This window comes from Alterluteimonas muca (assembly GCF_021191595.1).
GTDB classification, from domain to species: domain Bacteria; phylum Pseudomonadota; class Gammaproteobacteria; order Xanthomonadales; family Xanthomonadaceae; genus Luteimonas; species Luteimonas muca.
In genome coordinates this window covers 1-56,550 of sequence record NZ_JAIWPS010000010.1, presented here as the reverse complement: position 1 = coordinate 56,550, position 56,550 = coordinate 1, and the positions used below count along the sequence as shown (strand labels likewise).

At 69.9% G+C, this 56,550-nt stretch carries 50 protein-coding genes and 1 pseudogene; 32 read left to right on the top strand and 19 right to left on the bottom strand.

From position 1 onward, the window contains the following. The first annotated feature begins 6 nt into the window (after positions 1 to 6). On the top strand, positions 7 to 1,644 hold the full coding sequence (locus tag LDO11_RS11980; protein WP_232141752.1) for an NAD+ synthase: 1,638 nt from the start codon (positions 7 to 9) through the stop codon (positions 1,642 to 1,644). Positions 1,645 to 1,648: 4 nt separating this feature from the next. Here LDO11_RS11980 and LDO11_RS11975 read toward each other — a convergent pair whose 3' ends face one another. Genes LDO11_RS11975 through LDO11_RS11955 form a run of 5 tightly spaced genes read right to left on the bottom strand, consistent with a single transcriptional unit; the run spans position 1,649 to position 6,125 of the window. Then, the gene (locus LDO11_RS11975; protein WP_232141751.1) at positions 1,649 to 3,991 is read right to left on the bottom strand and encodes a FapA family protein; all 2,343 of its coding nucleotides are present in this window, start codon (positions 3,989 to 3,991) and stop codon (positions 1,649 to 1,651) included. Further along, entirely contained in the window at positions 3,988 to 4,725 is a 738-nt protein-coding gene (locus LDO11_RS11970; RefSeq protein WP_232141750.1) for a PulJ/GspJ family protein, read from the bottom strand. Before LDO11_RS11970 ends, LDO11_RS11975 begins: the two co-directional genes overlap by 4 nt. Further along, positions 4,722 to 5,168, bottom strand: coding sequence for a hypothetical protein (locus LDO11_RS11965; RefSeq protein WP_232141749.1), 447 nt, complete (start codon positions 5,166 to 5,168; stop codon positions 4,722 to 4,724). Before LDO11_RS11965 ends, LDO11_RS11970 begins: the two co-directional genes overlap by 4 nt. Then, a complete protein-coding gene (locus LDO11_RS11960) occupies positions 5,152 to 5,757 on the bottom strand; it encodes a pilus assembly FimT family protein (protein WP_232141748.1) in 606 nt (201 codons plus the stop codon). The genes LDO11_RS11965 and LDO11_RS11960 overlap by 17 nt, the downstream gene beginning before the upstream one ends. Further along, on the bottom strand, positions 5,751 to 6,125 hold the full coding sequence (locus LDO11_RS11955; RefSeq protein ID WP_435574637.1) for a type IV pilin protein: 375 nt from the start codon (positions 6,123 to 6,125) through the stop codon (positions 5,751 to 5,753). The genes LDO11_RS11960 and LDO11_RS11955 overlap by 7 nt, the downstream gene beginning before the upstream one ends. A gap of 336 nt (positions 6,126 to 6,461) precedes the next feature. On the opposite strand from LDO11_RS11955, the gene LDO11_RS11950 reads away from it, so the two are divergent. Further along, the gene (locus tag LDO11_RS11950) at positions 6,462 to 7,349 is read left to right on the top strand and encodes a vitamin K epoxide reductase family protein (RefSeq protein WP_232141747.1); all 888 of its coding nucleotides are present in this window, start codon (positions 6,462 to 6,464) and stop codon (positions 7,347 to 7,349) included. A 262-nt stretch (positions 7,350 to 7,611) separates the two neighbouring features. Here LDO11_RS11950 and LDO11_RS11945 read toward each other — a convergent pair whose 3' ends face one another. Continuing rightward, entirely contained in the window at positions 7,612 to 8,466 is an 855-nt protein-coding gene (locus tag LDO11_RS11945) for an outer membrane protein assembly factor BamD (protein WP_232141746.1), read from the bottom strand. 87 nt (positions 8,467 to 8,553) lie between these two features. Here LDO11_RS11945 and rluD point away from each other — a divergent pair, with 87 nt between their 5' ends. After that, a complete protein-coding gene (gene rluD, locus LDO11_RS11940) occupies positions 8,554 to 9,564 on the top strand; it encodes a 23S rRNA pseudouridine(1911/1915/1917) synthase RluD (RefSeq protein ID WP_232141745.1) in 1,011 nt (336 codons plus the stop codon). A 74-nt stretch (positions 9,565 to 9,638) separates the two neighbouring features. Beyond that, complete coding sequence (pgeF, locus tag LDO11_RS11935) at positions 9,639 to 10,481, top strand: peptidoglycan editing factor PgeF (RefSeq protein ID WP_232141744.1); 843 nt, start codon at positions 9,639 to 9,641, stop codon at positions 10,479 to 10,481. A 101-nt stretch (positions 10,482 to 10,582) separates the two neighbouring features. On the opposite strand, the gene otsA is transcribed toward pgeF, so the two are convergent. Genes otsA through otsB form a run of 3 tightly spaced genes read right to left on the bottom strand, consistent with a single transcriptional unit; the run spans position 10,583 to position 14,507 of the window. Then, positions 10,583 to 11,950, bottom strand: a complete 1,368-nt coding sequence (gene otsA / locus LDO11_RS11930; RefSeq protein WP_232141743.1) for an alpha,alpha-trehalose-phosphate synthase (UDP-forming) — start codon at positions 11,948 to 11,950, stop codon at positions 10,583 to 10,585. Then, the gene (locus tag LDO11_RS11925; protein ID WP_232141742.1) at positions 11,947 to 13,761 is read right to left on the bottom strand and encodes a glycoside hydrolase family 15 protein; all 1,815 of its coding nucleotides are present in this window, start codon (positions 13,759 to 13,761) and stop codon (positions 11,947 to 11,949) included. Before LDO11_RS11925 ends, otsA begins: the two co-directional genes overlap by 4 nt. Beyond that, positions 13,758 to 14,507 carry a trehalose-phosphatase gene (gene otsB / locus LDO11_RS11920; protein ID WP_232141741.1) on the bottom strand — a complete coding sequence of 250 codons (750 nt, stop codon included), beginning with the start codon at positions 14,505 to 14,507 and terminating at the stop codon, positions 13,758 to 13,760. The genes LDO11_RS11925 and otsB overlap by 4 nt, the downstream gene beginning before the upstream one ends. A 109-nt stretch (positions 14,508 to 14,616) precedes the next feature. Here otsB and gloA point away from each other — a divergent pair, with 109 nt between their 5' ends. From gloA to LDO11_RS11905, 3 genes are all read left to right on the top strand, one after another. After that, positions 14,617 to 15,153, top strand: a complete 537-nt coding sequence (gloA, locus tag LDO11_RS11915) for a lactoylglutathione lyase (RefSeq protein WP_232141740.1) — start codon at positions 14,617 to 14,619, stop codon at positions 15,151 to 15,153. Positions 15,154 to 15,767: 614 nt separating this feature from the next. After that, complete coding sequence (clpB, locus tag LDO11_RS11910) at positions 15,768 to 18,377, top strand: ATP-dependent chaperone ClpB (RefSeq protein ID WP_232141823.1); 2,610 nt, start codon at positions 15,768 to 15,770, stop codon at positions 18,375 to 18,377. Positions 18,378 to 18,541: 164 nt separating this feature from the next. Then, the gene (locus tag LDO11_RS11905) at positions 18,542 to 19,444 is read left to right on the top strand and encodes a TIGR01777 family oxidoreductase (protein ID WP_232141739.1); all 903 of its coding nucleotides are present in this window, start codon (positions 18,542 to 18,544) and stop codon (positions 19,442 to 19,444) included. Between the two features lie 42 nt (positions 19,445 to 19,486). Here LDO11_RS11905 and ybaL read toward each other — a convergent pair. Next, positions 19,487 to 21,228: pseudogene (gene ybaL / locus LDO11_RS11900) on the bottom strand (YbaL family putative K(+) efflux transporter). A 151-nt stretch (positions 21,229 to 21,379) separates the two neighbouring features. Then, on the bottom strand, positions 21,380 to 23,782 hold the full coding sequence (locus LDO11_RS11895) for a TonB-dependent receptor plug domain-containing protein (RefSeq protein ID WP_232141738.1): 2,403 nt from the start codon (positions 23,780 to 23,782) through the stop codon (positions 21,380 to 21,382). Positions 23,783 to 23,976: 194 nt separating this feature from the next. Between LDO11_RS11895 and LDO11_RS11890 the strand changes: the two genes are divergently transcribed. Continuing rightward, entirely contained in the window at positions 23,977 to 25,839 is a 1,863-nt protein-coding gene (locus LDO11_RS11890; RefSeq protein WP_232141737.1) for an ABC-F family ATP-binding cassette domain-containing protein, read from the top strand. Positions 25,840 to 25,895: 56 nt separating this feature from the next. Then, positions 25,896 to 26,570: a hypothetical protein gene (locus LDO11_RS11885; RefSeq protein ID WP_232141736.1), complete on the top strand. Its 675-nt coding sequence runs from the start codon at positions 25,896 to 25,898 to the stop codon at positions 26,568 to 26,570. A gap of 148 nt (positions 26,571 to 26,718) precedes the next feature. Here LDO11_RS11885 and LDO11_RS11880 read toward each other — a convergent pair whose 3' ends face one another. After that, the gene (locus LDO11_RS11880; protein WP_232141735.1) at positions 26,719 to 27,432 is read right to left on the bottom strand and encodes an SIMPL domain-containing protein; all 714 of its coding nucleotides are present in this window, start codon (positions 27,430 to 27,432) and stop codon (positions 26,719 to 26,721) included. Positions 27,433 to 27,543: 111 nt separating this feature from the next. On the opposite strand from LDO11_RS11880, the gene LDO11_RS11875 reads away from it, so the two are divergent. From LDO11_RS11875 to queC, 19 genes are all read left to right on the top strand, one after another. Next, on the top strand, positions 27,544 to 27,870 hold the full coding sequence (locus tag LDO11_RS11875; protein WP_129136670.1) for an FmdB family zinc ribbon protein: 327 nt from the start codon (positions 27,544 to 27,546) through the stop codon (positions 27,868 to 27,870). 106 nt (positions 27,871 to 27,976) lie between these two features. Next, a complete protein-coding gene (gene aspS / locus LDO11_RS11870; protein WP_232141734.1) occupies positions 27,977 to 29,749 on the top strand; it encodes an aspartate--tRNA ligase in 1,773 nt (590 codons plus the stop codon). A gap of 132 nt (positions 29,750 to 29,881) precedes the next feature. Next, positions 29,882 to 30,418 (top strand): GNAT family N-acetyltransferase, encoded by a 537-nt coding sequence (locus LDO11_RS11865; protein ID WP_232141733.1) that lies wholly within the window; start codon positions 29,882 to 29,884, stop codon positions 30,416 to 30,418. Then, complete coding sequence (locus LDO11_RS11860; protein ID WP_129136667.1) at positions 30,411 to 31,058, top strand: esterase/lipase family protein; 648 nt, start codon at positions 30,411 to 30,413, stop codon at positions 31,056 to 31,058. Before LDO11_RS11865 ends, LDO11_RS11860 begins: the two co-directional genes overlap by 8 nt. Before the next feature lie 33 nt (positions 31,059 to 31,091). Then, positions 31,092 to 31,823 (top strand): YebC/PmpR family DNA-binding transcriptional regulator, encoded by a 732-nt coding sequence (locus tag LDO11_RS11855; protein ID WP_129136666.1) that lies wholly within the window; start codon positions 31,092 to 31,094, stop codon positions 31,821 to 31,823. Positions 31,824 to 31,901: 78 nt separating this feature from the next. After that, complete coding sequence (gene ruvC / locus LDO11_RS11850) at positions 31,902 to 32,441, top strand: crossover junction endodeoxyribonuclease RuvC (protein WP_232141732.1); 540 nt, start codon at positions 31,902 to 31,904, stop codon at positions 32,439 to 32,441. Between the two features lie 43 nt (positions 32,442 to 32,484). Further along, positions 32,485 to 33,075, top strand: coding sequence for a Holliday junction branch migration protein RuvA (gene ruvA, locus LDO11_RS11845; protein ID WP_129136664.1), 591 nt, complete (start codon positions 32,485 to 32,487; stop codon positions 33,073 to 33,075). A 27-nt stretch (positions 33,076 to 33,102) separates the two neighbouring features. Further along, on the top strand, positions 33,103 to 35,016 hold the full coding sequence (locus tag LDO11_RS11840; protein WP_435574636.1) for a potassium transporter Kup: 1,914 nt from the start codon (positions 33,103 to 33,105) through the stop codon (positions 35,014 to 35,016). Between the two features lie 179 nt (positions 35,017 to 35,195). Next, complete coding sequence (locus LDO11_RS15860; RefSeq protein WP_232141731.1) at positions 35,196 to 36,248, top strand: DUF418 domain-containing protein; 1,053 nt, start codon at positions 35,196 to 35,198, stop codon at positions 36,246 to 36,248. Between the two features lie 54 nt (positions 36,249 to 36,302). Beyond that, complete coding sequence (gene ruvB, locus LDO11_RS11830) at positions 36,303 to 37,352, top strand: Holliday junction branch migration DNA helicase RuvB (protein WP_232141730.1); 1,050 nt, start codon at positions 36,303 to 36,305, stop codon at positions 37,350 to 37,352. Positions 37,353 to 37,399: 47 nt separating this feature from the next. After that, on the top strand, positions 37,400 to 37,816 hold the full coding sequence (gene ybgC / locus LDO11_RS11825) for a tol-pal system-associated acyl-CoA thioesterase (protein ID WP_100321879.1): 417 nt from the start codon (positions 37,400 to 37,402) through the stop codon (positions 37,814 to 37,816). A gap of 106 nt (positions 37,817 to 37,922) precedes the next feature. Then, entirely contained in the window at positions 37,923 to 38,711 is a 789-nt protein-coding gene (gene tolQ, locus LDO11_RS11820; RefSeq protein ID WP_100321880.1) for a protein TolQ, read from the top strand. Between the two features lie 68 nt (positions 38,712 to 38,779). After that, on the top strand, positions 38,780 to 39,214 hold the full coding sequence (gene tolR, locus LDO11_RS11815; RefSeq protein WP_129136660.1) for a protein TolR: 435 nt from the start codon (positions 38,780 to 38,782) through the stop codon (positions 39,212 to 39,214). Beyond that, positions 39,214 to 40,203, top strand: a complete 990-nt coding sequence (locus LDO11_RS11810; RefSeq protein WP_232141729.1) for a TonB C-terminal domain-containing protein — start codon at positions 39,214 to 39,216, stop codon at positions 40,201 to 40,203. The genes tolR and LDO11_RS11810 overlap by 1 nt, the downstream gene beginning before the upstream one ends. Positions 40,204 to 40,299: 96 nt before the next feature. Continuing rightward, the gene (gene tolB, locus LDO11_RS11805) at positions 40,300 to 41,619 is read left to right on the top strand and encodes a Tol-Pal system beta propeller repeat protein TolB (protein ID WP_129136658.1); all 1,320 of its coding nucleotides are present in this window, start codon (positions 40,300 to 40,302) and stop codon (positions 41,617 to 41,619) included. Positions 41,620 to 41,682: 63 nt separating this feature from the next. Continuing rightward, positions 41,683 to 42,198 carry a peptidoglycan-associated lipoprotein Pal gene (gene pal, locus LDO11_RS11800; RefSeq protein ID WP_232141728.1) on the top strand — a complete coding sequence of 172 codons (516 nt, stop codon included), beginning with the start codon at positions 41,683 to 41,685 and terminating at the stop codon, positions 42,196 to 42,198. 5 nt (positions 42,199 to 42,203) lie between these two features. Then, the gene (gene ybgF, locus LDO11_RS11795) at positions 42,204 to 43,010 is read left to right on the top strand and encodes a tol-pal system protein YbgF (RefSeq protein WP_232141727.1); all 807 of its coding nucleotides are present in this window, start codon (positions 42,204 to 42,206) and stop codon (positions 43,008 to 43,010) included. Between the two features lie 50 nt (positions 43,011 to 43,060). Then, positions 43,061 to 43,738: a 7-carboxy-7-deazaguanine synthase QueE gene (gene queE, locus LDO11_RS11790; RefSeq protein WP_129136655.1), complete on the top strand. Its 678-nt coding sequence runs from the start codon at positions 43,061 to 43,063 to the stop codon at positions 43,736 to 43,738. A 100-nt stretch (positions 43,739 to 43,838) separates the two neighbouring features. Next, positions 43,839 to 44,525: a 7-cyano-7-deazaguanine synthase QueC gene (queC, locus tag LDO11_RS11785; protein ID WP_255683456.1), complete on the top strand. Its 687-nt coding sequence runs from the start codon at positions 43,839 to 43,841 to the stop codon at positions 44,523 to 44,525. A 532-nt stretch (positions 44,526 to 45,057) separates the two neighbouring features. Here the strand turns inward: queC and nirK are convergent. Then, a complete protein-coding gene (nirK, locus tag LDO11_RS11780; RefSeq protein ID WP_232141725.1) occupies positions 45,058 to 46,434 on the bottom strand; it encodes a copper-containing nitrite reductase in 1,377 nt (458 codons plus the stop codon). 191 nt (positions 46,435 to 46,625) lie between these two features. Between nirK and LDO11_RS11775 the strand changes: the two genes are divergently transcribed. The 4 genes from LDO11_RS11775 (at position 46,626) to LDO11_RS11760 (ending at position 50,180) form a co-directional block, all read left to right on the top strand. Next, entirely contained in the window at positions 46,626 to 47,000 is a 375-nt protein-coding gene (locus LDO11_RS11775; protein ID WP_232141724.1) for a DUF2946 family protein, read from the top strand. 146 nt (positions 47,001 to 47,146) lie between these two features. Then, on the top strand, positions 47,147 to 49,219 hold the full coding sequence (locus LDO11_RS11770) for a TonB-dependent copper receptor (RefSeq protein ID WP_435574642.1): 2,073 nt from the start codon (positions 47,147 to 47,149) through the stop codon (positions 49,217 to 49,219). A gap of 99 nt (positions 49,220 to 49,318) precedes the next feature. Next, positions 49,319 to 49,609 carry a DUF2249 domain-containing protein gene (locus LDO11_RS11765; RefSeq protein WP_129136653.1) on the top strand — a complete coding sequence of 97 codons (291 nt, stop codon included), beginning with the start codon at positions 49,319 to 49,321 and terminating at the stop codon, positions 49,607 to 49,609. 10 nt (positions 49,610 to 49,619) lie between these two features. Further along, entirely contained in the window at positions 49,620 to 50,180 is a 561-nt protein-coding gene (locus LDO11_RS11760; protein ID WP_232141722.1) for a DnrO protein, read from the top strand. A gap of 50 nt (positions 50,181 to 50,230) precedes the next feature. Here the strand turns inward: LDO11_RS11760 and LDO11_RS11755 are convergent, their stop codons facing one another. From LDO11_RS11755 to azu, 6 genes are all read right to left on the bottom strand, one after another. Next, the gene (locus tag LDO11_RS11755; RefSeq protein WP_435574641.1) at positions 50,231 to 51,340 is read right to left on the bottom strand and encodes a PLP-dependent cysteine synthase family protein; all 1,110 of its coding nucleotides are present in this window, start codon (positions 51,338 to 51,340) and stop codon (positions 50,231 to 50,233) included. A 110-nt stretch (positions 51,341 to 51,450) separates the two neighbouring features. Further along, entirely contained in the window at positions 51,451 to 52,680 is a 1,230-nt protein-coding gene (locus tag LDO11_RS11750) for an NnrS family protein (protein ID WP_232141720.1), read from the bottom strand. 167 nt (positions 52,681 to 52,847) lie between these two features. Continuing rightward, complete coding sequence (locus tag LDO11_RS11745; protein ID WP_232141719.1) at positions 52,848 to 53,600, bottom strand: helix-turn-helix domain-containing protein; 753 nt, start codon at positions 53,598 to 53,600, stop codon at positions 52,848 to 52,850. A gap of 19 nt (positions 53,601 to 53,619) precedes the next feature. Then, entirely contained in the window at positions 53,620 to 55,026 is a 1,407-nt protein-coding gene (gene hemN, locus LDO11_RS11740) for an oxygen-independent coproporphyrinogen III oxidase (RefSeq protein ID WP_232141718.1), read from the bottom strand. 44 nt (positions 55,027 to 55,070) lie between these two features. Beyond that, positions 55,071 to 55,484: a group III truncated hemoglobin gene (locus tag LDO11_RS11735; protein WP_232141717.1), complete on the bottom strand. Its 414-nt coding sequence runs from the start codon at positions 55,482 to 55,484 to the stop codon at positions 55,071 to 55,073. 97 nt (positions 55,485 to 55,581) lie between these two features. Then, entirely contained in the window at positions 55,582 to 56,052 is a 471-nt protein-coding gene (gene azu, locus LDO11_RS11730; protein WP_232141716.1) for an azurin, read from the bottom strand. Positions 56,053 to 56,550 lie beyond the last annotated feature (498 nt).

Here is a 56,550-nt window from a genome sequence, read left to right as displayed (position 1 = left end):
GTCCCCATGTCCACGACCCTCCGCATCGCGTTGGCGCAGTTCGATTTCCCGGTGGGCGCAGTGGAGCGCAATGCCGACCGCATCGTGCAGATGATCGGCGAGGCGCGCGACGAGTTCGGCGCCGACGTGGTGCTGTTCCCGGAACTGGCGATCAGCGGCTATCCGCCGGAGGACCTGCTGATGCGGCCGTCGTTCCTGGCCGCCTGCGAGCGCGCGTTGCAGCGGGTGGCGAAGGAGACCACCGGCATCGTCGCGGTGGTCGGCTGGCCGGAGTCCGCGGGCAGCGTGCTCTACAACTCGGCCAGCGTGCTGCGCAACGGCCGCATCGAGCGCACCTACCGCAAGCGCGAGCTGCCGAACTACAACGTGTTCGACGAGCGCCGCTACTTCCATGTCGATCCCGATGGCGGCTCCTGCGTGTTCGAGGTCAAGGGCGTGCCGCTGGGCGTGCTGATCTGCGAGGACCTGTGGTTCGCCGAACCGATGGTCGACACCGTGCGCGAGGGTGCCGAGCTGGTGCTGGTCGCCAATGCGTCGCCCTACGAGCGCGGCAAGCACGCCGAGCGCGACGGCATGCTGGCCGACCGCATCGCCGAGACCGGCGCGGCGATCGCCTACGTCAACGTCGTCGGCGGACAGGACGCACTGGTGTTCGACGGTGCCTCGCTGGTGGCCGATGGCGATGGCTCGATCCATCCGGCGGCCGTCGCGTTCGCCGACCAGTGGCTGGTGGTGGATTACGACGCCGCCACGCGCCGCTTCTCGCCGCTGGTGTGGGTGGACGACGGCGACGAAAGCATGGATGCGCTGGCGTGGCGTGCGGTGACCCGCGGCATCCGCGACTACTTCGGCAAGAACGGCTTCCAGCACGCGTGGATCGGGCTGTCGGGCGGGCTGGATTCCTCGGTGGTGCTGGCGATGGCCGTGGATGCGCTGGGTGCCGGGAACGTCACCGCGGTGCGCCTGCCGTCGCGCTACACCGCGGGGCTGAGCAACGACCTCGCCGCCGAACAGTGCGAGGCGCTGGGCGTGCGGATGATGAGCCTGCCGATCGAGGCACCGTTCAAGGCCTACCTCGACACGCTGGCCGAGACGTTTGCAGGGCAGGAACCGGATGTCACCGAGGAGAACCTGCAGTCGCGCATCCGCGGCGCGATGCTGATGGCGCTGTCCAACAGGTTTGGTGGACTGGTGCTGACCACCGGCAACAAGAGCGAGTACGCGGTCGGCTACGCGACGATCTACGGCGACATGGCCGGCGGCTATGCGCCACTGAAGGACCTCTACAAGACCGAGGTCTACGGGCTGGCGAAGTGGCGCAATACCGTGGGTGGCGCGCCCGCGATCCCGCGCGGGGTGATCAGCCGGCCGCCGTCGGCGGAGCTGCGTGCCGACCAGACCGACCAGGATTCGCTGCCGCCCTACGACGTGCTCGACGCCATCCTGTTGCGCCACGTCGACTACGAACAGTCGCGCGACGAGATCGTCGCCGCGGGTTTCGAGACGACCCTGGTCGACCGCGTGCTGCGGCTGGTGCGCACCAGCGAGTGGAAGCGCCACCAGGCCGCACCCGGCCCGAAGATCTCGCGGCGTGCGTTCGGTCGCGAGCGCCGCTACCCGATCAGCAACGGCTACGGCGCCTGAGGCGTCAGCGGTAGCGGGTCCAGAGCACCGTCGCCTCCGGGCTGCCGGTGGGCGGCGCGGTCCCGGCAGCGCCGCAGGACGCGCCCAGGCAGGGCAGCGCCCCGGGATCGAAGGCGATGTCGCCGGTGGTCTGGTTGATGGTGGTGCTGCCGCTGATCGTCGCCGCGCCGGTGGCTCCCGACTGCGCGGCGACGATGATCGAGCCGTCGATCCGGGTGCTGCCGCCGGTGGCGAGGTTGTCGCCCGCCACCACGTTGCCGGAGGCGACGGTCGATGCGCCGAGATCGATGAAGCCGCCGCCGTACGAGCCGTTCGGCCGGTAGCCACCGGCGATATAGGCGGCATTGGCGAGCGTGCTGTCGAACATCGTGCGGGCGGCGGTATCGCACAGGTTGGTGGGCACCAGCTCGGCGAAGTTGGCGTTGACCCCGCCGGCCACGGACGCATTGGTGCAGGTGGATGCGTAACCCGCCCAGTTCGGCGCCATGGTGCGGTGGGCACCGGCGGTGCGGATGTTGCCGGTGGCGATGAAGGTGTTGACGTAGGTTCCGTTGCCGACTTCGAGGTTGCCGTCGAACCAGGCGAGGCCGCGCGCCATCGACGTGCCGTTGACCGTCCAGTTGCCGTTGGCATGGGCGAAGCAGCTGTTCTGAGGCGAGAACCCCTGGCAGATCGTCGCCACCGGCCGCGTGCACAGCGTGCCGGACATGTCCTGCGGGCGGCACAGCCAGTCCGGCTGGCGGCTGTTGTTGGCCAGCCGCTCGCCCAGCACATAGGTGCCGGCGGGAATGCCCTGCACATGTGCCACCGTCACCTGGATGCGTCCGTTGGCGACTTCGAAGCGGTAGTTCGCGGCTTCGCGTAGCGGGAATGTGTCCACGCGCACGCGCGGGATGTCGATCGCCGCGAGCACCGGCACGGCGACCGTCGCCGGCGTGGGGACGCCTGCCTGGTAGCCGCGCTGCACGGTGACGCGGACGTTGTTGTTGCCGGCCTGCGCGCGCTGCAGCGCACCGCCGATGGTGCCCGCCCCGACCGCCTGCCAGCCGGACACGTACAGCGAGCCGCTGGCGAACACGGCGTCCGCCGCGCCGCTGCCTTCGAGCCGCACATTGCCGCGGCTGGTGATGGTGCCCGCCGAGGTGCTGCCCAGCAGCACGACGTCGCCACCGGCACGCACCTGGCCGGTATGGCCCCAGCCCGACAGCTGCACCCGGCCGCCGGCATGCGCCGATGTCGCGCCGGCGGCAATGCTGATGTTGCGTCCCGCCACCAGGGTGGTCGGGTTGCGGTTGGCGCCGCCGTACTCGATGTCGCCGTTGGCGCGGATCGAGCCGGCGCCGCCCCCGCTGCCGGTCCAGCGCACGCTGCCCTCGGTGGTGATCGCGCTGATGGTCACGCCGCCGGCGGTCACCAGCACGTCGCCCTTCGCCTCGACCACGTCGCCGCTGCCGCCGGCGAAGGTGACGCTGCGGTCGCTGCGGATCGACATCGGCCGGGCACCGCCTTCCACCCGCACATGACCCTTCGCGCGCACCTGCGACACGCCGGAGCTGCCGCGCAGCACGACGTCGCCGTCGCTCTCCACGGTGTTCACCCGGATGCCGCTGCCGATGGTGACGTCGCCGGTGGCACGCAGGGTGTCGATGCCGGTGATCGAGGCGTTGTCGAGGCGCACGTCGCCATCGACGTTGATCACGGCGTTCTCGCCGGTGAAGGCGATGCCGCCGGAGATGTCGAGGTCGCGGTAGATGTTGATCGCCCCCAGCGTCGCCGCGCCGCCACCGCCGGGCGGTGCCGCCGCCCCGGGCAGTGCGACGATGTACACCGCTTCCACCGTCGAGGTGGTGGCCGATGTGCCTTCCGATGCGCGGCCGGTGACCTGCGCGGTCACGCGGTAGGTGGCCGCGCCGGGCAGCCGGCAGACCTCGCTGATCGTGGCCCGCGGCACCGCGATGGCTTCGGCGCCGGTGATGGCGATTTCCCCGCGCACCGGCGTGCCCTGGCAGGCATATGGATCGGTGGACGGTGCCGCCGCTGCCGCCGCGGCGGGCATGGCCGGTACCGCGTCGCGACGGCTCCAGCCCTGGCCATCGGCCCAGCGTTCGTAGCGGTCCTGCGGCAGCGCCAGCAGCGCGGTGCGGATGGTCTCGACACCGCGCCACGCGGCACCCTGTGCGGCGGTGGCGGCGTGCACGGTGAGCTGGCGCTGCTGGGTGCCGCGCAGAGAGCCGGTCATGGCGAAGACCGTGGTGCCGACCACCAGGCCGAGCAGCAGCAGCACCAGGATCGTCGCCACGCCGCGCTCGCGGTGGGCCGGACGCCGGCGGATGCGGAGCGCGCTCATCCCACACCCCCACCACCGGCCCGCAGGTTTGCGAGGCAGGTGGAGAACACCACGTCACTGCCGACCTTCAGCGACACCCGCTGCGATACCGGCAGCAGGTCCGCCTGCTGGGCGTAGGGCAGGCTGCAGGCGCCGTCCCGCTCGAAGCGCGCACTGGCCAGCGCGTGCACGCCGGCCTCGTCGCCATAGGCGCTGCCGTCGGCGGCCTGCGGCACGAAGAAGCCGGTGGCCGAGACCAGCCGCCGCGGAGCCGACGGCCCGGTTGCCGTCCAGGCGAGTGCCGGATCGTCGGCGGCACTGCAGCTGCGCCCCGGCAACCAGTACAGGCCGCGGCGGTCGGCGCCGGCATCGGCGGGCGCCACCGGCAGGCCCGGCGCGTTCGCGGCGGTGGCGATGCGCAGTCCCGCGCACGCATGCCCCGGATCGGGATGCAGGCTGTAGCGCCAGATGATCTGCCGGCCGCCGTCGAGGATCGCCAGCACACCCGGCTCGCCCGGTGCGATGCCGAAACCGGCGCGCTGCATCTCCATCTGCACGGTGAGCAGCGCGGATGCCAGCTGGCCATCGCGTTGCGCGCTGCGCGAGGCATTGCCGGACACGTCGATCAGCACGCGGTAGACCGACACCATCGCCGCGATCGTCAGGAGCGAGATCAGCACGCCGACCATCATGCTGATCAGGCTCTGGCCGCGTTGCCTGCGCGGAGTGCGGGGGCGGCGGGGCGCGAAGATCATCGCGCCACCTGCCGGGTGCCGACCACCAGTGTGGCCGCGTCGGGCGCCTGCGAGGCCGTGCCTTCGAGCGCCTGCACCGGAACGCGCAGTGCCACTTCCCGCGGTGCCGTGACCGTCGCGTTGGCGCCGCCGCCGAATCCGAGCGACACCGCCGCGCCGGGTGCGCACTGCACCAAAACCGGCTGCTCGCCCTGTGCGGTCCAGGGTGCGACGATCGTGGTGCCGCCGGCATCGCACAGGGCCACGCCCTCCATCTGCAGGGTGTTGCGCAGCTGCTCGACCGAAAGGTTCGCGACACGCGCCTCGTGCTGCCCGGCGGCCACGCGCCCCGCCACGTGCGCCATTGCGGCGCCCAGCAGGGCGGTGATCAGCACGCCGACCAGTGCTTCCAGCAGCACGTCGCCGCGCTGGTGGCTGCGCAGGGGCCTAGATGAGTTCGGCATATTCAAGCGTCTGGTTGCCGGCCCCGATGGCGATGCGCTCCTGGGTGGCGAGCGCGCAACCCGGGGCATCGGTACGGTGGCCGTGGCTGTCGTACGCCACGCAGGAGAATGTGTTGCCGTCGGCGCGGAAGCTGGACACGCTGGCGAAGCCGCCGATGCCGGTGAGTTTCAGTTCCATGTCGCGATGCGGCGGCAGTTCCGCCTGCCATTCGGGTGCCGTGCGCCAGCTGCCATCGGCGTTGCGTACCCGCACCTGCAGGCGCCTGGTGTCGTCGTGCGAAACCAGTTCCAGGCGTGCCACCCCGCCAACGGTGTCGGACGGCAGCGCACCCGGGTTGCGCAACGCCAGCGCGCGGGCCTGTGCCACCGCTTCGCTGACCTGTGCACGGGCGTGCATCTGCCGGGCGCCGTCGATCCAGCCGGCGGTCAGCGGCACGCCGACCAGCATCAGCATCGCTGCGATCGCCAGCGTGATCACCAGTTCGATCAGGGTGACACCGCGGCTGTGGCGGTGTGCGCGCAGGCGCAGACGGGCACCCGGCGCCGGTGCGCAGGCCGGAGGCGCCGCACCGGGCATCGCGGTCACCATGCGCTGCCACCGACGTCCGGGCAGTTTTCGCTGGTGCGGGTGTTGCCCGCGGTCAGCCGCAGCGTGCATCCGCCGAGCCGGCCCCCGGTGCCGGTGGCGGTCAGCGTGTAGCCGTTCTGCGGCGAATACGCGAAGGAGAAATCGCCGTCCTCCGATGCCGGCGACCAGCCCGGGAACGCCGAGCGCAGCGCCGCGGTGCTGCCGAGTGCGCTGGCCGGATACAGCAGGGTGCGCTGGCGGTGGTTCTCGACATTGGCCGACAACGCCAGCAGGTCCGCCTGGGCAACGCGCATCTTGCTGCGCAGCACATAGTTGCCATACGCAGGCAGCGCGATGGCGGCGAGGATCGCGATGATCGCCACCACCACCATTCAGTTCGATCAGGGTGAAACCTGCGGTGCCCTCCCGTCTGGCCATGCGTGCTTCTCCGGTCGTCCCCCGCGCGGGTATTCAGGCCGCCCGCGCGATACGTGCCATGGGCTCACGGTAGATGGCGGTGGATGGCCCCCGGTAAAACCTCGGTTTTCCGGCGATCCGCAGTCAGCTGGGGTTGCGTGAGGTAGCCGCTGCGTGCAGTTCCTGAAGGGAACGCGCAACCTGGTTGGCAGTTCTGTACCTGCAGGATGGCGTGCCTGAACGCTTCATCCTGCCGGGCTGGATGCATCCCATGACTAGAATGCGGGTCGTTGAGAGGGGGCGAGTCCATGGCAAAGAAGAAGCGTCGGCCAGTTGCCGGCAGTGAGCGTGTCGGCAGTGCGCGGGCGGCAAAGCCCCGGTTGCGACCGGATCCGGTGGCATTGGCGATTGCCGCAGCCGGCCTGCTGCTGACCGGCTACCTCACCGTACTGGCCTGGAGCGGATCCACGCCGGCGCTGTGCACGGAAGGCAGCGGCTGCGACGCGATCCAGTCCAGCGCATGGTCGACGCTGCTCGGCCTGCCGCTCGCGCTGTGGGGCTTCGTGCTCTATGCGCTGGTGGCGCTGGCGGCGGTCACCGGGCGTTCGGTGCTGGCGCGCTGGCGCTGGCTGTCACGGCTGTCACTGCTCGGGCTCGCGGTGAGCGTGCTGCTCACCGTGGTCGGCTGGGTCGACGTGGGCGCCAGCTGTGCGTGGTGCCTGCTGTCATTGCTGCTGCTGGCGGCGCTGTTCGCGTGGAACCACGTCCGCCGGCCGGCCGGGGCGCCGGGTGGCCCCGGCTGGACCAGCTGGTGGCTTGGCAATGGCCTGGTCGCTGTCGCGGTGATGGCCCTGCTGCTGGTCAGCGGCAGCGGCGTGCTCGACCGGCGCCCGGAGGACCCGCGGGTGGCGGGCCTGGTCGACCATCTGGACGCGATCGGCGCCACCTACTACGGCGCCTCGTGGTGCGCGAACTGCAGGAAGCAGACGCGCATGTTCGGTGCTTCGGCCAGCCGCCTGCCGTATGTCGAGTGCACGCCGGAAGGGCGCGGCGGCCCGGTGGCCGGTGCCTGCGCGCGTGCCGGCGTCGGCGCGTACCCGACCTGGGTGATCCACGGGCTGCACCACCCCGGGCTGAAGACCCCGGAGGAGCTGGCACAGCTGTCCGGCTATGTATGGTCTGCGCGGCGCGAGTGATGCGCAGCCCGTGCAGCCGTTGCTGCACGGGCTGCGATGCGTCGATCGCGTCACGGCCTGCGCCAGGGAAGGTCTGGCACCTGCGATCCCCGCGAAGGCGGTGATCCATGGCAACCGATGCGCTGCAATCCCGTCCACGGATTCCCGCCTTCGCGGGAATGACGAGCAACCAGTTCAGACCCTCCCGCGAGCGCATGCAGAAACGAAGAAGCCGGCCATCGGGCCGGCTTCCTGCTGTCGCTCTGTCGAGCCCGGGTCGGGCTCAGTCCTGCAGCGGTGAGCGCTCGCCGGCGAACGGATTGAGCTTGCGGATCGCCCACGGGTAGTCCGGCCAGTTTCGACCCTGCAGCCAGGCATGGTCGGGCTCGTTGAGCTCGAGTACGCGTCTGGCGTCCGCGGCCAGGGTCTCGTTGCCGAGCTGGGTGTAGGCCTCGGCCAGCACCGCGACGGCGTCGCTCTGGTACTCGCTCTGCGGGTAGGTCTCCAGCGCGTAGGTCGCGCGGTTCACCGCCGCCACCCAGGCGCCACGGCGCAGGTAGTACAGCGCGGTGTCCACCTCGTGGCGCGCGAACATGTTGCGCAGCGCGACCATGCGCTGGCGCGCGTCCTCGGCGTAGCGGCTGTTGGGGAAGCGCTCGGCGACGATGCCGAAGTCCGCGTACGCCTGGTTCGGCGTGGCGAGGTCGCGGCGGCTGGCATCCAGGCTCCACACCCGCTGCAGGAACACCGTGTCGCGGTTGGAGTTCACCAGCCCGCGCAGGTAATACATGTAGGCGGTATTGCGGTGCGTGGGATAGGTGCGCAGGAAGCGGTCGATGCTGGAGATCGCCTCCTCGTTGTTGCCCATCTTGTACTGCGCGTAGGCGGTCTCGATCAGCGCCTGCTCGGTGAGCGGCCCGTACGGGTACTGCGCGACCAGCCGGCGGAACGTGGTCGCGGCCGCGCTCCAGTTGCCGTAGCGCATCGACTGGTGGCCCCTGTCGTAGAGCTCCTCGACCGGAACCCCCTCGTTGACCTCCTCGCGGTCGCCACGCAGGCGCGAGCACCCGCTCGCCAGGAAGACGGCCAGCAGCGACAGGATTACTGCGACACGGAAGACGGACGGGGTTCGGGTCATGGGCTGCTGGGCGTTCAAAGCGCGAAGCGCCGATAATAGCAGTCCCGGCCGGGCACCCGTCCGGTCCCCCCTGAACCGGACCCGATGATGATCGAACCCCACGCCAGCGACGCCGATCGCGCCGACGACGAGCTCGAACCGCGCACCGTGGTGGTGCCCCCGGCACTCGCCGGGCGCCGCTTCGACCAGGTGCTTGCCGAGCTGCTGCCGGAGTTCTCGCGTTCGCGGCTGAGCGAGTGGATCAAGTCCGGCGATGCGCTGCTCGACGGCCGCCAGGTGCGTCCGCGCGATCCGGTGGCCGGCGGCGAGACGATCGTGCTCGACGTGGTGCTCGAGGATCAGACCCACGACGAGCCCGAGGACATCGCCCTCGAGGTGCTGTACGAGGATGCCGACGTGCTGGTGATCGACAAGCCGGCCGGCATGGTGGTGCATCCGGGTGCCGGCAACCGCACCGGCACCCTCGTCAACGGCCTGCTGTTCCGCGACCCCACGCTGTCCACGCTGCCGCGCGCGGGCATCGTCCACCGCCTCGACAAGGACACCTCCGGCGTGATGGTGATCGCACGCACCGTGCAGGCGCATGCCGCACTGGTGGAGCAGCTGTCGGCGCGCGCCGTGCACCGCCAGTACCTGGCGATCGTGGTCGGCGCGCTGGTCAGCGGCGGCACTGCCGATGCGCCGATCGACCGCCATCCGCGCGACCGCCTGCGCATGGCCGTGCGCGAGGGCGGCCGCGAGGCGGTGACCCATTACCGCGTGCGCGAACGTTTCCGTGCCCACACCGCGCTCGAGTGCCGCCTGGAAACCGGGCGCACCCACCAGATCCGCGTGCACATGCAGCACCTGCGCAACCCGATCATCGGCGACCCGCTGTACGGCGGTGCGCTCAAGTTGCCCAAGGCTGCGACGCCGGAACTCGCTGCCGCCCTGCGCGGGCTGCGCCGGCAGGCGTTGCACGCGGAGACCCTGGAATTCGTGCATCCGCGCACCGGCGAACCGGTCCGCGCCACCGCGCCGATCCCCGAGGACATGCGCACGCTGCTGCGGCTTCTGCGCGAGGACACCCGCGCCTTCAATGACGACGGGCGCGGCTGACATGGGTCGCGTCGCTGCCGATCGCGGTACCGGTGCGACGCCCGCGCCAGGGCGCCACGCGCGGAGCCGCTGACATGGCGACCGGAGCGGATCCGTGGCTTGCAGCCGACTGGCCGGCACCGTCCGGCGTCACCGCGTTCACCACGCTGCGTCACGGCGCGGGCGTATCGCTGCCGCCGTTCGACAGCTTCAACTTCGGCCTCAACAGTGGCGACGACGCGTCAGCGGTGCGGTCGAACCGCGGATCGCTTGCATCGCTCGCCGGCCTGCCGACGCCACCATGCTGGTTGCGGCAGGTGCACGGCACGCAGGTGGTCCGGTTCGGGGAGACAGCCGGGCACCCGTCTTCCGTCAATGGAAAAACGTGGCATGAAGCGTCGGATACGGGCAGCCCGCACGTCGGCGTCGACAACGGCGGCGTCCCCGAAGCCGACGCCTCGGTGACCGCCGCGCCCGGCGTGGTGCTGGCGATCCTCACCGCCGACTGCCTGCCGGTGGTGTTCGCCGCAAAGGATGGACGCGAGGTCGGCGCCGCGCATGCAGGCTGGCGCGGGCTTGCCGGCGGCGTGCTGGAGGCGACCATCGCAGCGATGGCCACGCCTGCTACGCAACTGCAGGCATGGCTCGGACCGGCGGCGGGGCCGGAGGCGTACGAGGTGGGTGCGGAGGTGCGCGAGGCCTTCATTGCCGGCAGCACGCAGGCGGCGGCCGCCTTCGTCGCCACCCGGCCGGGGCACTGGAAGGTCGACCTGTATGCGCTCGCGCGGCAGCGGCTGCTCGCCGCCGGCATCGGTGCGGACAGCATCCACGGCGGCGGCCTGTGCACGATCAGCGACGCCGCGCGCTTCTATTCGCACCGCCGCGACCAGCGCACCGGCCGCATGGCGACGCTGGCATGGATCCACGCGCCGCGGTAACCCGCTGCGTGGGCATCCGCGGTAACGCTTTGCGGCACGATCGCCTGCACGGGACCAGGCCCGCCCGCAGCGCGGCCCGCTCCGCGCGCATGCCTCGCCGCCTATCGGGCGCGGAGGTCCGCCAGGTAGTTGCGTCGCCAGGCGTGGATGTCGTGGCTGCGCAGGTGGTCCATCATCGAGCGCCAGCGTTCGATGCGCTGCTCGCGAGGCATCGTCGACGCCACCGCGATCGCGTCGGCGACGCCATCGAGATCGTGGGGGTTCACCAGCAGCGCGTCCTTGAGCTCATAGGCTGCGCCGGCCAGCAGCGACAGCACCAGCACGCCAGGGTCCTCGGGATCCTGCGAGGCGATGTATTCCTTGGCCACCAGGTTCATGCCGTCGCGCAGCGGGGTCACCAGGCCGATCCGCGCGCTGCGGTAGAAGCCGGTCAGGGTGGCGTGGGCGAAGTTGCGGTTCACGTAACGCAGCGGCGTCCATTCCGGCTCCGCATAGGCGCCGTTGATGTGACCGGCGATCTGTTCCAGCTCCTGGCGCAGCTGCTGGTACTCGTTGACCTCGCCGCGCGAGACCGGCGCGATCTGCAGGTAGGTGAGCGTGCCGCGCTGCTCGCGGCGGGTCTCGAGATAGCGTTCGAAGCCGCGGAAGCGCTCCGGCAGGCCCTTGGAGTAGTCCAGCCGGTCGACGCCGATGGCGAGCGCGCGCCCGTCGAGGCTCGAGCGCAGGTCCCTGACCGCGGTCTTGGTGACTGCCGCGCGTGCCTGCGTGGCGATGGTGTCGGTGTCGATGCTGATCGGATACGCAGCGGCACGGAACCTGCGGCCGCCCGGCGCCTCCATCCAGCCCTCGCTGAGCACGCGACCGCCGCCGAACAGGCGCACGTAGTCCTGGAAGCGTTCGACATCGCGCTGGGTCTGCATGCCGATCAGGTCGTAGGCGTACAGCGACGAGAACAGCCGGGTGTGGTTGGGCATCGCCGCGACCAGGTCCGACGATGGCATCGGCACATGCAGGAAGAAGCCCATCCGGCAGCCGACCCCGCGTTCGCGCAGCAGCGCCGCCAGCGGGATCAGGTGGTAGTCGTGGATCCACAGGGTGTCGCTGTCGCGCAGCTGCGGCGCCAGCGTTTCCGCGAACAGCGCGTTGACGCGCGCATAGCCCTCGCGGGTGTCGCGGTCGTAGTCGACCAGGTCGAGCCGGAAGTGCAGCAGCGGCCACAGCGTGCGGTTGGCGAAGCCGTTGTAGTAGGCATCGAAATCGCGGCGGTTGATGTCGAGGGTGACGTAGCGGATGTCGCCTTCGCTCTGCTCGTGGATGGCGCCGCTCTCGCCGCGCACCGCGCGTCCGCTCCAGCCGAACCACAGCCCGCCGTTTTCCTGCAGCGCCGCCTGCAGGGCCACGGCCAGCCCGCCGGCGCGGTTCTCGCCCGGTACGGCCACGCGGTTGGATACCACCACCAGTCGACTCACGTCGCGTCCTCCCACGAGCGTGACAGGCGCATCGCCGCCATGATCAGGCCGACGTGCGAATAGGTCTGGGGAAAGTTGCCCCACAGTTCGCCATCTTCCAGCGCGAGGTCTTCCGACAGCAGGCCGAGCGGATTGCGCCGCGCAAGGATGCGCTCGAACATCTCGCGCGCCTCGTCGACGCGGCCCATCGCGGCGAGCGCGTCGATGTACCAGAAGATGCAGATGGTGAAGCTGGTTTCGGGGGAGCCGAAGTCGTCCGGGGCGATGTAGCGGAACACCCCGTCGCCGCGCCTGAGGTCGCGCCCGATCGCCTCGACGGTCGCCACGAAACGCGGATCGGTCGGTGCGATGAAGCCGACGTCGGCCAGCAGCAGCAGCGACGCATCCAGGTAGTCGCTCTGGAACGAGGCGCTGAAGTGGTTGGCGTCCTCCCGCCAGGCGCGTTCGAGGATGCGCACGCGCATGCCGTCGGCACGCGCGCGCCAGTGCGTGGCGCGCTCGTCCAGCCCCAGGTGCCTGGCGATCTTCGCCAGCCGGTCGCAGGCGGCCCAGCACATCACCGCGGTGTAGGTGTGGACTTCGGTGCGGCCGCGGAACTCCCACAGCCCGGCATCCGGCACCTCGTAGAGCTCGAAGGCGTGGTCGCCCAGGGGCTCGAGGCGTTCGAAGTCCGCGATGCTGCCGGGATCGGCCAGCCGGCGGTCGAAGAACAGCTGGGTGGAGGCCAGCACCACGCTGCCGTAGACATCGTGCTGGCGCTGGACCCACGCCAGGTTGCCGCGCCGCACCGGGCCCATGCCGCGGTAGCCCTGCAGCGCCTCGACCTCGTGCTCGTCCAGGCGGGCGGAGAAGTCGATGCCGTACAGCGGCTGCAGCCCGCCGTCGTGCGTGGCGAGGTTGAAGATGTAACGCACGAACTCCTCCATGCTGCGCGTCGCGCCCAGGCGGTTGAGTGCGCGCACCACGAAAGCGGCATCTCGCAGCCAGCAGTAGCGGTAGTCCCAGTTGCGCGCCGAACCCGGGGCTTCGGGGATGGAGGTGGTCATCGCGGCGATGATCGCGCCGCTGTCCTCGTACTGGCACAGCTTGAGGGTGATCGCGCTACGGATCACCGCGTCCTGCCACTCGAATGGAATCGACAGGTAGCGCACCCATTCGCGCCAGTAGCCGGTGCTGCGGTGGAGCGCCTCCTCCATGAAGCCGTGCAGCGGCCGGGTGAGGGTTTCATCCACGCCCAGCAGCAGGTGCATCCGGTGGGCGAGCACGAAGGGCGTGCCCTCGCGTACGAAGCGCACCGGCACGTCGGTGGTCAGGCGCAGGGTGAAGTCCGGCAGCAGGTAGCGGATGTGGTTGCTGCCCCAGGTGGTCGCCGCGCGCTGCTCGCCCCAGTGGGTGAGCGGACGCAGGCGCACGCGGATGCGCGGACTGCCCGACAGCGGGGTGACGCGGCGCATGATCGAGACCGGGCGGTACAGCCGCCCGTGCTCGCGCCAGCGCGGTGCGAAGTCGATGATCTCCACCGCACCGCCATGGCTGTCGTGGAGCACCGTGCGCAGGATCGCGGTGTTGGCCAGGTAGGCCTGTTCGCTGCGCTCGAAATCCTCGAGCTCGATGGCGAAGTCGCCGCCCTCCTGCTCGCGCGGCGACAGCAGCGCGCAGAACGCGGGATCGCCATCGAACGCAGGCAGGCAGCTCCAGACCACGCGGGCGCGGGCGTCCAGCAGGGCGCCGAAGCTGCCGTTGCCGATCACGCCGAGGTCGAGGGTGGCAGCGGTATCGGGCGCGAAGGGTGCGGTGGGCGGTGCGTTCATGCGGGAAGGGCATCCTCCAGCCAGGCGTGCACGGCGGCGACGTCGGGCAACGTGTAGTGGGCGGCGCTGGGTTCGCGGGTGCCGACCAGCACGCTGAGGCCGTGGCGCGCGTTGACGACGGCGAAGCCGTGCTCGTCGGTGAGGTCGTCGCCGACGAACACCGGGATGCGGCCGCGGAACGGCGGCTGGTCGAGCAGCGCGGCGATGGCATCGCCCTTGTCCGCCCCGGCGGGGCGCAACTCGACCACGTGGTCGCCGGGTTGCAGGCGGTAGCCGGGCAGGCGCGGCAGCGCGGCCTCGGCGAACGCACGCAGCTGCGGCCCGTGCTGGGGCGCGGCGCGCCAGTGCAGGCCGAGCGCGACATCCTTGTCCTCGACCAGGGTGCCGGGCAGGCGCGCCGAAAGTGCTTCCGCTTCGGCACGGATGCGATGCAGCGCCCCGGGTGCGGCCACCGGTGCGGACTGCCGGTCGCCGTTGCGGCGTTCCAGCCCGTGCAGGCCGGCAGCCGGAAGTCGCAGGGGTGCGAACAGCCGGTCCAGCGTCGACAGCGGGCGTCCGCTGATCAGCGCCAGCGCGCCATCGAGGCGCTGGTGCGCATGCTGGAGGCTGTCACGCAGGACGGGGTCGACGACCACCGCCGACGGTTCGGTGGCAAAGGAGAGCAGGGTGCCGTCCACGTCGAGGAACAGGGCCCAGGCCTTGTCGATCGAAGGCGGCGGCGGTCGGGTGGGGGACTCGGCAGCCATCGGGGCATTCTGCCGGATGCGGCGTGAGGATTGGTCTGCACGGCGTGGCGGGCGATCGTGCAGGCGCCATCGCCGATAATGGCGGGTCCTTCCACGTCAGGAGTCCACCATGACTGCAACCACTCGCGCCGGGCTGGCGCAGGTTCCGGGCGTCGCCGGCGAGCGCGACGTCGCCACCCGCGGCTTCGTGTTCAACCACACGATGCTCAGGATCAAGGACCCGCAGGCGTCGCTGGATTTCTACACCCGCGTGCTCGGCTTCACCCTGGTGCGCAGGATCGACTTCGCCGAGGCGAAGTTCAGCCTCTATTTCCTGGTGCTGACCGACGACCCCGGCGCGATCCCCGACGACGATGCGGCGCGCAAGCAGTGGCTGGCCGGACAGCCGGGCGTGCTCGAACTCACCCACAACCACGGCACCGAAGCCGAGGCCGGCGCGGTCTACCACGATGGCAACAGCGATCCTCGCGGCTTCGGCCACATCTGCGTGAGCGTGCCCGACGTGGTCGCGGCCTGTGCGCGCTTCGAGGAACTCGGCGTGGCCTTCCAGAAGCGGCTCACCGACGGCCGCATGCGCGAGCTCGCCTTTATCCGCGATCCGGACGGCTACTGGGTGGAGATCATCCAGCCGACGCCGTTGGGCTGAGTTGCGGCGAACTGCCGTCCACACCCCCGCGTGGGTTGTGGGGCTTCTGGAGAGCGGTTCGTGGGTTGTGAAGCTGGTGAACAGTCATCCGTAGTGAGCCGGCGCGGTATCGCCCGTCGGGACACGCCGTGAATCCATCCATGGAGGCTTGACGGCGCCATTCATGGCGCCGACAGTCCCGCCGCTCGATACCGCACCGTCTCTCTCGACGCCGCAGCGGCTGTGATGAAAAGCATCGGGCGGTGCCCTGTGGCCGGGACCGGTGAAGCAGATTCCTCCCTTGCGCCCAGGACCCGTGCGATTCCCCGGAAGTAGGGGCGCTGCGGGCAACCACACAGGTTCCGGGACCGACATGCATTGGTGGTCGAGTGATCGCCACCGCTCGTGCGTCAGGTCCCCGTGATGTCTGCAGGCGGGGCGGGGTAGGCCAGTGGGGAACCGTAGGCGCCACGGATGGCGCCTACGAGCCTCCATGGATGGATCCACGGCGTGTTTCCCACTGGCCTACCCCGTCCCGACCCTACGGCGCATAAAACCCTTGCTTTCCGCGCTGCGACCCGCATCTGATGGGTATCGCCGGCCAGCCGCCGGCCACGATGCCCGAGGACACGCCCATGCGGATGGACAAGCTCACGTCGCGCTTCCAGCAGGCCATTGCCGACGCCCAGTCGCTGGCCGTCGGGCGCGACCACAATCTCATCGAACCCACGCACCTGCTGGTGGCGCTGATCGACCAGCAGGGCGGCGGCACGCGCCCGCTGCTGTCGCAGGCCGGGGTCAACGTGCCGCTGCTGCGCGAACGGCTGGGCGAAGTGCTCGAGCGCCTGCCGAAGGTGTCGGGCCAGGCCGGGCAGGTGTCGGTCGGCAACGACCTCGCGCGCCTGCTCAACCTCACCGACAAGCTCGCGCAGCAGCGCGGCGATGCCTATATCGCCTCGGAACTGTTCCTGCTGGCCGCGCTCGAGGACGGTGGCGACGCCGGCCGCGCGCTCACGGCCGCCGGCGGCACGAAGCAGGCGCTGGAGGCCGCGATCGACAAGGTCCGCGGCGGCGAGCGCGTGCAGGACGAGAACGCCGAGGAATCACGTCAGGCGCTGGAAAAGTACACCGTCGACCTCACCGCGCGCGCCGAGGGCGGCAAGCTCGATCCGGTGATCGGCCGCGACGAGGAGATCCGCCGCACCATCCAGGTGCTGCAGCGCCGGACCAAGAACAACCCGGTGCTGATCGGCGAGCCCGGCGTCGGCAAGACCGCGATCGTCGAGGGACTCGCCCAGCGCATCATCAACAACGAGGTGCCCGAGGGCCTGCGCGGCAAGCGCGTGCTGTCGCTCGACATGGGCGCGCTGATCGCCGGCGCCAAGTTCCGCGGCGAGTTCGAGGAGCGCCTGAAGGGCGTGCTCAACGACCTGTCCAAACAGGAAGGGCAGGTCATCCTGTTCATCGACGAGTTGCATACCATGGTGGGCGCCGGCAAGGCCGAAGGCTCGATGGATGCCGGCAACATGCTCAAACCCGCCCTTGCGCGTGGCGAGCTGCACTGCATCGGCGCGACCACCCTCGACGAGTACCGCAAGTACGTCGAGAAGGACGCCGCGCTGGAGCGCCGCTTCCAGAAGGTGTTCGTGGGCGAGCCGTCGGTGGAGGACACCATCGCCATCCTGCGCGGGCTCAAGGAGAAGTACGCCGTGCACCACGGCGTCGAGATCACCGACCCCGCGATCGTGGCCGCGGCCACGCTGTCCAACCGCTATATCGCTGACCGCCAGCTGCCCGACAAGGCCATCGACCTGATGGACGAGGCGGCCAGCCGCATCCGCATGGAGATCGACTCCAAGCCCGAGGAACTCGACCGCCGCGAACGCCGGCTGATCCAGCTCAAGATCCAGCGCGAGGCGCTGAAGAAGGAAAAGGACGACGCCTCGAAGCAGCGCCTGGCCGATCTCGAAGCCGAGATCGCCACGCTGGAGCGCGAGTACAACGACCTCGAGGAAGTGTGGAAGGCCGAGAAGGCCACCGTGCAGGGTGCCACCAGGATCAAGGAGCAGATCGAGGCGGCGCGGCTGGAACTCGAGGCGGCGCAGCGCCGGCAGGACTTCGCGAAGATGAGCGAGATCCAGTACGGCCGTCTGCCGGAGCTGGAAAAGCAGCTCAAGGCCGCGCAGGAGGCCGAGACCACCGGCTTCACCCTGCTGCAGGACAAGGTCACCGCCGAGGAGATCGCCGAGGTGGTCGCGCGCTGGACCGGCATCCCGGTGAGCAGGATGCTGGAGGGCGAGCGCGAGAAGCTGCTGAAGATGGAGGAGATGCTGCACGCGCGCGTGGTCGGCCAGGACGAAGCGATCAGAGTGGTGTCGGATGCGGTGCGGCGTTCGCGCGCGGGGCTGTCGGATCCCGATCGGCCGTCGGGCTCGTTCCTGTTCCTCGGCCCGACCGGCGTCGGCAAGACCGAACTCAGCAAGGCGCTGGCGGAATTCCTGTTCGATTCGGCCGACGCGATGGTGCGCATCGACATGAGCGAGTTCATGGAGAAGCACGCGGTCAGCCGTCTGGTGGGTGCGCCGCCGGGCTACGTGGGTTACGAGGAAGGCGGTTATCTCACCGAGGCCGTGCGCCGGCGCCCGTACAGCGTGATCCTGCTCGACGAAGTCGAGAAGGCGCACCCGGATGTGTTCAACATCCTGCTGCAGGTGCTCGACGATGGCCGCCTGACCGATGGCCAGGGGCGCACCGTCGACTTCCGCAACACCGTCATCATCATGACCTCCAACCTCGGCTCGCAGATGATCCAGGAGCTGGCCGGCGAAGGCGGTGCGGGTGGCGACGAAGGGCAGTCGGCGATCGCCTACACGCAGATGAAGGCGGCGGTGATGGGCGTGGTGCAGGCGCATTTCCGCCCGGAATTCGTCAACCGGCTCGACGACATCATCGTGTTCCACCCGCTGCAGAAGGCGCAGATCCGCCGGATCGCGCGGATCCAGCTGCGTGGCCTGGAACAGCGCCTGGCGGACCGCGGGCTGAAGCTGGCGATCAGCGACGCCGCGTTCGACCTGCTGGGCGATGTCGGCTTCGACCCCGTGTATGGCGCCCGCCCGCTCAAGCGTGCGGTGCAGCAGCAGCTGGAGAATCCGCTGGCGCAGAAGATCCTCGCCGGTGAATTCACCAGCGGCGATACCGTGAGGGTGGATGCCGACGGTGGTGCACTGGTGTTCGCCCGGGGCTGAGCCTGCAATGCATGCGGCCGCTGCGCCGCATGCATCCAGCGGCTTCATGACGCATGCGCAGTCAGCGTTTGCTGACGTGCACTTCATCGGCGCTCTGTTGCAGTGCCGGCGGACGGACGACAGGCGAACGGACGCGGGTCGCTCCCTGCACCCATGAGGTTTCCATGCGCATCCTGATCACCGGAGGCAGCGGCTTTCTGGGCCGCGCGCTGACTGCCGCGTTGCTGTCGCAGGAGGCGAGGCCCACCTGGCTGTCGCGCGATCCGCGCGGCATCGACGCGCCCGTTGGCGTCGAGGTGCGCGGCTACGACAGCCTGCAGGCGAGCGACTGCTTCGACGTGGTGGTGAACCTCGCCGGCGCCGGGATCGCCGACCGCCGCTGGAGTGACGCCCGCAAGCAGGAGTTGTTCGACAGCCGCCTCGGCCCGACCCGCACCGTGGTGGACTGGATGCGCCGCGCGCAGGTGCGGCCGCGGCTGCTGCTGAGTGGTTCTGCGGTGGGCTGGTACGGCCACCAGCCCGCCATGCTGGAGCTGGCCGAAGACAGTGCCCCGCAACGCGATTTCGTGCATGCGCTGTGCGCGCAATGGGAACGCGCGGCGCTGGAGGCGGTGGCACTGGATGTGCCGGTGGTGCTGCTGCGCACCGGGGTGGTGCTCGACCCGGCCGGCGGCATGGTGCGCAGGCTGCTGCCGGTGTTCCGGCTTGGTGCCGGTGGCCGCCTGGGTGATGGCGAGCAGGTCCTGAGCTGGATCTCGCGCGAGGACTGGGTGCGTGCGGTGCTGCAGCTGCTCGACCCGCATGCCGGCCGGCCTGCGCTGGCCGGGCCGGTCAACCTGACCGCGCCGGCGCCGGTGAGCAACCGTGAGTTCACCCGCATCCTCGCCCGGTCGGTGCGCCGGCCGGCATGGGCCGCGGTACCGGCGCAGGCCCTGCGGCTGGTGCTCGGCGAGATGTCGACGCTGTTGCTGGAAGGCCAGCGGGTGCTGCCGCGGCGGCTGCTGGACAGCGGCTTCGAGTTCAGCCATCCGCGCCTGGACACGTTGCTGCGCCCCGGGTTCGCCTGAGCGCCGCCACCCGCGCACGACGCCGGTGCGGGGCTCGCCCGGCTACGCAGCCGATGCCGTGCCCGGGTCCGGCACCGGCCTGGCCTCGCCTGGCATCGCGGTGGCGAATGGCGGGTCGCGCAAGGCACGGAACGGCGGTGTCGCCATCACCATCTCCGACAGCGAATACGCCAGCTCGCGTTCGGCGAGCACCGCGGCATCGGCCCCGCGCTCAAGCAGGTGGCGTACCTCGCCTTCGCTGTGCGCGCGCGCCAGGATGCTCAACGCCGGATTGGCCTGGCGCATGCGTGCAATGGTCTCGCCGGCCTCCAGTACGTGCGGAATCGCGAAGATCGCCATCTTCGCAAGCTCCGGCCGCGCTTCCGCGAGCACCGCTTCCATGGCGACGTTGCCGCGCACAGTGGGAAAGCCGGCATCGCGCGACTGCTCGACGCGCTCGCCATCCGCCTCGACCACTACCAGGGGCACGCCGCGTTCGCGCAGCAGCCCGGCCAGGTGGCTGCCCACGCGCCCGAAGCCCACCAGGATCGCGTGATCGGCGATCAGCAGCGGCTGCGGCTGTTCCGGGCGCGGCGCCATGGCCTCGGCGCGTGCATCCTCGCGGGCCTGCCAGCGGTCGAGCAGGGCGAACAACAGCGGGTTGCACATGATCGACAGCAGCGCGCCGGCGAGGATGAGGTCCTGGCCTTCGGACGGGAGCACCCCCAGCCCCAGGCCGAGCCCGGCGAGGATGAAGGAGAACTCGCCGATCTGCGCGAGGCTTGCGGAGATCGTCAGCGCGGTCGCGTTCGGCTTGCCGAACGCGCGCACGATGCCCCAGGCGGCCAGCGACTTGCCGACCACGATGATCAGGAAGGTCCCAGCACTTCCAGCGGGTGCTCGACGACGATGCGCGGGTCGAACAGCATCCCCACCGACACGAAGAACAGCACCGCGAACGCATCGCGCATCGGCAGTGAGTCGTTCGCCGCCTTGTGGCCGAATTCGCTTTCGTTGAGCAGCATGCCGGCGAAGAACGCACCCAGCGCGAACGACACCCCGAAGAACTCCGAGGCGCCGAACGCCACGCCCATCGCCACCGCCAGCACGCACAGCGTGAACAGCTCGCGCGAGCCGGTGCCTGCCACCCGGCCCAGCACCCAGGGCATCACCCGCCGGCCGACCAGCAGCATCACCGCGACGAAGGCGCCGACCTTGCCCAGGGTGATCAGCAGGCTGATGCCGACTCCGCGACTGCCGACGCCGCTGGCGGTGCCTTCCAGCGCCGCCGCGACCGGCGGCAGCAGCACCAGCGTCAGCACCATCGCCAGGTCCTCGACGATCAGCCAGCCCACCGCGATGTGGCCGCGCACGGTGTCGAGCAGGCGCCGCTCCTCCAGCGCACGCAGCAGCACCACCGTACTGGCCACCGACAGCGCCAGCCCGAACACCAGCCCTCCCGCGTGCGACCAGCCCAGCAGGCGCGCCAGCCCCCAGCCCATCGCGGTGGCCACGCCGATCTGCACCACCGCGCCAGGCAGCGCGATGACGCGTACCGACATCAGTTCACGCAGCGAGAAGTGCAGGCCGACGCCGAACATCAGCAGGATCACCCCGAGCTCGGCGATCTGCGGTGCCAGCTCCTGGTCGGCGACGAAGCCCGGGGTGAACGGCCCGGCGATGATGCCCGCCAGCAGGTAGCCCACGGTCGGCGACATCCGCAGACGCTGCGCGGCCAGGCCGAGCACGAACGCCAGCACGAAGCCCACGCACAGGATCGAGATCAGCGAGATGTCGTGCGGCATCGGTGGCGTCCCGGTCAGGCGGTTCGCGGCGGGTCGGGCGCAGCTCGCGAGCTTGCGCGCGCGGGTGGATCAGCAGGCGCTGCGAGTCTGGCACAGCGGCCGCGACACCCGGATGACGCCGGGCGCCGCGGCCGACCCGCAGCGCGCGCGGCTACCAGCGGTAGCCGATGCGCCCGTACACGTAGGCACCGTTGAAGCCGAACGGGCTCTGCGACGGGTAGATCAGCTGGCCGGAGGTGGAGTTGGCGGCCAGCACCTCGTCCGGGTAGTCGTTGAACACGTTGTCGCCGCCGACGGTGAATTCCCAGCCTTCCACGCGGTAGGTGGCCGCGAGGTCGAGCAGCCACTTCGCGCTGAAGGTCTGGTCGAGGTCGGGGTTGGCGTTGTTGAGGGTGAACTCGCCATGGCGGGTGGCGGTGGCCGAGAGGCTCAGGCCGCCACGCGTCCAGACGGTATTGAGCATCGCCTTGTCGCGCGGCGCACCGACCTCGAACCGCCCCAGTTCCACCCGGCCGAAGCGCAGCGCGGTGGGGTCGATGGCCTCCAGCGCCGCCGGGTTGGGCGCGACACGGTCGATCTCGGTCTTGTTGTAGTTGTAGCCCAGCATCAGGTCGAGCGTGCTGGTGGGGAGCTCCCAGCCGTAGGTGCCGACCACGTCGATACCGGTGGTGGTGGTGTCGAGTGCGTTGGTGAAATAGCGGCCGCCGGCGACATCCGGGAAGCCGTTGGCGTTGAGCCAGTTGCGCACCGCCGTGCTGTTGAGGTTTTCCGACAGGGTGATGCGGTCCTCGAGCCTGATGCGGTAGGCATCGATGGTCACGTACAGGCGCTCGACCGGAGTCAGCACCAGGCCCAGGCTGAGGTTGTCCGAGGTTTCGGCCTGCAGCGGCTCCGCGCCCAGCGCGATGCCGGCCGGGTTGGTGACGCGGAAGGTGACCAGGTCGAACGGGATGCCGCCGATGAAGTTGGTCGAGGTGGTCTGGTAGTACTGCTGCGCGAGCGACGGCGCATGGAAGCCGGTGGACACCGTGCCGCGCAGCGCGACGGCATCGTTGAAGGCATAGCGCGCGGTGAGCTTGCCGGTGGTGGTGTCACCGAAGTCGCTGTAGGACTCGTGGCGCGCGGCGATGCCGGCCGAGAAGCGTTCGGTGATGTCGCCTTCGAGCGCGGCGTAGAACGAATAGCTGTGGCGGTCGAAGCTGCCGCTGTCGGACTCGCGGAAGCCCGGGAACACCTGCGCCCCGGACGGTGCCGGCTGCCCGTTGGGCAACAGCACGCCGCCGTTGATGTAGGAGGCCGGCTCGCCGGCGCCGATGGTGTATTCCTCGCCGCGCCATTCCGCGCCATAGGACAGGGTGAGCGGATAGGCCATGCCCCAGTCGAGCTGGCGGTTGAAGTCGAGGTTCAGCACGTGCTGGTCGAGTTCCAGCGCGCCGGCGTAGAAGCGCGTCGGCGATGACGGCCCGAGGCTGCGGTTGAGGGTGTTGAGGATATCGAACTCGAGTTCGTTGCTGCCGTAGGTGTAGCTGAAGTCGATGCCGGTGCCGCCGGCGGTGGTGGTGCGCAGGCCGGTCGACACGCTGATGTCGCTGGAGGTGTTGAAGATCTGTGGCAGGAAGCCGTCCGGATAGATGGAAGGAATGTTGCGGGTGTCGCCGGCGGGCCGGAAGAAGCCGTTGGAGAGGGTCTCGCGGCGGGTGTACAGGCCGTAGGAATAGACCTGCAGGTAATCGGTGATGTCGACCTCGCCGTTGTAGAGCACCGAGCCGTTGTCGACCTCCGGGTCGCCATAGCGCTGCACCACGTCGCCGGGCGCCGGATTGGTGGGCGAGGCGGGGCCCGCGAACGGGCGCGCGCGGTCGGTCTGGTCCTGGTAGCCGGACTGCGCGGCCAGATGCACCTTGCCGCGCTCGCCCAGCCGCAGGCCCACGTCGCCCAGCAGCTGCGCCTGCTGGCCATCGCCGGCGCTGTACTGGCCGCCGGTGAGGCTGACCGCGCCGCCTTCGCCGGAGCCCTTCAGCACGATGTTGATCACCCCGGCGATGGCATCCGAGCCGTATTGCGCCGAGGCACCGTCGCGCAGCACTTCAACCCGCTCGATCGCGGCGATCGGGATCGAGTTGAGGTCGACCGGCGACGAACTGCGACCCTGGCTGCCGTTGACGTTGACCAGGGCGCCGGGGTGGTAGCGCTTGCCGTTGACCAGCACCAGGGTGTGGTCGGGGGCGAGACCGCGCAGCTGTGCCGGGCGCATGGCATCGGTGCCGTCGTTGATCGCCGCACGCGGGAAGTTCAGCGAGGGCACCGCGCGCGACAGCGCCGTGGCCAGCTCGACGGTGCCGGTGGAGGCCAGCGCCTCCGGGGTGATGATGTCGATCGGCGCGGTCGATTCGGCCACCGTGCGGTCGGTGACGCGGGTGCCGGTGACGATCAGGGTGTCGAGCGTGGCGGGGCGCTGTGCGCTGGCCCCCTGCGCCGGCGTGGCCTGCTGGGCGTGGGCAAAGGGGCTGGCCAGCGCCAGCACGATGGCTGCGGCGATCGGACGACGGGTCATGCGGGTACCTCTCCGTGGTGGTGGATGACAGGATCTCGGCCTCCATCGCCTGTAGCACCGCCTGTTGCAATGCGCAAATGTTTCAGCGGAAACCGTGCCGCGAGGGGCTTCGGCCTGAATGCGGCCTGCGCGGCGAGGGAGGCGAACGACCACCCGGCGGCTGGCGGCCGCGGCGGCACCGGTAGAATGCGCGGATGATCTCTTTCCGCAATTTCGCCCTCAGGCGGGGCGAACGCCTGCTGCTGTCCGAAGTCGACCTTTCCCTGCACGCCGGCTGGCGGGTGGGCGTGGTCGGTCGCAATGGCACCGGCAAATCCTCGCTGTTCGCCGCGGTGCGCGGGGAGGTCGAGGCCGACCGTGGCGACCTCGACCTGCCGAACCGCGTGCGCGTGGCCAGCATCGCCCAGGAACTGCCGTCGCTGCCGGACCCGGCGATCGACTTCGTGCTCGGCGGCGACGCCGCCGTCGCGGCGGTGCTCAAGGCCGAGGCCGACGCCCTGGCCGCCGAGGACTGGGAAGCCGTGGCCGAGGTGCACCTGCGCATGGCCGAGGTCGGCGCGTACGACGCCGGCGCACGCGCCGGCAAGCTGCTGCATGGGCTGGGCTTTCCGGCCGAAACCCACCAGCGCGCGGTGGCGACCTTCTCCGGCGGCTGGCGGGTGCGACTGAACCTGGCACGCGCGCTGATGACCCCCAGCGACCTGCTGTTGCTCGACGAGCCGACCAACCATCTCGACCTCGATGCCGTGCTGTGGCTGGAGCAGTGGCTGCTGAAGTACCCGGGCACGCTGCTGCTGATCTCGCATGACCGCGAGTTCCTCGACAACGTCTGCACCCACACCCTGCACCTGCACGGCGGCAAGGCGAAGCTGTACACCGGCGACTACACCTCGTTCGAGCGCCAGCGCTCCGAGCAGCTGCGGCTGCAGCAGATCACCCACGAGAAGACCCAGGCCGAACGCGCGCACCTGCAGAAGTTCATCGACCGCTTCAAGGCCAGCGCGGCCAAGGCCAAGCAGGCGCAGTCGCGGGTCAAGCGCCTGGCCAAGATGGCCGACACCGAAGCAGTGCGCGCCGAGCGCGAGGTGCGCATCGATTTCCCGGCGCCGGCGAAGCTGCCGCACGCGCTGCTGCGCATCAATGATGGCCGCTGCGGCTATGCCACGGCTTCGGGCGAGGCGGTCATCCTCGACCACGTCGGTTTCGGCCTCGAGGCCGGCGACCGCATCGGCCTGCTGGGTCCCAACGGCGCCGGCAAGTCGACCCTGGTGAAGACGCTGGTCGGCGAGCTGCCGCTGCTGGCCGGCGAGCGCTACGCGCATCCCGACCTGCGCATCGGCTATTTCGCCCAGCACACGGTGGAATCGCTGGTCGCCGGCACCTCGCCGATCGATCACCTGCGCGAACTCTCGCCCAACGTCGCCACCCAGGCCTTCCGCGACTTCCTGGGCAAGTGGAGCTTTCCCGGCGACCGCGCGTTCGAGTCGATCGACGGCTTCTCCGGCGGCGAGCGCGCGCGGCTGGCGCTGGCGCTGCTGGCCTGGCTGCAGCCCAACGTGCTGCTGCTCGACGAACCCACCAACCACCTCGACCTCGAGATGCGCGAGGCGCTGGCGGAGGCGCTGTCCGACTTCGCCGGCGCGATCGTGCTGGTCTCGCACGACCGCCACCTGATCGGCCTGGTCAGCGACACGTTCTGGCGGGTTGCCGACGGCGTGGTCAGGCCCTTCGACGGTGACCTCGACGAGTACGCCGCCTGGCTGCGTGCGCGCGGCAATGCCGGTGAACTGAAGGCGCCGGCGGTTGCAGCGCCGCCCCCGCCGGCGGCGGTGCCGAAGCCTGCCGCGGCGAAGGTGAATCCGCACAAGCTGGCCGATGCCGAACGCATGCTGGAAGCGGCTGAAGCCGAGCTGGCGCGCATCGATGCGGCGCTGGCCGATCCGTCGGTGCAGGCCGATGCCACGCGGCTGGTCGCGCTCGGTCGCGAGCGTGCGCAGGTGGCGGAGCGACTCGCCGAAGCGGAGGAGCGCTGCCTGGCCATGTATGGCAATGCCTGAGGGGTGACTGGAGGGCTTGCTTGCGGGGTCGCGGCGGCGGCGGGTAGGGTGCAGGAATGAACGCATTCAAACTTTCCGCCTCGATCGCCCTCGCACTGGCACTTGCCGCGTGCTCTCCCTCAACCGATACCGCGTCCACCGATGCGCCCGCGGCATCCGCGACCGACACCGCGCCGGCAGACGGCATCGACGTCGCCAACGCGCCCGCCGACGAGTTCATGGCCGCCATTGCCCATCACTGCGGGCAGGCGTTCGAAGGCCGCGTCGTCACCAACGAGCCGGCCTCCAAGGAACCCGATGCCTTCGAGGGCCAGCGCCTGGTGATGCACGTGCGTGGTTGCGACGACCCGACCCGCGAACTGAAGGTGCCGTTCCACGTCGGCGACGACCATTCCCGCACCTGGGTGCTGACCCGTACCGACACCGGCATGCGCCTCAAGCACGACCACCGCCACGAGGATGGCAGCGAGGACGCGGTGACGATGTACGGCGGCGACACCGCGGCTGCCGGCACCGCGCAGCGGCAGGAATTCCCCGTTGACGCGGAATCGATCGCCACTTTCGAGCACGAGGGGCTCAACGCCTCGGTGACCAACACCTGGGCGATGGAGATCGAACCCGACCAGCGCTTCCTCTACGAACTGTCGCGTCCGGGCGGCCGCATGTTCCAGGTGGAATTCGACCTGACCCGCCCGGTCGACCTGCCGCCGACCCCGTGGGGGCATGAGTAGGCACAGGCTCGATGTCGGTCGGGACCTCGGGAGCGAACGCGTGTCCCGCCCTGCGATCCCACATCGGCCCAGACGGGCCGCCGCACCTGGCCGCTTTGCACGCGGCAACAATCGTCCGCCTCCGTGCCTCACCGCGTGCTGCCGCGGCTCAGTCCTTCAGGAAGTACTCGACGGTCGACACCACGCGCACGGTCTTGACGTGCGGGCTGCCGCGGTCGCGGTCGCTGATCGAGATCACGCCCTGGTTGGCGCTGCGGATGCCGCCGATGCGCGCGCCGGAGTCGTTGGCGAACTGCTCGGCCGACGCGCGTGCGTTGGCCGTGGCCTCGGCGATCAGCTCCGGCTTGATGTCGTTCAAGCGGGTGAACTCGAACTGCGGCCCACCGCCCTCATCGGTGTTGAGCATCACCCCGCCGGCGACCATCTGCCCGCTGCGGCGCAGCGCCTCCATCGCCTCGGCAACGCGCCCGGTGCGCAGGGTCACCGTGTTGGAGTAGCGGTAGCGCTCCGGCGGCCGGCTCTCGCCCCACGAATACGCCCAACGGTCCTCGAGGCGCGGCGGCGATACCACCACCTCGTCCTCGGGGAACCCGGCGCCGGCAAGGAAGGCGCGGATGGTGGCGGTGTTGGCATCGAGCTGCGCCTGCACTGCGGCGAGGTCGTCGCCGCCCACGGTCTGCGACAGCGGCCAGACCACCAGATCCGCATCGACGGTGCGCTCGGCCAGCCCCTTGACGGTGACGAAGCGGTCGGCGGTGCGCAGGCCGGTCATGCCGTGCGACGCGAACCAGCCCGCTCCCAGCAACCCCAGCGCGATCAGCAGGGCAGCGGCGACGGTGCGGAAGTTCGGTGGTTGGGCCATGGCGGGGTCTCGAAGCGCGGGGCACCCAGCCTAGACCGCGGGCTTGCGACTTGAAAGCGCGTGCCATGCCCCCACAATGCCGGCTCCCTGTTGTCGTTCAGCGATCACGCCATGCCGATCTACGCTTTCCGCTGTGCCGACTGCGGCCATGCCTTCGACCGCCTGCAGAAGCTTTCCGACCCCGATCCCACCGACTGCCCGGCCTGCGGCGCGTCCGCCGTGGGTCGCCAGGTCACCGCGCCGTCGTTCCGGCTGGCCGGTGGCGGCTGGTACGAGACCGACTTCAAGAAGGACGGCGACAGGAAGCGCAACCTTGCCGACGGCGGTGGTGGAGAAGGCAAGTCCGAGGCCAAGCCCGACACGAAGCCCGAGTCCAAGCCGGCCGCCGACGCCGCCCCTGCGGCCAAGCCCGCCAGCGCGCCGGCCACCACCCCCTGAGTGCGTCCGGGCCGGCATCGCGCCGGCCCGCATTTGCCGCCCCGCGGCCACCCCCGCAAAATAGCCGGTTCCCCGGCGGCGCCGGGTCGAATCCCCCGGAGCTTCCATGCGTACCCACTACTGCGGCCTGATCGACGAGGCACTGATCGGCCAGACCGTGACCCTGTGCGGCTGGGCCGATGTCGCCCGCAACCTCGGCGGCGTCTGCTTCATCGACCTGCGCGACCACGAAGGCATCGTGCAGATCGTCGCCGAGCCGGGCGAGGCCGAAGGCAATGCCGGCGTCGTCGCGATCGCGGAAACCATCGGCTACGAGGACTGCCTGCGCATCACCGGCAGCGTGCGCCGGCGGCACAACCCCAATGCGAAGATCGCCACCGGCCAGGTCGAAGTGGTCGCAACCGCGATCGAGGTGGTCAACAAGGCCGCGCCGCTGCCGTTCCATGCCCATGAGAATCCCGGCGAGGAAACCCGCCTGCGCTATCGCTACCTCGACCTGCGCCGCCCGGAGATGCAGCGCATGCAGCGCACCCGCATCCGCCTGGTGCAGGCGCTGCGCCGCTGGCTGGACGCGCGTGGTTTCCAGGACATCGAGACCCCGATCCTGACCAGGGCCACGCCGGAAGGCGCGCGCGACTTCCTGGTGCCGGCGCGCATGCATGCCGGCGAGTTCTACGCGCTGCCGCAGAGCCCGCAGCTGTTCAAGCAGATCCTGATGGTCGCGGGCTTCGACCGCTACTACCAGATTGCACGCTGCTTCCGCGACGAGGCGCTGCGTGCCGATCGCCAGCTGGAATTCACCCAGCTCGACATGGAGTTCGCCTGGGTGCGCGAGCAGGATGTGCAGGACGCCGTCGAGGGCATGATCCGCACGGTGTTCAAGGAAGTGATGGACGTCGACCTGGCCGATCCCTTCCCGCGCATGACCTGGGCCGAGGCGATGCGTCGCTACGGCTCCGACAAGCCGGACCTGCGCATCGACCTCGAGCTGGTGGATGTCGCCGAGCTGGTCGCCGACAGCGGCTTCGCGGTGTTCGCCGGTGCCGCCAATGATCCGGACGGCCGCGTGGCCGCGTTGCGTATTCCGGGTGGTGCGACGCTCTCGCGCAAGCAGATCGACGAGTACGCCGCGCATGCCGCCAGGTTCGGCGCCAGGGGTCTGGCCTACATCAAGATCGACGCGGCAGGTGAGATCTCGTCGCCGATCCGGAAGTTCTTCGACGACGCCGCGTTCGCCGCGCTCGTGCAGCATGTCGGCGCCGGCAACGGTGACATCGTGTTCTTCGGTGCCGGCGTCTACAACCGGGTGTCGGACTTCATGGGCGCGCTGCGCCTCAAGGCCGGCCGCGACTTCGGCCTGGTCGAGGACGGCTGGAAGCCGCTTTGGGTCACCGACTTTCCGATGTTCGAGTACGACGACGAGGCGCAGCGCTACGTCGCCCTGCATCATCCGTTCACCGCGCCGGCCGTCGACGACATCGACGACCTGCGCGCCAATGCCAGGACCGCGGTGTCGCGCGGCTACGACATGGTGATGAACGGCAACGAGATCGGTGGCGGTTCGATCCGCATCCACCGGCCGGAAATGCAGAGCGCCGTGTTCGGGCTGCTCGGCATCGACGCCGAGGAAGCGCAGGCCAAGTTCGGCTTCCTGCTCGACGCGCTCAAGTACGGCGCGCCGCCGCACGGCGGCATCGCCTTCGGCATCGACCGCATCGCAGCGCTCATGGCCGGCACCGAATCGATCCGCGACGTGATCGCCTTCCCGAAGACCACCGGTGCGCAGTGCCTGATGACGGGCGCGCCATCGCCGATCGCCGACGCGCAGCTCGCCGAGGTGCACGTGGCGGTGCGGGCGAAGGCGGACCACGGCGCTTGACCGGCCACGGACCACGCGGATGAGCGCGGATGGCGGGCATGCTGGATACGCGTGCCATGTGGTCGTTGCCGACGATCGCGGGCCCGACAGCCGCGTGGTCCGCGTCCATCGGTGCACATCCGTGGCAGAACAATGACCCCGGTTCTCCGCCGCGCCACGGTCGATGACGCCGAGCTGCTGTCGATGCTGGCGGCGCGCACCTTTATCGAGAGCTTCGGCCATCTGTATCCGCGCGAGGATCTCGACGCATTCCTCGTCAAGGCCTATGAGGTCGGCCGCCAGCGCACGATCCTGGCGCATCCCGCATACGCGGTCTGGCTGCTGGAGGCCGATGGCGAAGCGGTCGGCCATGTCGCCGCCGGCCCATGCGGCCTGCCGCACCCGGAGGTCGTACCCGGCGACGGCGAGATCAAGCGCCTGTATCTCGTGCAGGGCTGGCAGGGTGCCGGGCACGGCGCACGGATGATGGATGCGGCGATGCAGTGGCTGCTGCGCGATGGCCCGCGCACGCTGTGGGTCGGCGCCTGGTCGGAGAATCACGGCGCGCAACGTTTCTACGCACGCTACGGCTTCGAGCGTGTGGGCGACTACATCTTTCCGGTCGGGCGCGTGCGTGATCTCGAATACATCCTCAGGCGCCCGGCCGAAGCGGGCCAGCCCGATGCCTGAGCGGCATGTGGATCGCGTCATCGTGCTGCCCGGCCTGTGGATGCCGGCGGTGTCGATGGCGTGGTTCGCCGCGCGCCTGCGTGCACTCGGCTTCGATGCGCGCACGCTCGGCTACCGCAGCATCGTCGACGGTGCCCGGTACGCGATCGAGGAAATCGGGGAGGCGCTGCAGGCCGGCCCGGCGCATCTGGTTGGCCACAGCCTGGGAGGGGTGATCGCGCTGGAGGCGTTGCGTGGGCATCCGGCATTGCCGGCCGGGCGGGTGGTCTGCATCGGCAGCCCGTTGTGCGGCAGCGCGGCCGCACGCGTGCTGCGCGGCCGGCGGCTGACCGGCGCCTACCTCGGGCGTGCCGGTCCGCTGCTCGAGCGCGGCTGCGCCCAGTGGCCCCACGCGGTCGAGGTCGGGATGATCGCCGGCACCCGTCCACGCGGGCTGGGTGGGCTGGTGGCGCGCTTCGACGAACCGCACGACGGCACGGTGGCGGTGCGCGAGACCCGCGCCCCCGGCCTGGCCGACCACCTGTTGCTGCCGGCCAGCCACACCGGTTTGATGTTCAGCGCGGACGCGGTCGCCCAGACCGCCCGCTTCCTGCGCGAGGGAGCGTTCGACCACGCCGGGGCGGCCTCCGCCGCGGTGTAAAATCGCGGCTCGCTCAACACAACGGACATTGCGATGGGTCGTGGACCTTCGATCGAGGCGCGCAAGAACGCGACCGACGCCAAGCGCGGCAAGATCTTCACCAAGATCATCCGCGAGATCGGCGTCGCTGCGCGTGCCGGTGGCGGCGATCCCGCCAACAATCCGCGCCTGCGTGCCGCCATCGACAAGGGCATGGCGCAGAACATGTCCAAGGACGTGGTGGAGCGCGCGATCAAAAAGGCCACCGGCGAACTCGAGGGCGTCGAGTACGAGGAAGTGCGCTACGAGGGCTATGCCCCCGGCGGCATCGCGGTGATCGTCGACTGCCTCACCGACAACCGCGTGCGCACGGTGGCCGATGTGCGCCATGCGTTCTCCAAGTGCGGCGGCAACATGGGTACCGAAGGGTCGGTGTCCTTCATGTTCCGGCGCCTGGGCGTGCTGAGCTTCGCCGCCGGGGCCGACGAGGACCGGGTGACCGAAGCGGCGATCGAGGCCGGCGCCGACGACGTGGTGGTGTACCCGGACGACGGCGCGATCGAGGTGCTCACCTCGCCCGAGGATTTCATCGGCGTGCGCGATGCGATGACCGCCGCCGGTATGGCGCCGGCGCATGCGGAGCTCACCTTCCGCGCCGACACCGACGTCGCCGCCGATCCCGACACCGCGCAGCAGGTGCGCAAGCTGCTGGACATGCTCGAGGACCTCGACGACGTGCAGGACGTCTATTCCAACGTCGACCAGGCGTCGCTGGACCAGGCCTGATGCGCGCTCGTGGCGCCGGCGGCGCCCGCAACCCCGCAGCGCCCGCAGTTGGCGGGCACGATCGCCGGCCTGCCGCGCATGACTGACTCCATCGCCGGCACCACCCGCATCCTCGGCATCGACCCGGGCTCGCAGCGCACCGGCGTCGGCATCGTCGATGTCACGCCGGATGGGCGCCTGCGCCATGTCCACCACGCGCCGCTGCAACTGCTGGGCGAAGGCGGTTTCCCGGACCGGCTGCGGCGGCTGCTCGACCAGCTCGGCGCGGTGATCGATACCTGGCATCCGCATGAGGTCTCGATCGAACAGGTGTTCATGTCGCGCAATGCCGATTCCGCGCTCAAGCTGGGCCACGCCCGTGGTGCGGCGATCTGCGCCGCCGTGCTGCGCGACCTGCCGGTGCACGAATACGCCCCCACCGAGATCAAGCTGGCGGTGGTCGGGCGCGGCAAGGCGGAAAAGACCCAGGTGCAGCACATGGTGGGTATCCTGCTCAACCTGCAGGGCAGGCTGCAGGCCGATGCCGCCGATGCGCTGGCGGCGGCCATCACCCACGCCCACGTGCGCGCCAGCGCGGCGCGGCTGGGCGTCGGTACGCGCACCGCCTGGAGCCGCTGAGCGTCAGCGGTCGCGCACCACCACATGTCTCCCGGGAGTCAGCATGATCGGTCGCCTGAAAGGCATCCTCGCGCACAAGCAGCCGCCGTGGCTGGTGGTCGACGTGCATGGGGTGGGCTACGAACTCGAAGCACCGATGAGCACCTTCTACGATCTGCCCGAGGCCGGTCGCGAGGTGGTGCTGTTCACCCATTACGCGCAGAAGGAAGACAGCGTCTCGCTGTACGGCTTCCTGACGGAGCCGGAGCGCCGGCTGTTCCGCGACGTGCAGAAGGTCAGCGGCATCGGCGCCAAGATCGCGCTGGCGGTGCTGTCGGGTGCAAGCGTCGGCGAGTTCGCGCGGCTGGTGCAGACCGGCGACATCACCGCGCTGACGCGCATCCCCGGCATTGGCAAGAAGACCGCCGAGCGCATGGTGGTGGAACTGCGCGACCGCGCCGCCGATCTGGCGGTCGGCGCGGCGGTGTCCGCCAGCGGCCCGGTACCTGCCGATCCGCTGTCGGAAGCCACCGTGGCGCTGCAGCAGCTCGGCTACAAGCCGGCCGAGGCACAGAAGATGGCGCGCGCGGCGGCCAGTGAAGGCGATACGCCCGAAATCATCATCCGCAAGGCGCTACAGTCCGCGCTTCGCTGACAGCCGCCCTCGGCATCCCGTCCGGAAATGACACGTTCCACGCCTGCGGGCGCCCATCCCCGCCACGATGCTCCCCACGGCAAGGCGGCACTCGCCACGCTGGTGATGGGCGCGATCGGTGTCGTCTTCGGCGATATCGGCACCAGCCCGCTCTACACCATCCGCGAGGCGTTCGCGCCGCACTACGGCCTCGTCGCCGACCACGACACCGTGCTCGGCGTGCTGTCGATGATCTTCTGGTCGCTGATGCTGGTGGTCACGCTGAAGTACGTGACCATCATCATGCGCGCCGACAACGACGGCGAGGGCGGCATCATCGCGCTGATGTCGCTGGCGCAGCGCCGGCTGCCGGCGGGGTCCAGGTCGGCCTACGTGCTGGGCCTGCTGGGCATCCTCGGCGCATCGCTGTTCTTCGGCGACGGCGTGATCACCCCGGCGATCTCGGTACTGTCGGCGGTGGAGGGGTTGGAGATCGTCGCCCCGCAGCTACATGACTGGGTGGTGCCGATTGCACTGGTGGTGCTGGTCACGCTGTTCGCCACCCAGCGCTACGGCACCGCGAAGGTCGGGCGCGTGTTCGGACCGGTGATGGTGCTGTGGTTCGTGGTGCTCGCGGTCATGGGCATCGCCAACATCGCCCACGAGCCCGAGGTGCTGCACGCATTGAACCCCTGGTGGGCCCTGCTGTTCTTCCAGGAACACAGTGTCGGTGGCGTCTTCATCCTCGGCGCGGTGATCCTGGCGGTCACCGGTGGCGAGGCGATCTACACCGACATGGGGCACTTCGGGCCGCGGCCGATCCGCCTGGCCTGGTACTGGTTCGTGCTGCCGGCGCTGATGATCAACTATCTCGGCCAGGGCGCGCTGGTGCTGGAGAACCCGGCGGCGATCCGCAACCCGTTCTACTTCGGGGTGCCCGACTGGGGGCGGGTGCCGATGATCGTCCTCGCCACCCTGGCCACGGTGATCGCCTCGCAGGCGGTGATCACCGGCGGCTTCTCGATCGCACGCCAGGCCATGCAGCTGGGCTACATCCCGCGGATGAAGGTGCGCCACACCTCCAGCGAGACCATCGGCCAGATCTACATCCCCGCGATCAACTGGATGATGATGGTGATCGTCATCGCGCTGGTGCTGGGTTTCCGCTCCTCGTCGGCACTGGCCACCGCCTACGGCGTGTCGGTGTCGTTGACCATGCTGATCGACACCCTGCTGCTGGCCGTGGTCGCGCGCGCGCTGTGGCCGCAGTGGCGGCGCTGGGTGCTGCCGCTGTGCGTGGTGTTCCTGGTGGTGGATGTCGCCTTCGTCACCGCCAACCTCGCCAAGGTCCTGCAGGGCGGCTGGTTCCCGCTGGTGCTGGGCGTGGTGCTGTTCACCCTGCTGCGCACCTGGCGCCGCGGCCGCCAGCTGCTGCACGAGGACGTGCGCAGCCAGGGCATCCGCCCCGATACCTTCATCCCCGGGCTGATGCTGGCGCCGCCGCTGCGGGTGCCGGGCACGGCGGTGTTCCTGACCAGTGACCTGACCATCGTGCCGCAGGCGCTGCTGCACAACCTCAAGCACAACAAGGTGCTGCACGAGCGCAACGTATTCCTGACCGTGGAAACGCTGACCGTGCCGTATGCGCGCGACCGCCTGAAGGTCAGCGCGATCGGCGACGGCTTCCATCGCGTGCAGGTGAAATTCGGCTTCATGGAGATCCCCGACGTGCCGCTGGCGCTGATGCGCTGCAGCGATGTCGACCCGGACCTGTGCGTGGATCCGATGGAAACCACCTATTTCACCAGCCGCGAAACGGTCGTGGCCAGCGCGCGTCGCGGCATGGCGCTGTGGCGCGAGCAGCTGTTCGCGCTGATGCATCGCAACGCGGCACCGGCCTCGGGCTTCTTCCGCATCCCCGGCAACCGCCTGGTCGAGCTGGGTACGCGCGTCGAGATCTGACCGGCGTGCCTGCCGCGCACGCGGTCCATCGCGTCGCGGTTTGCGTTTATCGTGTCTTCCGCGGCCGATCGGGTGCCGGCAGCCAGGGAACGCCATGAGCGCTGCCAACGCCCGTCTACCGGCTCTCGACGTGCTGCGCGGCATTCGCCATCCTCGGCACGCTCGCCACCAATGTCTGGGTGTTCACCCATCCGGCCGGCCTGCTCGGCGAAATCGACGGGCCGCCGCCCTCCGATCTGCTCGAAGTGGTGTTGCGGCAGCTGTCCACCGGCAAGTTCCTCGGCCTGCTGTCGATCATGTTCGGCGTGGGCCTGGCGATCCAGCAGCGCGCCGCGACCATGGCAGGGCGCACGTGGCCGGGCGGCTACCACTGGCGGGCGGCGCTGCTGTTTCTCGATGGCGTGCTGAACTACGTGCTGGTGATCGAGTTCGACGTGCTGATGGGCTACGCCGTCAGCGGCGCACTGGTGGCATGGTTGCTGTGCAGCAGCGAGCGGGCGCAGTGGCGCTGGCTGCTGGGACTGGCCGCCGTCCACTTCGTCCTGCTCACGCTGCTGGCGCTCGCGGTGATGTCGCTGCCGCCCCCGGTGCACGCCGACGCCGCTGCGTACGCGTCATCCCTCGACTGGAATCCGTATCGCGACGGCAGCTGGTGGGATCTGGTGCGCTTCCGCATCGGGAACCTTGCGGTGTTCCGCATCGTGGAGCCGGTGCTGATCCTGCCGATGACGGTCGCGCTGTTCCTGCTCGGGGCCAGGCTGTATCGCGCGGGTGTCTTCGAGGCCGCGGGTGCTGCGCTGCGGCGGCGGTTGATGCTGATCGGCCTGCTGGCGTGGCCGCTCGACATGGCCATCGCGGTGTATGCCGGGATGCCGTGGTGGTTCTACACGCGCTGGGGCACCGCGGCGCTCGGGGTGCTCGGGCTGGTCGCGGAGTTCTACCAGGCCCGCCCCGCGCCCGGCTGGCTGGGCCAGCGGCTGTCGGAGGTCGGCCGCACGGCCCTGAGCTGCTACGTGCTGCAGAACATCCTCGCCTCGGCGATCTGCTACGGGTGGGGCTTCGACCTGGCCGGCCGGATCGGGGAAGCGCAGCGCCTGCCGGCCACCGTGCTGCTGTACTTCGCCCTGTGCCCGGTCGTCATCCTGGCCGCGCACCTGTGGCTGCGCGTATTCCGTCGCGGGCCGCTGGAAGCGCTGTGGGCGTCCTCCCATCGCCGGCTCGCGCAACGCTAGCCACCGGCGCATGCGAAGGTGCGATGGGCATCGGCGCCGTGCGACCATAGCGCGATGATCGACGACCGCATCATCGCTGCCGGCGCCACCCGCGAGGACGACGCGGTCGAGGCCAGCATCCGCCCCCAACGCCTCGCCGACTACCTCGGCCAGCAGCCGGTGCGCGAGCAGCTGGGCATCTATGTCGAAGCGGCGAAGCGGCGCGGCGAAGCGCTCGACCACGTGCTGATCTTCGGCCCACCCGGCCTGGGCAAGACCACGCTCAGCCACGTCATCGCCAACGAGCTCGGGGTCAACCTGCGGGTGACCTCGGGCCCGGTGATCGAGAAGGCCGGCGACCTCGCGGCGCTGCTGACCAACCTGCAGCCGCACGATGTGCTCTTCATCGACGAGATCCACCGGTTGTCGCCGGTGGTGGAGGAAGTGCTCTATCCGGCGATGGAGGACTTCCAGATCGACATCATGATCGGCGAGGGCCCCGCGGCGCGCTCGATCAAGCTCGACCTGCCACCGTTCACCCTGATCGGCGCCACCACCCGCGCCGGCCTGCTGACCGCGCCCCTGCGCGACCGCTTCGGCATCGTGCAGCGGCTGGAGTTCTACAGCGCCGAGGAGCTGACCCGCATCGTGCGGCGTTCGGCGACGATCCTCGGCATCGCCTGCGAAGGCGAGGGTGCCGCCGAGATCGCGCGCCGCGCACGTGGCACCCCGCGCATCGCCAACCGGCTGCTGCGGCGGGTGCGCGACTACGCCCAGGTGCGCGCCGACGGCCACATCCAGCGCGACGTCGCGCGTGCGGCGATGGACATGCTGAAAGTCGATCCGGAAGGTTTCGACGACCTCGACCGCCGGCTGCTGCGGCTGATCATCGAGAACTTCGACGGCGGCCCGGTGGGGGTGGAGTCACTCGCTGCGGCGCTGTCGGAAGAGCGCGGCACGCTGGAGGACGTCATCGAGCCCTACCTGATCCAGCAGGGCTACCTGGTGCGTACCGCGCGCGGGCGCATGGCCAGCCAGAAGGCCTACAGGCACCTCGGGCTGCCGGTGCGCGCGCGCCCCGACCTGTTCGCCGACGTGCCGGCGGCCGACCCTTTCGAGCCGTGACGCGGGCCTCCACGCCGCGTGCGGCGCAGCCACGGTAGTTTCAAGCAATGTTCAGCCATCCCGTCCGCGTTTACTGGGAAGATACCGACGCCGGTGGCGTGGTCTACCACGCGCAGTACGTCGCGTTCCTCGAACGCGCGCGCAGCGAATGGATGCGCGCGCTGGGGCACGGACAGGACGTGCTGCGCACCCGGCACGACCTGGTGTTCGCGGTGCGGGCGATGCGGATCGACTTCCGCGCGCCGGCACGGCTGGACGATGCGCTGCAGGTGTCGGTGGCGTTGTCGGCATGCCGGCGCGCGAGCCTGGTCATCGCGCAGTCGATCCACCGCGGCGGCGAGTTGCTGCTCGATGCCGAGGTGCGGGTGGCGGCACTGGACGCGGCGGGTTTCCGCCCGCGTGCCATCCCGCAGCCGCTGTACGCGGAGCTGAAAGCGCTGGAAGCGCAGCCGGACCAGGGATGACCGCCGGCGGAAAGTGAGCATGGCCCCGCCGTTGGACGCGGCACGGCCGAAAGACATGGATGCGCGGCGCCGCCGCGTGTCGGAGCGATCAAACCGGAGCGGATGCATGACCCCACTGACGATGTTGCTGCAGGCCACCCAGGTCGAGCCGCTGGCCGAGGACGCGGCCGCCACCGCCGAGGCATTGCCCGCGGGCGCCGATGCCGCCGCGGCCGCAGGCACGCTGCCCACCGACCTCGACGTCTGGAGCCTCATCCTCCATGCCTCGATTCCGGTGCAGCTGGTCATGCTGCTGCTGCTGTTCGCGTCGATCGCCTCGTGGGTGATCATCTTCCGCAAGAAGCGCCTGCTCGACCGTGCCACCAGGGAAGCCGACCGCTTCGAGGAGAAGTTCTGGTCCGGCGCCGAGCTCACCAAGCTGCATGCCGCCGCCACCGAGCGCAACCGCGAGATCGAAGGGCTCGAGGCGATCTTCGAATCCGGTTTCCGCGAGTACGCGCGGCCGCGGCGCAGCGTCGACAGCCGCTCCCGTCTCGAGGCCGCCCAGCGCGGCATGCGCGTGGCCGGCTCGCGCGAGATCGACGGGCTCGAGCAGAACCTCGAGTTCCTCGCCAACGTCGGCTCGATCGCGCCCTACGTCGGCCTGCTCGGCACCGTGTGGGGAATCATGATCTCGTTCCATGGCCTGGCCAACGTGCGCGAGGCCACCATCGCCACCGTGGCGCCGGGTATCTCCGAGGCGTTGATCGCCACCGCGATGGGCCTGTTCGCCGCGATCCCGGCGGTGTGGGCCTACAACCGCTTCGCCACCCGGGTCGAGCGCATCGCCAGCCGGTACGAGGCGTTCTCCGAAGAGTTCTCGTCGATCCTCGAGCGGCAGTCGAGCGAGGCATGACCCCGCGCGCGCCGCAGGCACGTTGGCTGCCGGCGCGCTGATCCGACCCGATTGCGAGGACCACCCCCATGTCCGTGACCATGCGCCGCCACAAGCGCCGCAAACTCAAGAACGAAATCAACGTCGTCCCATATATCGACGTGATGCTGGTGCTGCTGATCATCTTCATGGTCACCACGCCGCTGTTGAACCTCGGCACCGACGTCAACCTGCCCGACTCCAGTGCGCGCTCGCTGGGTGCGCCGAAGGATCCGGTGGTGGTGAGCGTGTATCCCGACGGCCGCCTGGCACTGATGGTCGAGCAGCAGAACCAGGAACTCACCCGCGACGACCTGATGGCCCGGTTGCGCGCGATCCATTCGCAGAACCCCGAGGCCACCATCCTCGTTCGCGGTGACGGCGCTGCCAGCTATCAGCTGATCATGGATGCGATCAGCGCCATCAACGAGGCCGGGGTGACCAAGGTCAGCCTGCTCAGCCGCCCGCTCGAGTCGGGGGGCTGATGCGGCAGCAGCGCGCCGATACGGTCCAGGCGGTCGCTCTCGCGCTGGGCCTGCATGTCCTGCTGGCCCTGCTGCTGGTATTCGGCCTCGACTGGACCCAGCGCCGGGCCGAGCCGGCGTTCGGTTCACCGGTGACCGCCGACATCATCGACCCCGATGCGCTGAGCGCCGCGCAACGCCGTGCGCTGGCAGCCGAACCCGAGCCACTGCCGGATCCCCCGCCGCCGCAACCCGACGCCGGGCCGGAACCGCTGCCGGAACCCGAGCCCGTGGAGGATGAGGCCGCTCCGCCGCCGCAGCCATTGCCGGCGCCGGTGCCCGAGGATGCCGAAGTGGCGCCGCAGCCGACGCCGCAGGAGCGCCTGCCGGAGCCGGACACGGTCGACCAGGACGCCGCGCGTCGCGAGTCCGAATCCGAGCTGCGCGCGCAGCGCGAGCAGGACGAGCGCCGCCGCCAGGAGCAGATCGACCTCACCGAGCGCAAGCGCCAGGAGGAGGCCGAGCAGCGCCGGCGGCTGGCCCAGCAACAGCGGCAGGAGGAACTGCGCAAGCTGCAGGCCGAGCGCGAGCGGATCCGCCGCGAGGCCGAACAGGCCGAGCAGCGCCTGAAGCAGATCGCCGATGCCCGCGCGCGCCAGGCCGCCGAGCAGGCCGCGGCGTCGGCCCCCGCGGCAAGCCCGCCGCCGGGCCGCCCGGATGGCAGCAGTGACCTTGCCGCGAAGTACGCCGCCGCCCTCCAGGAAGCAATCGCGCGACAGTGGACCCGGCCCGACAACGTGCCGATCGGCCAGCGCTGCCGCATCTACATCACCCAGTTGCCGGGTGGCGAGGTGATCAACGTGGAATTCGATGCCGGCTGTCCGTACGACGCGCTGGGCCGGCGCTCGGTGGAGGCCGCGGTGCGGCGTGCCGCGCCGTTGCCGTACGCGGGATTCGAGGACGTGTTCAACCGCCGGCTCAACCTCAACTTCACCGCGCAGGATCGATGACGCCCGTTCACCGGGCGCTGCGGTCACGCCGTCCAAGCTGTCGAGCGTTTCCGTGAACGCGGACGCGATGCCTTCCCTTCAAGACCAGGTGCCCCGATGAAACCGATGACCCGTTGCCTGCTCCTCCTGCTCGCGCTGCTGTTGCCATCGCTTGCCGCCGCGCAACAGCAGGGCCTGGAGATCGACATCGTCGGCGGTCATGCCTCTGCGCTGCCGATCGCCGTCGTGCCGATGCCCTACCAGGGCTCCGGCAGCGCGCCGGATACCGACATCGCCGCGGTGATCCGCGCCGACCTCGACCGCTCCGGCCAGTTCCGCACGCTGCCCGAGCGCGACATCGTCGAACGCCCGACCCGCGGCAGCGAGGTGCAGTACCCGACCTGGCGCGTGCTGCGGCAGGACTTCCTGGTGATCGGCCGGGTGCTCGATGCCGGCGCCGGTGCCTACCGGGTCGAGTACGAGCTGTTCGACGTCGCCAGGCAGGAGCGCCTGATCGGCATGGCGATGACCGCCCGCTCCGGTTCGATGCGCGACGTTGCCCACCAGATCGCCGATGCCGTGTACGAGAAGATCCTCGGCGTGCGTGGCGCGTTCTGGACCCGCATCGCCTACGTCACCCAGACCGGCGTCGGCGAGAACGCCCGCTACGCGCTGATCGTTGCCGATTCCGACGGCCACAACCCGCAGACCGTGGTGCGCTCCAACGAGCCGCTGCTGTCGCCGTCGTGGAGCCCGGATGGCAGCAAGCTGGCCTATGTGAGCTTCGAGCGCCGCAACTCCTCGATCTACATCCAGGACATCAACACCGGCGCCCGCGAGCTGGTCTCGAGCTTCCGCGGCATCAATTCGGGGCCGGCGTTCTCGCCCGATGGCCGCCGCCTGGCGCTGACCCTGTCGCGCAGCGGCAACCCCGAGATCTACGTCATGGATCTCGGTTCGAAGGCGCTGACCCAGCTCACCAACCACTTCGGCATCGACACCTCGCCGGCCTGGAGCCATGACGGCAGCAGCATCTATTTCACCTCCGACCGCGGTGGCCGGCCGCAGGTCTACCAGGTACCAGCAAGCGGTGGCAGCGCGACGCGCGTGACGTTCCAGGGCAGCTACAACGCGGACCCGAGCGTGTCGTTCGACGGGCAGAAAATCGCCGTGGCGCAGGGTTCAGGTAACGTGTACCGTATCGCCGTGCTGGATCGCAGCCTGGGGAGTCCTCGCTGGTCCACGCTGTCACCGGGGTCGCTCGACGAATCGCCCAGTTTTGCTCCGAATGCCAGCATGGTTCTCTATGCGGCGCGCGAGGGGCGGCGGGGCGTGCTGTATGCGGTTTCGGCAGATGGACGGGTCCGTCAGCGGCTGGTCCTCGCGGATGGTGACGTCCGCGAACCCGCCTGGGGACCTTACCGCGAACAGCGCTGACGCGGCCTGCACATCCACTCAATCAATCTGAACCGCCTGAACCACCACCTAGGGAACGACGAGATGAACATCACCACCCGAGTCCTGCTCGCCGCTGCATTGTGCGTTGCCGTTGTCGGCTGCTCCAAGCGCGTCAAGGAAGAGCCGCAGACCACCACGCCCGGCACCGCCAGCACCGTGACCCAGCCCCAGCAGGGCACCGGCGGCGCTTATGGCCCGCAAGACCTGGATACCGATGCCTGCCTGCGCCAGCGCGTGGTCTACTTCGATTTCGACCAGGAATCCCTGCGTCCCGAGTTCCAGGCGGCCATGGCCTGCCATGCCAAGTACCTGCGTGACCGCCAGTCGGCCCGCATCACCCTGGAAGGCAATGCCGACGAGCGCGGCAGCCGCGAGTACAACCTCGGCCTGGGCGAGCGCCGCGGCAACGCCGTGTCCTCGGCCCTGCAGGCCCAGGGTGGCTCGGGCACCCAGCTGACCGTCGTGAGCTACGGCGAAGAGCGGCCGGTCTGCACCGAGACCAGCGAGGACTGCTGGGCCCGTAACCGTCGCGTCGAGATCGTCTACACCGCCCGTTGATCGGCATGCGTGGACTGATCGTTTCCACCCTGGTCGCGGCCGCCCTTGTGGCGGCCGCGCCCGCGTACGGCCAGCGCGCGAGCCTGGCCGATCGCGTCGCCTCGCTCGAACAGCAGGCGGCCGCCAACCAGGGCAACATGGACCTGCTCAACCAGCTCACGCAGTTGCGTGGCGAGGTGCAGGCCCTGCGTTCGCAGCTCGAGGAACTGCAGCAGCAGAACGAGCAGCTGCGTTCGACTTCGCGTGCGCAGTACCTCGACATCGACGGGCGGCTCAACCGCCTCGAGAGTGGGGCTGGTGGCGCGGGGGCGACGCTGCCCGATCCGCCGCAGGCATCCAACAGCGCGCCCGCCGGCAATGCCGGCGGCGTGTTGCCGGCACCACCGCCGCGCAATGCGCCTGCCGCGCGCGCTGCGGCTCCGGCCGATGAGCGTGCCGCCTACGAAAGCGCCTTCGAAGCGCTGCGCGGCGGCCGTTATGCCGATGCTGCCAACCTGTTCCAGGATTTCCTCGCTCAGTACCCGGACGGCGCCTACGCCGCGAACGCGCTCTACTGGCTGGGCGAGAGCTACTACGCCACACAGAACTACGAATTGGCCCAGCAGCAGTTCCAGGCACTGATCGGCCGCTTCCCGGACAGCGACAAGGCACCCGGTGCGCTGTTGAAGCTCGGGCTGTCGCAGTACGGCCTGCGCGATCTGGACGCCGCCGAGGCCACCCTGGCCGATGTCGGCAAGCGCTACCCGGGCACCGACGCCGCGCGGACCGCCGACGACCGCCTGCGCGCGATCCAGCTCAGCCGTTTGCGCTGACGCAGCCGGGCTTCAGGCCCGGCGCACGCACCGCGGCTACAATGCCGCCCATGATTCCTGCCGCTTCCGAAGCCGCCGCGCCGGTGGCCGACCGGCTGCGCATCACCGAAATCTTCCTGTCGTTGCAGGGCGAGGCCCGCGATGCCGGCTGGCCGACGGTGTTCGTGCGCCTGACCGGCTGCCCGTTGCGTTGCCAGTACTGCGATACCGCCTACGCCTTCCACGGCGGCGAATGGCGCGATGTCGATGCGATCCTCGCCGAGGTCGCCTCGCATGGCGTGCGCCATGTCTGCGTGACCGGCGGCGAGCCGCTGGCGCAGAAGCGCTGCATCGGCCTGCTGCGTCGGCTGTGCGATGCCGGCTACGCGGTGTCGCTGGAAACGTCAGGCGCGCTCGACATCGGCGAGGTCGATCCACGCGTGTCGCGCGTGCTCGACATCAAGACGCCGGGCTCGGCCGAGGTGCACCGCAACCACTGGGCCAACATCGCGCTGCTGACGCCGCATGACCAGGTGAAGTTCGTGATCTGCTCGCGTGCGGACTACGAGTGGGCGCGCGGGGTGGTCAACGAACATGCGCTGGCCGCGCGCTGCGAGGTGTGGTTCTCGCCCAGCAAGAGCGAGGTCGATCCGCGCGCGCTGGCCGACTGGATCGTCGCCGACCGCCTGCCGGTGCGTTTCCAGCTGCAGCTGCACAAGCTGCTGTGGAACGACGAACCCGGACGGTAGCCGGCCGGGTCACCCCGACCGGTGGCCCCGGTGACCCGACCGCTGCGCAGCGGAAGGTTCGGTCCGGTCACGTCAGCGGGCTCGCCCGATTACGAATGCCCTGTCACCAGCCGTGAAGCACGCCATGAAGAAAGCCGTCGTCCTCGTCTCCGGTGGGATGGATTCAGCCGTCGTCCTCGCCATCGCCCGCGAGCGCGGCCACGCCGTGCACGCGCTCAGCGTCGCCTATGGGCAGCGGCACACTTCCGAGCTGGAAGCCGCAGCGCGCATGGCCGCCGGCGCCGTCGAGTACAAGGTGGTCGCCGTCGACCTGCGCAGCATCGGCGGCTCGGCGCTGACCGATGACATCGACGTGCCCACGGGCGGCGGCAGCGACGGCATCCCGGTGACCTATGTGCCGGCGCGCAACACGATCATGCTGTCGATCGCACTGGGCTGGGCCGAGGTGCTGGGCGCGGCCGACATCTACTGTGGCGTCAATGCGGTGGACTATTCCGGCTATCCGGACTGCCGGCCGGAGTTCATCGAGGCCTTCGAGCGGTTGGCCAACCTCGCCACCCGTGCCGGGGTGGAAGGCGCGGGAATCCGCATCCATGCGCCGCTGCTCGACATGAGCAAGGCTCAGATCGCTGCCGAAGGCATGCGCCTGGGCGTGGACTTCGCCGCCACGGTGTCGTGCTATCGCGCCGATGCGCAGGGCCGCGCCTGTGGCGACTGCGATGCCTGCCGATTGCGTGCGGACGGGTTTGCGGGCGCAGGTATTGCCGACCCGACACGTTACGCCTGACACAAAGGCGACGGCATCCCCAGGTCCGGGCCTGCCCCCGGTGGGACCTGGGCGGCCCACCGCGGCCACAGGGGGATGCCCAGCCGGATATCTCCGCGTCCTGCTCCCACATCCGGCCGCCGGCCATCCATGGCCGGCTCTGGACATCCCCCTGCGTCCACGGTGGGCACCCACTCTCGTCCCGTCGGGTCGCAAGTCAACAACGAATGGCGCTGGTCGGTCGCACGCGAGTCTGCCGGGAGCCGGTTCTGATCCCGGTGCGGAGCCGACGGATGCCTGAGCCCGGCGCGTACGCCGGGGGGTGTGCGGACAGCCGGCCATGGATGGCCGGCGGCCGGCCGTGGTAGCCGGACGCGGACTCCGGCCGGGGGAGCACGCTCCCCGGCGTGCGCGCCGGGCGGCGCGGATCACAACGGAGCAGCCCTTTCAAGACAGGAATGCGGCTGACGCCCAGTCGCTGGAGTGTGCGGGAGTACCGAAATGCCGAAGGCGCCCGCAGGCGCCTCCGGTACCACATGCCGCCAGGGGATCCTCAGTGCCCCGAGGCCGCGTCGATCGCTTCGCTGGAGTGGAAGATCGTCGCATCGGCATCGCCGTGGACGGTGAGGATGCCGGTCAGGCCCTTCTCGGCGCGCGACAGTGCGTGGTCGACGAGGATGTACTTGCCGGGATAGTCGACCTTGAACTCGACCATCGTCGCGCCACCCGGCGGCACCAGCGTGGTCTGCACGTCTGTCAGCGGCGGGCTGGTGAACGAGGCCAGGTTGTAGACCCGGTCGAACACCTCGCCGATCAGGTGGAAGCTCGAGGTCATGTTCGGGCCGCCGACGCCGAAGAAGATGCGCACTTCCTCACCCACGTTGGCCGTCATGTCGAAGGTCTTGGTGAGCGCGTCCATCGAACCGTTGAACATCAGGTGCTCGGGCTTCTCGTCGAGCAGCTTGTCGACCGAGAACTCCTGCAGCCCGCGTGAGCCGTGCTTCTGCGCCGTGTAGAGCTCGCCCTGCATGACGTAGTACTCCTTGTCCACCGCCGGCAGGCCGCCCTCGGGTTCGACCAGGATCATTCCGTACATGCCGTTGGAGATGTGGTGGGCGATCATCGGCGTCGCGCAGTGGTAGACGTACAGGCCCGGGTGCAGCGCCTTGAAGGTGAAGCTCTTGGTCTCGCCGGGGCGCACCTGCGTCACCGCGGCGCCGCCGCCGGGGCCGGTGACCGAGTGGAAGTCGACCGAATGGATGTTGATGCTGTCTTCGGCGTTCTTGAGGTTGATGGTCACCGTGTCGCCCTGGCGGATGCGCAGCATCGGGCCCGGCACCGTGTTGTCGAAGGTCCAGTAGCGGTAGGTGCTGCCATCCGACAGCCGGCCTTCGACCTCCGTGGTCAGCAGGTCGTAGTTGATGTGCTGCGGAGCGCGGTCGCCGACGGGCGTGCCGACCTCGGCGGGGTTCTTGGCGATGTCGATCGCCGTGCTCACCTCTTCCTTGACGTCGCCGACGATCAGGTTGCCGGTCATGCCGGCGAGCTTGTGGCCCGGAATGGTGCAGATGTATTCGAACGTGCCCGATTTGGTGGCGCGGAACACGATCGTGGTCGCCGCGCCCACGCCGACCACCTGGTCGGACTGCGCGCCGAACTCCGGCACCGCGATGTCGTGCATGGCGCCGTCGTTGTTGGTGATGGTGATGGCGACCACCGTGCCTTCGGCAACGCGCAGGTCGGGGTTGACCACGTCCTTGATGGCCCCGGCATTGCCGATGAAGACCATCTGTCCGTTGGCGATCTCGGTGCGCATGCTGAAAGTGACATCGGCGATCGGGGTGACCGAGGCGGACTGCTGTGCGGCCACCTCCATCGGGACGAAGCCGCCGGCGGCGGCGAGTGCGAACAGCAGAACCAGGTTCCTCATGGCGTATTTCCTTGCGGTTGATGCGAAGCCGGGGAGCACATGCGGAAGGGCTTTCCGCCGTTGCAGCCACGATAGGAAGTGCGCCGGCCTGCCTCCATGACCTGGATCAAGCACATACCTTTGCGTACGGAATCGCCACGGCTTGACCTGTGTCATCAGGGTAAGGAAACGCCGCATCCACAATCGGCCCCATGAAACGTGGGGCATTCCAGCACTGGATGGGTCGGCTCGGTCTCGCGGCCTCGCTGCTGCTGGTACTGGTGCCGACGCTGGACCGCGTTGCACAGGCAACGACGGCGCATATGGCACAGCAACAGGCAGTGCATGCGCACCATGGCGACGCCGACCGTGCGCATTGGCAGTCAGGCGACGCCGACAGCCCGCGACCGGCGCTCGGTGATCCGGACTGCGATTACTGCCCGTTGCTGTCGTCGCTGACGCCGTCGATGGACATCGCCTTCAACGCGATGCCATTGCCAGCGATCGGGCGCCCTGCCGCCGCGCCGCGTGCGTTGGACCTGCGGTGGCGCCATCCGTGGGGACTGGGTTCGCGCGGACCGCCCTGAGCGGGCGTTGCCGACACGCCGCGCATCCGTCGCGGCCATCCAGCACACCAGTTTCCATGGAGCTTCCCATGTCGATCCCGTATTGCCCGGTGATCCGCCGGTCCTGCCTGTGCGTCGCCATCGCGGCGGCGATGGCGGCCTCCGCGATGTCCGCGAATGCATCCGATACCGGCGCTGCATCCGCCGACCTGTCGGGTCACGCCGGCCACGCGCACCACGCCACGCCTGTTGCAGCGCCCGCCGCGCTGCGCGTGATCGATCTCGACGCGGTGGTGGTCACCGCCGCGGCACCGGTCTCCGCGCTCACCTGGGAAACCAGCCCGAAACTGCCACGCCAGCCGGTACCGGCCAGCGATGGCGCCGACTACCTCAAGACCATTCCCGGCTTCAGCGCCATCCGCAACGGCGGCAGCAACGGCGATCCGGTGCTGCGTGGCATGTTCGGTTCGCGGCTCAACCTGCTGACCAACGATGGCGCGATGCCGGGGGCGTGTCCGTCGCGGATGGACAACGCGATGTCCTACATCGCGCCGGAGACCTACGACGCGCTGGTGGTGACCAAGGGGCCGCAGACGGTGCTGTGGGGGCCGGGTGCGTCGGCGGGCACCGTGCGTTTCGAACGTGACCGCGAGTTCTATCCGGAGCCCACCTGGAAGCTCGCCGGCAGCGCGCTCGGCGGCAGCTGGGGGCGCAACGACCAGGTCGTGGATGCGACCTACGGCGCGCCGCTGGGCTATGCGCGCATCAGCGCCAACCGCTCGGAATCGGGCGACTACGACGACGGCAACGGCGACCGCGTCGGCTCGGCCTGGAACAAGTGGAACGCAGACCTCGCGCTGGGCTGGACGCCTGACGAGGACACGCTGCTCGAACTGGGCATCGGCATCGGCGATGGCCAGGCGCGCTATGCCACGCGCGGCATGGACGGCAGCCGGTTCGACCGCGCGAACTACAGCCTGCGCTTCGAGAAGGACAACATGGAAGGCGCGATGCAGGCCTTCGAGGCCAGCCTCTTCCACAACGTGGCCGACCACGTGATGGACAACTACAGCCTGCGCGATCCCAACCCCGACGGCGCGATGCCGATGCCGATGGCGTCCAACGTCGAGCGCAGCACCAGCGGCGGGCGCGCGGCGGCGACCTGGCGCGGCGCAGCGTTCGAGCTGGTGGCCGGTATCGATGCGCAGGACAGCCGCCACCGCCGCCGCAGCGCCATGGGCGTGGCTGCCTACCGTGCGCTGCCGTGGGTGGTGGATGCGCGCTTCGACAACCGTGGCGTGTTCGCCGAGGGCACGTGGTTCCAGGGCGATGACAACCGCTGGATCATCGGTGCGCGCCTGGATCGCGCGGGCGTCGAGGATGCGCGCGCCACGGTGTCCGGTGGGCATGGCGGTCACGCGGCGTCCAATCCCACCGCGGGCCAGTCACGCGAGGAAACGCTCAAGGCCGGCTTCGTGCGCTTCGAGCAGGACGTCGGCAAGGCGCTCAGCTCGTATGCCGGGGTCGGCCATACCCAACGCATGCCGGATTACTGGGAACTCTTCTCCGCAGACCATGGTCCGGCCGGCGCGGCCAACGCATTCGCCGGCCTCGATATCGAGAGGACCACGCAGCTCGACGTCGGCCTGCAGTACCGCGGCACGCGCTTCGACGCCTGGGTGTCGGCCTATGCCGGCCGCGTCGAGGACTTCATCCAGTTCCGCTATGTCACCGGAATGATGGGCGCGACGTCGACGGTCACGAACATCGATGCGCGCACGATCGGCGGCGAGGCAGGGGTGGAGTTCCGGGCCAGCGATGACTGGAAGTTCGGCGGCAGTCTGGCCTATGCGCGCGGCACCGACCGCGAGAGCGGGCGGCCGCTGCCGCAGATGCCGCCGCTGGAAGGCCGCTTCAGCGCCGACTGGAACAACGGCAGCTGGTCGGCGGGGATGCTGCTGCGCGTGGTCGACGGCCAGAATCGCGTGGCGCGCGGCTACGGCAACGTGGTCGGCCAGGACATCGGGCCCAGCGCCGGCTTCGCCACCCTGGCGCTCAATGGCGGCTACCGCTTCGCCAGCGGGGTGCAGGTCAGCGCGGGCGTCGACAACCTGTTCGACCGTGCCTACAGCGAACACCTCAACCTCGCCGGCAACGCCGACTTCGGCTACCCGGCCGAAGCGGTGCGGATCAACGAACCGGGACGCACGCTGTGGGCACGGCTTGCCGTCAGCTACTGAACCCGGGGGCTGTGGCCGCGATCGGGCTGATCCACGTCAAGGACGGCACGGGCTGCCGGGGGCATCCTGCAGTCGTCCACCCACACACCCAGGTGCACCATGAACGCTCTGTCCCTGCAGGTTCTTCCGTTCGATGCCCGCGGCGTCGACCGCCGCTTCCGCCACGCTGCCCTGATCGGCGCGCTCGACACCCTGCAGCCGGGCGAAGGGCTGCGTTTCATCAACGACCACGATCCGCTGCCGCTGCTGGCCGAGCTGCGCGAGCGCTACGGCGACCAGCTGTCGGTGGACTACATGCAGCGCCAGCCGGGCGAGACGGTGATCGATTTCACCGCGCTGCGCGCGCCGGTGCATGGCGAAGGCAGCGAATGCTGCGGCGGTTGCAGCTGAGGACATCACCATGAAGGCCACCTTGCCGATGCTGGCGCTGGCGCTGGCGCTGTGTGCCGGGCTTGCCCAGGCCACGCCGCCGGGGCACGCGCACGAAGGGCACGCGGCCGCAGCGGCGGCAGGTGCGCATGCGCACCACCAGGCGCACGCCGATCACCAGGCACATGCGCACCCCGATGCCGCGCCGACGGGCCTGCCCGATGCCGACGCGGCGAAGTGGGCGCCGGATGCGCCGTTGATGACCGGCATGCGTCGGCTGCATGCCGCGCTGGACGACGGGGATCACCATGGCGCGCATGCGGCCGGCAACCCCGCGCACGCATTGCAGCTGGCATCCCGCGTCGATGCGGCGGTGGCCTACATGTTCGAACACTGCGCGCTGCCACCCGAGCCCGATGTCGCCCTGCACGGCGTGCTTGCGCGGATGATGGCCGGCGCCCAGGCGCTGCGCGACGATCCGGCCGACATGGAAACGCCACTGGCCGCGATGCGCGATGCGATCGCCGACTATCCGCGCCTGTTCGATGACCCGGCGTTTCCCACCGACGCCCCGGCGCGTCCGCACCACTGAGCGCGTGCCCGGTGCCGGCGACGTGGTGGCCGCTGCTGCGCGGTTGCCGGTCAGCCTTCGTCCGCGGAGGGATGCCACCGGCCGCTGGCGATGGTTGCACGCAGGGCGTCGGCAGCCGCTGCGGGTTCGAGGCCGTTGCGGCGCAGCCAGTCCGGGTTGGACAGGGTGGCGTCGTAGCGTTCGCCCGGGTCGCAGAGCAGGCTGACGATGCTGCCGCGCTCGCCGCGTGCGCGCATCCGCACAGCCAGCCGCAGGCAGGCCACCAGGTTGGTGCCGGAGGAACCACCGTAGCGACGCCCGAGGTGGCGCTCGAGCACCTGCATCGCCGCGATCGACTCGACGTCGGCCACCTCGACCACCTCGTCGACGATCTCGAACAGGAACCCCGGCTCGACCCGCGGGCGGCCGATGCCCTCGATCACCGTCGGACGGCTGCATACCGCCGTGCGGTCGCGGCCGTGCCAGCCGTGCACGAAGGCGCTGCCGGTGGGCGCGGCTGCGCACAGCCGCGTCCGCAGGCCGCGATAGCGCAGGTAGCGGCCGATGGTGGTGGAGGTGCCGCCGGTCCCGATGCCACAGACGATCCATGCCGGCTCGGGATGCGGTTCGCCGGCCAGCTGACCGAGGATCGACTCGGCGATGTTGTTGTTGCCACGCCAGTCGGTGGCGCGCTCGGCGAGCCCGAACTGGTCGAGGTGGCAGGCGCCGGCGGCGGCATGCCGGGCGGCACGCTCGTGCACCATCGCCGGGTCCGCCACCAGGTCGCAGTGCGCACCGAGCGCCTCGACGTCGGCGATCTTGCGCGGCGCGGTGCCGGCCGGCATCACCGCGGTGAAGCTCAGGCCCAGCAGGCGCGCGAACCAGGCCTCGGAGATCGCGGTGCTGCCGGACGATGCGTCCACCACCGGCTGCCCGGCGTGCAGGCGGCCGTTGCACAGCGCATAGAGATAGAGCGAGCGCGCGAGGCGGTGCTTGAGGCTGCCGGTGGGATGCGCGGCCTCGTCCTTGAAGTAGAAGTCGATCCCCGGGAAACCCGCGAAGGCGAGTTTCAGCAGGTGGGTATCGGCCGAACGTGCGGCTTCCTGGCGCAACAGTGCCAGCGCATGCGAGATCCAGGCACGTGCGTCGGCGCCGTGCGGCGGCCCATCGACGTGTGTCATGCCGCGTGGCGTGTGATCAGCGGACATGGACGAACCGGCCAGGCGCGATATTGGCGTGCTGCGAATGCGGATACGGATGGAATCCGATCATCGTGGCCTCCCGCCGGGTGTCAGCCCGGCCCGCCATCGACGCGCGGGCTCAGGTAGATGCAGCCGATGTGTGCGACCCACGGCGCGAAGGCGAGCAGCCAGCCCAGCGCCGCGGCGACCTGCCATGCCAGCGTATCCGGTGCGAGTTCGGCCACCACCCGCATCACCGCCACCAGCTGGATCGCCACGAACGCGAACCAGGCCACGCCGTACATCGCCAGTGGTCGGCCGGAATGGCCTTGCGTCACCCGGGTGACCATCGCCACCAGCACGCTGCCGAAGAAGCCGATGAACAACGCATGCGCCGGCGCGCGCCCGAGCCAGAAGACACCTGTCAGCGCATAGGCCAGGCTCTGCCCGGCATACAGCGCGAAGGTGATGGGCAGCCACGCCAGACCGACGAACAGCACCCGCAGGAGGCCGGGCACCGTGCCGTACGGCCACCAGCGCCACAGCATCGTGGTGGCAAGCAGCAGCAGCGGGACGTCCACCAGCCACAGCCAGGCGTAGGCGTGGGCGAGTTCCAGCAGCAGGTGCGCGAGGGTCAGCACCCAGAACAGCGCGAGCAGCCACAGCGGCCGCCATGGCTGGTAGCCCGGCGCCACGCGGCTGGCGAAGAACGGGAACATCCGGTGCGCCACGCTCACATAGACCGGCAGCAGCAGGCCGAACGTACCGACCTTGATGCTGGCGAACGCCCACAACGGCGGTGCGCCCAGCACGAACGCGGTCCATGCCCCCAGCCCGACCAGACCCAGCAGCAACGCCGCGAAGCACGAACGCGCATGCCAGGTGATGCCCTGCTCGCGCCACAGCAGCGGTGCCAGCGTCGCAAGCCCGGCGATCCAGCCGGCGACGCTCATCAGCACGCCGACCACGATGCCGACCTCCCAGCCGAGCGCGCCGAGCAGGGTGGCGAGCTGCCCGCCCATCAGCCCCAGCCCGACCGGCACATAGCGCCAGCGTTCGAAGTCGGGCTGGCCGGTCCACTTCGGGAACGTGGTGAGCAGGAAGCCGAAGAAGAAGCTCGGCAGCACCTGGTACTGCATCACGAAGGCATGCAGCCAGCCCGCCCACGGTTGGGGTTGTGGCATCGACAGTGCCGGCCAGCGTGCTGTCGCCAGCCAGGCAGCCCACCAGGCCATCGCCAGCAGCAGGTTGCCGGCGCCGATGAAGAACATCAGCCGGTGCGGCGCGGCGCCCAGCAGGCGTGGCGATGCGCGCGACGCGCGAACAGGTCGGGGATCCATACGTCCAGCATCGTCGCTGGCGCGTGGTGACGCCTTGATCCAGGTCACGGTGGGTTGCGGTGCCGTCGCGCGTCGGGATGCCGGCGACTTCCTCGGCGATCCAGCGCAGTTCCGAACGCGCGCCGGCGCGCGGCGGTGGGCTCCGGCACGTGCGGCTGCAGCGCCGGTCAGCGCTGCAGCGGTTCGGCCAGGGCGTCGAGTTCGTCGCGGCGCAGCAGCTCGACCTCGCGGCGGTCCAGCCGCACCAGCCCGGCCTCCTGGAAGCGTCGCAGCACCCGGCTCACGGTTTCCGGGGCCAGCCGCAGGTAGTTGGCGATGTCGGTGCGCGCCATCGTCAGCTGGAAGCGGTCCGGCGAGAAGCCGCGCGCGGCCAGCCGGCGCGACAGCCCGACCAGGAAGCCGGCCATGCGCTGGTCCGCCGTCCAGTCGCCGGCCAGCAGCGCGGCGCGGCCGATGTCGCGGCTGAGCAGGCGGAACAGGTGCTGCTGCAGGCCCGGCAGCTGGGTGGCCAGCACCGAGATCTTCGGAAACGAGAACCGGCACAGCATCACCGTGTCCAGCGCGACCGCGTTGCACGGATAGCGGTCGCCGTGGATGCCGTCCAGACCGATCACCTCGCCCGGGAAATAGAAGCCGAGCACGTGCTCGTGGCCGTCGCGATCCACGGTGTAGGTCTTGACCGTGCCCGAGCGCACCGCGGCGATCGCCTCGAAGGCGTCGCCGGCGCGGAACACGTGGGCGCCGGCATGCAGCGGACCGACATGCTCGACCAGCATGTGCAGGTCCATGAGGTCGGCCTTGTTCATGCCCTCGGACATGCAGGCCTGCGAGAACGCACAGGTCGAGCAGAAGTTCAGCGCATCGCCGTCGTCGGCGATGGTGCGGGCGTCCTGGCGCGGAAACGCGGGTGTCGAACTCAAGCCTTGCGCTCCCGCATGCTCAGATGGCACGCGAAAAACGTGGGCCGGGGGTGTCGGGCGCGCTGGCGGGCTGGTGGCGATAGTGGTCGAAGCACATCGCAATGTTACGCAGGAGCAGCCGTCCCTGCGAGGTCGCGCGGATCCGCCCCTGTCCGGTGCGCACCAGGCCGTCGTCGACCAGCGGCTGCATGCGCGCGAGGTCGGCGGTGAAATAATGCTCGAAATCGATGTCGTAGCGCCGTTCCAGCGCGCTGATGGGGATCTCGCCCTGGCACATCAGCGCCTGGATCAGGTCCGCGCGCAGCTGGTCGTCGTCGCACAGGCGCATGCCGCGGAACACCGGCAGCCGGCCTTCGTCGAGCGCGTGCTGCCAGCCGGGCAACTCGCGCGGGTTCTGGCTGAAGGTATCGCCGATATGGCTGATCGCGCTCACGCCCAGGCCGACCAGGTCGGTGTCGGCATGCGTGGTGTAGCCCATGAAGTTGCGGTGCAGCCCGCCACGCGCCTGCGCGGTGGCGAGGTCGTCGTCGGGCAGCGCGAAATGGTCCATGCCGACATAGACATAGCCGGCGCTGGTGAGCGTGGTGATCGCCAGCTGCAGCAGCGCCAGCCGCGTGGCGGCATCGGGCAGTTCGCTGGCGTCGATCTGCTTCTGCGGGCGGAACAGCTCCGGCAGGTGCGCGTAGCCGTACACCGCCAGGCGGTCCGGGCGTGCGCCCAGCACCGTTTCGAGCGTCCGTGCAAAGCCGGCGAGCGTCTGCCGCGGCAACCCGTAGATCAGGTCGACATTGACCGAGCGGAAGCCGTGCGCGCGGCAGGCATCGATGATCGCCAGCGTCTCGTCCACCGACTGGATGCGGTTCACCGCGGCCTGCACGTCGGCGTCGAAATCCTGCACGCCCAGGCTTGCGCGGTTGAAGCCGGCGGCGGCGAGCTGGCCGATGTCGGCGGGCGAGACGAAGCGCGGGTCGAGCTCGATCGAGATGTCGCGTTCCGCGCTCAACGACACCGTGAACTGGTGGCGCAGCGTGTCCAGCACCTCGGCCAGTTGCGCCGGTGACAGGAAGTTGGGGGTGCCGCCACCGAAGTGGATCTGGATCACCTCGCGGTCGCGGTCGAACAGCGCGGCCATCGCGGCGATCTCGCGGTACAGGCGCACGAGGTAGTGTTCGCCGCGCGCGAGGTCACGGGTGATGATGCGGTTGCAGCCGCAGTAGAAGCACGGGCTCATGCAGAACGGCACGTGCAGGTACAGCGACAGCCGGCGCGGGATCGGGTCGCCGTTGCTGGCCAGCACCGCCTCGCGCAGCTCGGCTTCGCCGAAGCCGGTGTTGAACTGCGGCGCGGTCGGATACGAGGTGTAGCGCGGCCCTGGCCGGTCGTAGCGCTGCAGCAGGGCGGTATCGAATGTGGGCGGATCGAGCATGCGGCCAGACTAGGCCCGCGGGTGGCGGTGCGCCTTGACCAGAATCAATCGCGCGGCGGATGGCCGTCGATGCTGCTGCGGCGCAGGGGCCTTGCGGGGTCGAGGCCGAGCCCGTAGCGCAGGCTGGTGCCGATGCGCCCGGCGCGGTCCTGCAGCAGCGCGGCGTGGTCCGGGGGCAGTACCTCGGCGGTGGTCTGCCGCCACAGCGCCAGCCAGTGGCCGAAGTGCGCGTCGATGATCGGGTGCGGCCGGTGTGCGGCCATCGGGTTGCCGCGGTAGCTGCCGGTGCCGAGGATCACCGAACTCCAGAAGTCCACCAGCGTGGCCTTGTGCGCGTCCCAGTCGTCGATGGCGGCGTTGAACACCGGGCCCAGCAACGCATCCGCGCGCACGGTGTCGTAGAAGCGGTCGACCAGGCGGGCGAGGTCGTCACGGGTGGGCAGGCTGTTGGGGTTCATGTGTCCGCGGTTGGAAGACGACGACGGGCGGAACCGGGCTTGCCGGTTCCGCCGTCGCTGGCCGGGCGTACAGCCCGGCGATTGGTGGAGGCGTGGCTTACTGCGCCAGGCTCAGCTTGCCGCGCATGATGCCCGCATGCCCGGGGAAGGTGCAGACGAACGTGTAGTCCTCGCCCGCGCGCAGCCGGTTGACGGGGATCTTCACCGACGTGGTCTGGCCACCGCCGATCAGGGTGCTGGCCGCGATGACGCGCGCGTCGCCGGGCTTGACGTAGTTGTTGGCGGCTCCGGCGGCCATGCCGTCGGCGTTGATGCCGGTGATGTCGGCGGTCTTGCCGACCACGAAGTTGTGGCCCATCGCCACCACCGGCAGCTGCCCGGTGTGCTTCAGGTTGACCTGGAATTCCTTGCACGAGGCGGGAACGCTCAGCGCGCGGGTGGAGAACTGCATCGCGTCGTTGGCTTCGATGGTGGTGCTGCAGCCCGAGGCTGCGGCGGGGGCGGGCATGGCAAATGCGGAAAGGCCGAAGGCGCAGGCGAGGCCGGCGGCGGAAAGGTAACGGATCATCAGCTACTCCAGTGGGGCGTTGTTGTTCGACAGGGACAGTCTGCGCGCGGGGCCGGAGGCGCGAATTGATCCAGGTCAGGCGTGCGCCGGTTGCGGCGCTGCAGCCGGGATCGGGTGGGCGATGGTTAAGAAAGGGTTTCGACCGGACGACGGGCCAAGGTGTTCTACCGGGTGTCCATGCGTGCGTGAGATTGCTTCGTTGTGGTTCGCGCCGCCCGTCGCGCGCACCGGGGGGTGTGCTCCCCCGGCCGGAGTCCGCGTCCAGCTACCACGGCCGGCCGCCGGCCATCCATGGCCGGCTGGGAGCACACCCCCCGATGCACGCGACGGGCTCAGGCAGTCGCCGGCTCCGGCACGGAGAGCGACAGCGGTTGCATCCGCTCTTGCGTGCCGTTGGCGATCTGCAGACTTCGGCACTGAGATCAGGAGCGGTTGCCGCGAGAGCCGAATGCCACCGACCAAGGGCTGGTTCCTGTCTTTGACTTTGATCTTCGACCA

Excerpts from the sequence above, each read along its gene's own strand:
- LDO11_RS11980 (WP_232141752.1), top strand. The coding sequence starts at position 7 with ATGTCCACGACCCTCCGCATCGCGTTGGCGCAGTTCGATTTCCCGGTG.
- LDO11_RS11975 (WP_232141751.1), bottom strand. The coding sequence starts at position 3,991 with ATGAGCGCGCTCCGCATCCGCCGGCGTCCGGCCCACCGCGAGCGCGGC.
- LDO11_RS11970 (WP_232141750.1), bottom strand. The coding sequence starts at position 4,725 with ATGATCTTCGCGCCCCGCCGCCCCCGCACTCCGCGCAGGCAACGCGGC.
- LDO11_RS11965 (WP_232141749.1), bottom strand. The coding sequence starts at position 5,168 with ATGCCGAACTCATCTAGGCCCCTGCGCAGCCACCAGCGCGGCGACGTG.
- LDO11_RS11960 (WP_232141748.1), bottom strand. The coding sequence starts at position 5,757 with ATGGTGACCGCGATGCCCGGTGCGGCGCCTCCGGCCTGCGCACCGGCG.
- LDO11_RS11950 (WP_232141747.1), top strand. The coding sequence starts at position 6,462 with ATGGCAAAGAAGAAGCGTCGGCCAGTTGCCGGCAGTGAGCGTGTCGGC.
- LDO11_RS11945 (WP_232141746.1), bottom strand. The coding sequence starts at position 8,466 with ATGACCCGAACCCCGTCCGTCTTCCGTGTCGCAGTAATCCTGTCGCTG.
- rluD (WP_232141745.1), top strand. The coding sequence starts at position 8,554 with ATGATCGAACCCCACGCCAGCGACGCCGATCGCGCCGACGACGAGCTC.
- pgeF (WP_232141744.1), top strand. The coding sequence starts at position 9,639 with ATGGCGACCGGAGCGGATCCGTGGCTTGCAGCCGACTGGCCGGCACCG.
- LDO11_RS11925 (WP_232141742.1), bottom strand. The coding sequence starts at position 13,761 with ATGAACGCACCGCCCACCGCACCCTTCGCGCCCGATACCGCTGCCACC.
- otsB (WP_232141741.1), bottom strand. The coding sequence starts at position 14,507 with ATGGCTGCCGAGTCCCCCACCCGACCGCCGCCGCCTTCGATCGACAAG.
- gloA (WP_232141740.1), top strand. The coding sequence starts at position 14,617 with ATGACTGCAACCACTCGCGCCGGGCTGGCGCAGGTTCCGGGCGTCGCC.
- clpB (WP_232141823.1), top strand. The coding sequence starts at position 15,768 with ATGCGGATGGACAAGCTCACGTCGCGCTTCCAGCAGGCCATTGCCGAC.
- LDO11_RS11905 (WP_232141739.1), top strand. The coding sequence starts at position 18,542 with ATGCGCATCCTGATCACCGGAGGCAGCGGCTTTCTGGGCCGCGCGCTG.
- LDO11_RS11895 (WP_232141738.1), bottom strand. The coding sequence starts at position 23,782 with ATGACCCGTCGTCCGATCGCCGCAGCCATCGTGCTGGCGCTGGCCAGC.
- LDO11_RS11890 (WP_232141737.1), top strand. The coding sequence starts at position 23,977 with ATGATCTCTTTCCGCAATTTCGCCCTCAGGCGGGGCGAACGCCTGCTG.
- LDO11_RS11885 (WP_232141736.1), top strand. The coding sequence starts at position 25,896 with ATGAACGCATTCAAACTTTCCGCCTCGATCGCCCTCGCACTGGCACTT.
- LDO11_RS11880 (WP_232141735.1), bottom strand. The coding sequence starts at position 27,432 with ATGGCCCAACCACCGAACTTCCGCACCGTCGCCGCTGCCCTGCTGATC.
- LDO11_RS11875 (WP_129136670.1), top strand. The coding sequence starts at position 27,544 with ATGCCGATCTACGCTTTCCGCTGTGCCGACTGCGGCCATGCCTTCGAC.
- aspS (WP_232141734.1), top strand. The coding sequence starts at position 27,977 with ATGCGTACCCACTACTGCGGCCTGATCGACGAGGCACTGATCGGCCAG.
- LDO11_RS11865 (WP_232141733.1), top strand. The coding sequence starts at position 29,882 with ATGACCCCGGTTCTCCGCCGCGCCACGGTCGATGACGCCGAGCTGCTG.
- LDO11_RS11860 (WP_129136667.1), top strand. The coding sequence starts at position 30,411 with ATGCCTGAGCGGCATGTGGATCGCGTCATCGTGCTGCCCGGCCTGTGG.
- LDO11_RS11855 (WP_129136666.1), top strand. The coding sequence starts at position 31,092 with ATGGGTCGTGGACCTTCGATCGAGGCGCGCAAGAACGCGACCGACGCC.
- ruvC (WP_232141732.1), top strand. The coding sequence starts at position 31,902 with ATGACTGACTCCATCGCCGGCACCACCCGCATCCTCGGCATCGACCCG.
- ruvA (WP_129136664.1), top strand. The coding sequence starts at position 32,485 with ATGATCGGTCGCCTGAAAGGCATCCTCGCGCACAAGCAGCCGCCGTGG.
- LDO11_RS11840 (WP_435574636.1), top strand. The coding sequence starts at position 33,103 with ATGACACGTTCCACGCCTGCGGGCGCCCATCCCCGCCACGATGCTCCC.
- ruvB (WP_232141730.1), top strand. The coding sequence starts at position 36,303 with ATGATCGACGACCGCATCATCGCTGCCGGCGCCACCCGCGAGGACGAC.
- ybgC (WP_100321879.1), top strand. The coding sequence starts at position 37,400 with ATGTTCAGCCATCCCGTCCGCGTTTACTGGGAAGATACCGACGCCGGT.
- tolQ (WP_100321880.1), top strand. The coding sequence starts at position 37,923 with ATGACCCCACTGACGATGTTGCTGCAGGCCACCCAGGTCGAGCCGCTG.
- tolR (WP_129136660.1), top strand. The coding sequence starts at position 38,780 with ATGTCCGTGACCATGCGCCGCCACAAGCGCCGCAAACTCAAGAACGAA.
- LDO11_RS11810 (WP_232141729.1), top strand. The coding sequence starts at position 39,214 with ATGCGGCAGCAGCGCGCCGATACGGTCCAGGCGGTCGCTCTCGCGCTG.
- tolB (WP_129136658.1), top strand. The coding sequence starts at position 40,300 with ATGAAACCGATGACCCGTTGCCTGCTCCTCCTGCTCGCGCTGCTGTTG.
- pal (WP_232141728.1), top strand. The coding sequence starts at position 41,683 with ATGAACATCACCACCCGAGTCCTGCTCGCCGCTGCATTGTGCGTTGCC.
- ybgF (WP_232141727.1), top strand. The coding sequence starts at position 42,204 with ATGCGTGGACTGATCGTTTCCACCCTGGTCGCGGCCGCCCTTGTGGCG.
- queE (WP_129136655.1), top strand. The coding sequence starts at position 43,061 with ATGATTCCTGCCGCTTCCGAAGCCGCCGCGCCGGTGGCCGACCGGCTG.
- nirK (WP_232141725.1), bottom strand. The coding sequence starts at position 46,434 with ATGAGGAACCTGGTTCTGCTGTTCGCACTCGCCGCCGCCGGCGGCTTC.
- LDO11_RS11775 (WP_232141724.1), top strand. The coding sequence starts at position 46,626 with ATGAAACGTGGGGCATTCCAGCACTGGATGGGTCGGCTCGGTCTCGCG.
- LDO11_RS11770 (WP_435574642.1), top strand. The coding sequence starts at position 47,147 with ATGTCCGCGAATGCATCCGATACCGGCGCTGCATCCGCCGACCTGTCG.
- LDO11_RS11765 (WP_129136653.1), top strand. The coding sequence starts at position 49,319 with ATGAACGCTCTGTCCCTGCAGGTTCTTCCGTTCGATGCCCGCGGCGTC.
- LDO11_RS11760 (WP_232141722.1), top strand. The coding sequence starts at position 49,620 with ATGAAGGCCACCTTGCCGATGCTGGCGCTGGCGCTGGCGCTGTGTGCC.
- LDO11_RS11755 (WP_435574641.1), bottom strand. The coding sequence starts at position 51,340 with ATGACACACGTCGATGGGCCGCCGCACGGCGCCGACGCACGTGCCTGG.
- LDO11_RS11750 (WP_232141720.1), bottom strand. The coding sequence starts at position 52,680 with ATGGATCCCCGACCTGTTCGCGCGTCGCGCGCATCGCCACGCCTGCTG.
- hemN (WP_232141718.1), bottom strand. The coding sequence starts at position 55,026 with ATGCTCGATCCGCCCACATTCGATACCGCCCTGCTGCAGCGCTACGAC.
- LDO11_RS11735 (WP_232141717.1), bottom strand. The coding sequence starts at position 55,484 with ATGAACCCCAACAGCCTGCCCACCCGTGACGACCTCGCCCGCCTGGTC.
- azu (WP_232141716.1), bottom strand. The coding sequence starts at position 56,052 with ATGATCCGTTACCTTTCCGCCGCCGGCCTCGCCTGCGCCTTCGGCCTT.